53 protein-coding genes (1 of these 53 only partly in view) are annotated in these 56,807 nt (G+C 74.1%); 37 read left to right on the top strand and 16 right to left on the bottom strand.

Annotated features, from left to right (window positions below; all coding sequences use genetic code 11):
- Positions 1-151: 151 nt before the first annotated feature.
- From fdxA to ACWPWV_RS19310, 3 genes are all read left to right on the top strand, one after another.
- Complete coding sequence (gene fdxA, locus ACWPWV_RS19320; protein ID WP_454044498.1) at positions 152-469, top strand: ferredoxin; 318 nt, start codon at positions 152-154, stop codon at positions 467-469.
- Positions 470-483: 14 nt separating this feature from the next.
- Positions 484-1,641, top strand: a complete 1,158-nt coding sequence (dapC, locus tag ACWPWV_RS19315) for a succinyldiaminopimelate transaminase (RefSeq protein ID WP_454044497.1) — start codon at positions 484-486, stop codon at positions 1,639-1,641.
- 114 nt (positions 1,642-1,755) lie between these two features.
- The gene (locus ACWPWV_RS19310; RefSeq protein ID WP_454044496.1) at positions 1,756-3,054 is read left to right on the top strand and encodes a citrate synthase; all 1,299 of its coding nucleotides are present in this window, start codon (positions 1,756-1,758) and stop codon (positions 3,052-3,054) included.
- A gap of 130 nt (positions 3,055-3,184) precedes the next feature.
- Here the strand turns inward: ACWPWV_RS19310 and ACWPWV_RS19305 are convergent, their stop codons facing one another.
- Together ACWPWV_RS19305 and dapD are read right to left on the bottom strand one after the other, a co-directional pair.
- The gene (locus ACWPWV_RS19305) at positions 3,185-4,156 is read right to left on the bottom strand and encodes a hypothetical protein (protein ID WP_454044495.1); all 972 of its coding nucleotides are present in this window, start codon (positions 4,154-4,156) and stop codon (positions 3,185-3,187) included.
- 22 nt (positions 4,157-4,178) lie between these two features.
- Positions 4,179-5,183: a 2,3,4,5-tetrahydropyridine-2,6-dicarboxylate N-succinyltransferase gene (dapD, locus tag ACWPWV_RS19300; protein WP_454044610.1), complete on the bottom strand. Its 1,005-nt coding sequence runs from the start codon at positions 5,181-5,183 to the stop codon at positions 4,179-4,181.
- Between the two features lie 22 nt (positions 5,184-5,205).
- Between dapD and dapE the strand changes: the two genes are divergently transcribed.
- From dapE to ACWPWV_RS19270, 6 genes are all read left to right on the top strand, one after another.
- Positions 5,206-6,345, top strand: a complete 1,140-nt coding sequence (dapE, locus tag ACWPWV_RS19295) for a succinyl-diaminopimelate desuccinylase (RefSeq protein ID WP_454044494.1) — start codon at positions 5,206-5,208, stop codon at positions 6,343-6,345.
- Between the two features lie 9 nt (positions 6,346-6,354).
- Positions 6,355-7,221, top strand: coding sequence for an LOG family protein (locus ACWPWV_RS19290; protein WP_454044493.1), 867 nt, complete (start codon positions 6,355-6,357; stop codon positions 7,219-7,221).
- Between the two features lie 17 nt (positions 7,222-7,238).
- Positions 7,239-8,156 (top strand): dihydropteroate synthase, encoded by a 918-nt coding sequence (gene folP / locus ACWPWV_RS19285; protein WP_454044609.1) that lies wholly within the window; start codon positions 7,239-7,241, stop codon positions 8,154-8,156.
- Positions 8,153-9,397 (top strand): hypothetical protein, encoded by a 1,245-nt coding sequence (locus tag ACWPWV_RS19280; RefSeq protein WP_454044492.1) that lies wholly within the window; start codon positions 8,153-8,155, stop codon positions 9,395-9,397. The genes folP and ACWPWV_RS19280 overlap by 4 nt, the downstream gene beginning before the upstream one ends.
- A 170-nt stretch (positions 9,398-9,567) precedes the next feature.
- Positions 9,568-9,735, top strand: coding sequence for a DUF3117 domain-containing protein (locus tag ACWPWV_RS19275; RefSeq protein WP_069387794.1), 168 nt, complete (start codon positions 9,568-9,570; stop codon positions 9,733-9,735).
- 21 nt (positions 9,736-9,756) lie between these two features.
- Complete coding sequence (locus ACWPWV_RS19270) at positions 9,757-11,406, top strand: leucyl aminopeptidase family protein (protein ID WP_454044491.1); 1,650 nt, start codon at positions 9,757-9,759, stop codon at positions 11,404-11,406.
- 13 nt (positions 11,407-11,419) lie between these two features.
- Here ACWPWV_RS19270 and ACWPWV_RS19265 read toward each other — a convergent pair whose 3' ends face one another.
- Positions 11,420-12,073 (bottom strand): O-methyltransferase, encoded by a 654-nt coding sequence (locus ACWPWV_RS19265; RefSeq protein WP_454044608.1) that lies wholly within the window; start codon positions 12,071-12,073, stop codon positions 11,420-11,422.
- A gap of 223 nt (positions 12,074-12,296) precedes the next feature.
- Between ACWPWV_RS19265 and sigE the strand changes: the two genes are divergently transcribed.
- From sigE to ACWPWV_RS19230, 7 genes are all read left to right on the top strand, one after another.
- A complete protein-coding gene (gene sigE / locus ACWPWV_RS19260) occupies positions 12,297-12,920 on the top strand; it encodes an RNA polymerase sigma factor SigE (RefSeq protein WP_454044490.1) in 624 nt (207 codons plus the stop codon).
- Positions 12,917-13,846 carry a zf-HC2 domain-containing protein gene (locus ACWPWV_RS19255; RefSeq protein ID WP_454044489.1) on the top strand — a complete coding sequence of 310 codons (930 nt, stop codon included), beginning with the start codon at positions 12,917-12,919 and terminating at the stop codon, positions 13,844-13,846. Before sigE ends, ACWPWV_RS19255 begins: the two co-directional genes overlap by 4 nt.
- On the top strand, positions 13,843-15,306 hold the full coding sequence (locus tag ACWPWV_RS19250; RefSeq protein WP_454044488.1) for a trypsin-like peptidase domain-containing protein: 1,464 nt from the start codon (positions 13,843-13,845) through the stop codon (positions 15,304-15,306). Before ACWPWV_RS19255 ends, ACWPWV_RS19250 begins: the two co-directional genes overlap by 4 nt.
- Positions 15,307-15,315: 9 nt before the next feature.
- Positions 15,316-15,657, top strand: a complete 342-nt coding sequence (locus ACWPWV_RS19245; RefSeq protein WP_454044487.1) for a Sec-independent protein translocase TatB — start codon at positions 15,316-15,318, stop codon at positions 15,655-15,657.
- A 74-nt stretch (positions 15,658-15,731) separates the two neighbouring features.
- The gene (trpS, locus tag ACWPWV_RS19240) at positions 15,732-16,832 is read left to right on the top strand and encodes a tryptophan--tRNA ligase (RefSeq protein WP_454044486.1); all 1,101 of its coding nucleotides are present in this window, start codon (positions 15,732-15,734) and stop codon (positions 16,830-16,832) included.
- Complete coding sequence (locus ACWPWV_RS19235) at positions 16,829-17,392, top strand: 2'-5' RNA ligase family protein (protein ID WP_454044485.1); 564 nt, start codon at positions 16,829-16,831, stop codon at positions 17,390-17,392. The genes trpS and ACWPWV_RS19235 overlap by 4 nt, the downstream gene beginning before the upstream one ends.
- 9 nt (positions 17,393-17,401) lie before the next feature.
- Complete coding sequence (locus tag ACWPWV_RS19230) at positions 17,402-18,517, top strand: YihY/virulence factor BrkB family protein (protein ID WP_454044484.1); 1,116 nt, start codon at positions 17,402-17,404, stop codon at positions 18,515-18,517.
- Positions 18,518-18,619: 102 nt separating this feature from the next.
- Here the strand turns inward: ACWPWV_RS19230 and ACWPWV_RS19225 are convergent, their stop codons facing one another.
- The 4 genes from ACWPWV_RS19225 to sdhC form a co-directional block, all read right to left on the bottom strand.
- Entirely contained in the window at positions 18,620-19,396 is a 777-nt protein-coding gene (locus tag ACWPWV_RS19225; protein ID WP_454044483.1) for a succinate dehydrogenase iron-sulfur subunit, read from the bottom strand.
- Entirely contained in the window at positions 19,396-21,240 is a 1,845-nt protein-coding gene (gene sdhA, locus ACWPWV_RS19220) for a succinate dehydrogenase flavoprotein subunit (protein ID WP_454044482.1), read from the bottom strand. The genes ACWPWV_RS19225 and sdhA overlap by 1 nt, the downstream gene beginning before the upstream one ends.
- A gap of 78 nt (positions 21,241-21,318) precedes the next feature.
- Positions 21,319-21,777, bottom strand: coding sequence for a succinate dehydrogenase hydrophobic membrane anchor subunit (locus ACWPWV_RS19215; protein ID WP_454044481.1), 459 nt, complete (start codon positions 21,775-21,777; stop codon positions 21,319-21,321).
- Positions 21,777-22,160: a succinate dehydrogenase, cytochrome b556 subunit gene (sdhC, locus tag ACWPWV_RS19210; protein WP_454044480.1), complete on the bottom strand. Its 384-nt coding sequence runs from the start codon at positions 22,158-22,160 to the stop codon at positions 21,777-21,779. Before sdhC ends, ACWPWV_RS19215 begins: the two co-directional genes overlap by 1 nt.
- Positions 22,161-22,394: 234 nt before the next feature.
- Here sdhC and ACWPWV_RS19205 point away from each other — a divergent pair, with 234 nt between their 5' ends.
- The 13 genes from ACWPWV_RS19205 to ACWPWV_RS19145 all read left to right on the top strand — a co-directional run bounded on the left by ACWPWV_RS19205 (position 22,395) and on the right by ACWPWV_RS19145 (position 35,576).
- Complete coding sequence (locus ACWPWV_RS19205) at positions 22,395-23,564, top strand: mannose-1-phosphate guanylyltransferase (RefSeq protein ID WP_454044479.1); 1,170 nt, start codon at positions 22,395-22,397, stop codon at positions 23,562-23,564.
- Complete coding sequence (locus ACWPWV_RS19200) at positions 23,561-24,784, top strand: amidohydrolase (RefSeq protein ID WP_454044478.1); 1,224 nt, start codon at positions 23,561-23,563, stop codon at positions 24,782-24,784. Before ACWPWV_RS19205 ends, ACWPWV_RS19200 begins: the two co-directional genes overlap by 4 nt.
- A gap of 242 nt (positions 24,785-25,026) precedes the next feature.
- On the top strand, positions 25,027-26,121 hold the full coding sequence (locus ACWPWV_RS19195; RefSeq protein ID WP_454044477.1) for a BMP family lipoprotein: 1,095 nt from the start codon (positions 25,027-25,029) through the stop codon (positions 26,119-26,121).
- Positions 26,122-26,269: 148 nt separating this feature from the next.
- A complete protein-coding gene (locus tag ACWPWV_RS19190) occupies positions 26,270-27,871 on the top strand; it encodes an ABC transporter ATP-binding protein (protein ID WP_454044476.1) in 1,602 nt (533 codons plus the stop codon).
- A complete protein-coding gene (locus ACWPWV_RS19185; protein WP_454044475.1) occupies positions 27,868-29,193 on the top strand; it encodes an ABC transporter permease in 1,326 nt (441 codons plus the stop codon). Before ACWPWV_RS19190 ends, ACWPWV_RS19185 begins: the two co-directional genes overlap by 4 nt.
- Positions 29,190-30,497 (top strand): ABC transporter permease, encoded by a 1,308-nt coding sequence (locus tag ACWPWV_RS19180; protein ID WP_454044474.1) that lies wholly within the window; start codon positions 29,190-29,192, stop codon positions 30,495-30,497. Before ACWPWV_RS19185 ends, ACWPWV_RS19180 begins: the two co-directional genes overlap by 4 nt.
- Positions 30,498-30,504: 7 nt before the next feature.
- Entirely contained in the window at positions 30,505-30,978 is a 474-nt protein-coding gene (locus tag ACWPWV_RS19175; protein WP_454044473.1) for a cytidine deaminase, read from the top strand.
- Between the two features lie 17 nt (positions 30,979-30,995).
- Complete coding sequence (locus ACWPWV_RS19170) at positions 30,996-32,330, top strand: thymidine phosphorylase (protein WP_454044607.1); 1,335 nt, start codon at positions 30,996-30,998, stop codon at positions 32,328-32,330.
- A gap of 2 nt (positions 32,331-32,332) precedes the next feature.
- Positions 32,333-32,791 (top strand): YidH family protein, encoded by a 459-nt coding sequence (locus ACWPWV_RS19165; protein ID WP_454044472.1) that lies wholly within the window; start codon positions 32,333-32,335, stop codon positions 32,789-32,791.
- Positions 32,788-33,114, top strand: a complete 327-nt coding sequence (locus ACWPWV_RS19160; RefSeq protein WP_454044471.1) for a DUF202 domain-containing protein — start codon at positions 32,788-32,790, stop codon at positions 33,112-33,114. The genes ACWPWV_RS19165 and ACWPWV_RS19160 overlap by 4 nt, the downstream gene beginning before the upstream one ends.
- Positions 33,111-34,037, top strand: coding sequence for a hypothetical protein (locus ACWPWV_RS19155; RefSeq protein ID WP_454044470.1), 927 nt, complete (start codon positions 33,111-33,113; stop codon positions 34,035-34,037). The genes ACWPWV_RS19160 and ACWPWV_RS19155 overlap by 4 nt, the downstream gene beginning before the upstream one ends.
- A gap of 85 nt (positions 34,038-34,122) precedes the next feature.
- Complete coding sequence (locus ACWPWV_RS19150) at positions 34,123-34,362, top strand: hypothetical protein (RefSeq protein ID WP_454044469.1); 240 nt, start codon at positions 34,123-34,125, stop codon at positions 34,360-34,362.
- Positions 34,363-34,445: 83 nt separating this feature from the next.
- Positions 34,446-35,576: an adenosine deaminase gene (locus ACWPWV_RS19145; protein WP_454044468.1), complete on the top strand. Its 1,131-nt coding sequence runs from the start codon at positions 34,446-34,448 to the stop codon at positions 35,574-35,576.
- An 81-nt stretch (positions 35,577-35,657) separates the two neighbouring features.
- Here the strand turns inward: ACWPWV_RS19145 and ACWPWV_RS19140 are convergent, their stop codons facing one another.
- The 5 genes from ACWPWV_RS19140 to ACWPWV_RS19120 form a co-directional block, all read right to left on the bottom strand.
- Positions 35,658-36,596, bottom strand: coding sequence for an aldehyde dehydrogenase family protein (locus tag ACWPWV_RS19140; protein WP_454044467.1), 939 nt, complete (start codon positions 36,594-36,596; stop codon positions 35,658-35,660).
- A complete protein-coding gene (locus tag ACWPWV_RS19135; protein WP_454044466.1) occupies positions 36,596-38,080 on the bottom strand; it encodes an aldehyde dehydrogenase family protein in 1,485 nt (494 codons plus the stop codon). The genes ACWPWV_RS19140 and ACWPWV_RS19135 overlap by 1 nt, the downstream gene beginning before the upstream one ends.
- Positions 38,081-38,105: 25 nt before the next feature.
- A complete protein-coding gene (deoC, locus tag ACWPWV_RS19130) occupies positions 38,106-39,167 on the bottom strand; it encodes a deoxyribose-phosphate aldolase (protein ID WP_454044465.1) in 1,062 nt (353 codons plus the stop codon).
- Positions 39,168-39,228: 61 nt separating this feature from the next.
- Positions 39,229-41,085: a phospho-sugar mutase gene (locus tag ACWPWV_RS19125; RefSeq protein ID WP_454044464.1), complete on the bottom strand. Its 1,857-nt coding sequence runs from the start codon at positions 41,083-41,085 to the stop codon at positions 39,229-39,231.
- Position 41,086: 1 nt separating this feature from the next.
- Positions 41,087-41,938 (bottom strand): purine-nucleoside phosphorylase, encoded by an 852-nt coding sequence (locus tag ACWPWV_RS19120; RefSeq protein ID WP_454044463.1) that lies wholly within the window; start codon positions 41,936-41,938, stop codon positions 41,087-41,089.
- A gap of 129 nt (positions 41,939-42,067) precedes the next feature.
- On the opposite strand from ACWPWV_RS19120, the gene ACWPWV_RS19115 reads away from it, so the two are divergent.
- Complete coding sequence (locus tag ACWPWV_RS19115) at positions 42,068-43,519, top strand: NAD(P)H-quinone dehydrogenase (RefSeq protein WP_454044462.1); 1,452 nt, start codon at positions 42,068-42,070, stop codon at positions 43,517-43,519.
- An 18-nt stretch (positions 43,520-43,537) separates the two neighbouring features.
- Here the strand turns inward: ACWPWV_RS19115 and ACWPWV_RS19110 are convergent, their stop codons facing one another.
- Together ACWPWV_RS19110 and ACWPWV_RS19105 are read right to left on the bottom strand one after the other, a co-directional pair.
- The gene (locus tag ACWPWV_RS19110; protein WP_454044461.1) at positions 43,538-44,011 is read right to left on the bottom strand and encodes a hypothetical protein; all 474 of its coding nucleotides are present in this window, start codon (positions 44,009-44,011) and stop codon (positions 43,538-43,540) included.
- A gap of 38 nt (positions 44,012-44,049) precedes the next feature.
- Complete coding sequence (locus ACWPWV_RS19105) at positions 44,050-46,197, bottom strand: endonuclease/exonuclease/phosphatase family protein (RefSeq protein ID WP_454044460.1); 2,148 nt, start codon at positions 46,195-46,197, stop codon at positions 44,050-44,052.
- 256 nt (positions 46,198-46,453) lie between these two features.
- On the opposite strand from ACWPWV_RS19105, the gene ACWPWV_RS19100 reads away from it, so the two are divergent.
- The 5 genes from ACWPWV_RS19100 (at position 46,454) to ACWPWV_RS19080 (ending at position 52,948) form a co-directional block, all read left to right on the top strand.
- Positions 46,454-48,019: a CoA-acylating methylmalonate-semialdehyde dehydrogenase gene (locus tag ACWPWV_RS19100; protein ID WP_454044606.1), complete on the top strand. Its 1,566-nt coding sequence runs from the start codon at positions 46,454-46,456 to the stop codon at positions 48,017-48,019.
- A 56-nt stretch (positions 48,020-48,075) separates the two neighbouring features.
- The gene (locus tag ACWPWV_RS19095) at positions 48,076-49,506 is read left to right on the top strand and encodes an aminotransferase class III-fold pyridoxal phosphate-dependent enzyme (RefSeq protein WP_454044459.1); all 1,431 of its coding nucleotides are present in this window, start codon (positions 48,076-48,078) and stop codon (positions 49,504-49,506) included.
- The gene (locus ACWPWV_RS19090; RefSeq protein ID WP_454044458.1) at positions 49,503-50,339 is read left to right on the top strand and encodes a nitrilase-related carbon-nitrogen hydrolase; all 837 of its coding nucleotides are present in this window, start codon (positions 49,503-49,505) and stop codon (positions 50,337-50,339) included. The genes ACWPWV_RS19095 and ACWPWV_RS19090 overlap by 4 nt, the downstream gene beginning before the upstream one ends.
- A gap of 64 nt (positions 50,340-50,403) precedes the next feature.
- On the top strand, positions 50,404-51,840 hold the full coding sequence (gene hydA, locus ACWPWV_RS19085) for a dihydropyrimidinase (RefSeq protein WP_454044457.1): 1,437 nt from the start codon (positions 50,404-50,406) through the stop codon (positions 51,838-51,840).
- A 46-nt stretch (positions 51,841-51,886) separates the two neighbouring features.
- A complete protein-coding gene (locus tag ACWPWV_RS19080; protein ID WP_454044456.1) occupies positions 51,887-52,948 on the top strand; it encodes a TIGR03842 family LLM class F420-dependent oxidoreductase in 1,062 nt (353 codons plus the stop codon).
- Positions 52,949-52,962: 14 nt separating this feature from the next.
- Here ACWPWV_RS19080 and ACWPWV_RS19075 read toward each other — a convergent pair whose 3' ends face one another.
- Positions 52,963-53,325, bottom strand: coding sequence for an NUDIX domain-containing protein (locus tag ACWPWV_RS19075; protein WP_454044605.1), 363 nt, complete (start codon positions 53,323-53,325; stop codon positions 52,963-52,965).
- Between the two features lie 287 nt (positions 53,326-53,612).
- On the opposite strand from ACWPWV_RS19075, the gene ACWPWV_RS19070 reads away from it, so the two are divergent.
- Together ACWPWV_RS19070 and ACWPWV_RS19065 are read left to right on the top strand one after the other, a co-directional pair.
- Positions 53,613-54,863 carry an MFS transporter gene (locus ACWPWV_RS19070; RefSeq protein WP_454044455.1) on the top strand — a complete coding sequence of 417 codons (1,251 nt, stop codon included), beginning with the start codon at positions 53,613-53,615 and terminating at the stop codon, positions 54,861-54,863.
- Between the two features lie 56 nt (positions 54,864-54,919).
- Positions 54,920-56,284 carry an MFS transporter gene (locus ACWPWV_RS19065; protein WP_454044454.1) on the top strand — a complete coding sequence of 455 codons (1,365 nt, stop codon included), beginning with the start codon at positions 54,920-54,922 and terminating at the stop codon, positions 56,282-56,284.
- 39 nt (positions 56,285-56,323) lie between these two features.
- Here the strand turns inward: ACWPWV_RS19065 and ACWPWV_RS19060 are convergent, their stop codons facing one another.
- Positions 56,324-56,807: the 3' end of an acetyl/propionyl/methylcrotonyl-CoA carboxylase subunit alpha gene (locus ACWPWV_RS19060; protein ID WP_454044453.1), read on the bottom strand. 1,319 nt of this gene lie beyond the right edge of the window; 484 of the gene's 1,803 nt are visible here — the last part of the coding sequence; its start codon lies off the right edge, out of view — the gene reads right to left on this strand; the stop codon is at positions 56,324-56,326.

The following is a 56,807-nucleotide window of genomic DNA, read 5'->3' as shown; positions in this document are numbered from 1 at the left end:
CCGCGGTGGCCGACCACCGCCCGACCTGAGCGATACTAGACGTGCATGCCCTCCGTGACCGCGTGCGGTCGAAGCCGGGGGCACGTGCCCCCACGTGACCCGGCACCTCTCGCCGCGCCAGGTCCGAACGCCGCCAGAAAGGTTCCCGGTCGTGACATACGTGATCGCCCAGCCGTGCGTCGACGTCAAGGACAAGGCGTGCATCGAGGAGTGTCCCGTGGACTGCATCTACGAGGGCAAGCGGTCGCTGTACATCCACCCGGACGAGTGCGTCGACTGCGGTGCGTGCGAGCCCGTGTGCCCGGTCGAGGCCATCTACTACGAGGACGACGTCCCCACCGAGTGGAGCGACTACTACCGCGCGAACGTCGAGTTCTTCGACGCGCTCGGGTCTCCGGGCGGCGCCGCGAAGATGGGTCTCATCGAGAAGGACGACCCGATGATCGCGGCCCTCCCGCCGCAGGCCTGACCGGCCGGCGGGTCATGGGCTTCGCCGACCTCTCCGGCCTCGCCTACCCCTGGGACACGCTCGCCCCGTACACCGCGCGGGCGCGCGCCCACCCGCGCGGACTCGTCGACCTGTCGATCGGCACGCCGGTCGACCCGACCCCGACGGTCGTGCGGGACGCGCTCGCCGCGGCGTCAGACGCCCCCGGCTACCCGACGACGCACGGCACGCCCGCCCTGCGCGAGGCCGTGGCCGCGTGGTTCGCGCGACGGCGCGGGGTCGTGGGCCTCGACCCGGACGCGGTCCTCCCGTCGGTCGGCAGCAAGGAGCTCGTCGGTCTCCTGCCGTCGCTCCTGCGCCTCGGCCCCGGGGACGTCGTCGTGCACCCCGAGACGGCCTACCCCACGTACGACGTGGGTGCGCGCCTGGCGGGCGCGACGCCGCTGGCGACCGACGACGTCGACGCGTGGGCCGGGCGTCGCGACGTCCGCCTCGTGTGGGTCAACTCGCCGAGCAACCCGACCGGCCGCGTGCTCGACGCCGACCACCTCGCGCGCGTGGTCGCCGCGGCCCGGGAGATCGGTGCCGTCGTGGCGAGCGACGAGTGCTACGCCGAGCTGGCGTGGGCGGCCCCCTACGCGACCGAGGGGGTCCCGAGCCTGCTGGACGCCGGCGTGAGCGGCGGCTCGCACGAGGGGCTGCTCGTGACGTACTCCCTGTCGAAGCAGTCGAACGTCGCCGGCTACCGCGCGGCGTTCGTGGCGGGCGACCGCCGCCTCGTCGCGGACCTGCTCGCCACGCGCAAGCACCTCGGCATGATCGTGCCCGCGCCGGTGCAGGCGGCCATGGTCGCCGCCCTGACCGACGACGCCCACGTCGCGGCGCAGCGCGAGGTCTACGGGCGCCGCCGCGAGGTGCTGCTCGCGTCGCTCCGGGGCGCGGGCCTCGAGGTCGACCACTCGGAGGCGGGCCTCTACCTCTGGTCGCGGCCGGTGGCCGGTCCGGCCGGTCCCGCCGAGCCGGCGGACTGCTGGCGGACCGTCTCGGCGCTCGCCGACCTCGGCATACTGGTCGGACCGGGCGCGTTCTACGGCAGGGCGGGCGCCGGGCACGTCCGGGTCGCCCTCACGGCGAGCGACGAACGCGTCCACGAGGCTGCTGCGCGACTCTCCGGAGCCCCCTCGTTGGTGTGATCCGCATCACTCGGGGGTGGGGATCTCGTGACGGTTCAGGATTGGTCACGTGCGGGTGATGCGGGGTACGGTCGACCGCGCGGCAACGGCGCGAGCAGCAGCAGGAAGGGAACCATGACCACCACACAGCAGGCGACGGTCCGCCTCCTCGTCGACGACCAGGCGCAGGACCTGCCCGTGGTCGCGGCGACCGAGGGCAACGACGGCATCGTCGTGTCCTCGTTGCTCAAGTCGACCGGTCTGGTGACCGTCGACCCCGGATTCATGAACACCGCCTCGTGCGAGTCGAGCGTCACGTACATCGACGGCGACGCCGGCATCCTGCGCTACCGCGGCTACCCCATCGAGCAGCTCGCCGAGCAGTCGAGCTTCCTCGAGGTCGCGTACCTCCTCATCCACGGCGAGCTGCCCGACACGCCGACGCTCGACGCGTTCGTCGAGCGCGTCAACCGGCACACCCTCGTGCACGAGGACTTCCGCACCTTCATGGGCACGTTCCCGCGCAACGCCCACCCCATGGCCGTCCTCTCCTCGGCGATCAACGCGCTGTCGACGTTCTACCCCGAGTCCCTCGACCCCTTCGACGACGAGACGGTCGAGCTCGCCACGGTCCTGCTGCTGGCCAAGACGCGCACCATCACGTCCTACCTGCACCGCCGCCGCGTCGGCGAGCCGCTGCTCTACCCCGACTACTCGCGCGGGTACGTCGACGACTTCCTGCGCATGACGTTCGCGACCCCGTACCAGCAGTACGAGGCCGACCCGGTCGTCGTCGACGCGCTCGACAAGCTCCTCATCCTGCACGCGGACCACGAGCAGAACTGCTCGACGTCGACCGTGCGCGTCGTCGGCTCGTCGCACGCCAACCTCTACGCGTCCGTCGCGGCCGGCGTCAACGCCCTCTCCGGCCCCCTGCACGGCGGGGCCAACGAGGCCGTCCTGACGATGCTCGACAAGATCGCGAGCGCCGAGTACGACGTCGACACCTTCATGATGAAGGTGAAGAACAAGGAGGACGGTGTCCGCCTCATGGGCTTCGGGCACCGCGTCTACAAGAACTACGACCCGCGCGCGGCGATCGTCAAGAAGTCCGCCGACGCCGTGCTGTCGACCCTCGGCAAGAAGGACCAGCTCCTCGACATCGCCATGCGCCTCGAGGAGATCGCGCTCCAGGACGACTACTTCGTGGAGCGCAAGCTCTACCCGAACGTCGACTTCTACACCGGCCTCATCTACAAGGCCATGGGCTTCTCGCCCGCGATGTTCACGCCGCTCTTCGCGCTCGGCCGCATGCCCGGCTGGATCGCGCAGTGGCGCGAGATGATGAAGGACCCGCAGACGAAGATCGGTCGTCCGCGCCAGGTCTACGTGGGCGCGACCGAGCGGGACTACGTCCCCGTCGCCGACCGCTGAGGTCCGTCCTCCCCGCAGCACGCCCGGACGCCGCGTCGCCACCTCCCGGTGGGGCGCGGCGTCCGTGCGTCCCTGGTCGCCACCGGGGGATGGGTGCGCGGCGCCGGTCCGACGGTCGCGCGCACGCAGCTCAGGCGGGGTCGGGCGTCGCGACGGTGAGGCGGACGGAGCCGGGCGTGGGCGGGACGGCGTCGTCGGGCGCGACCGCGGTCCACGTGGGGTCGGCGCGGGTCCAGCGGCGGTCGGCGACCTCGACCGTCTCGACGTTCGTCGCGTCCGCGGAGGCGACGGCCCACTGGGCGACGGCCCACGCGGCGCGGTCCGGGCCGCCGTCGCCGGCCGCCGTCGGGAGGGGCGTGGCGTCGACGGTGACGACGTCCGGTCGCGCGCCGTCCTGCCGGGCGACGGGGAGGTCGCCGAGGTCGCGGGAGACGCGGGCCGTGAGGAGGGCGGCCGGGTCGGCGTCCGCCGCGGGGAGCTCGCTGTCCGCGACGGCCGCGAGGTCGCACGTGAGGGTCGCGGGGGAGTAGCCCGTGAGGGCCGAGGCCCACGCGCGCGAGCGGGGCTCGTGCTGGGCGTAGGCGTCGGGGAAGCCGGAGCGCTGCACGGCCTGGGCCGCGACGGTGACCTCCATGTCCTCGTAGCCCTCGATCGTCGCGAGGACGTCGTAGAACGCGTTCGTCGAGTAGACGGGGTCCATGATCTGCTCGACGCTGCCCCATCCCTGGGACGGGCGCTGCTGGAACAGCCCGACGGAGTCGCGGTCGCCGTAGTCGATGTTGACGAGACGCGACTCCTGGAGCGCCGTGGCGATGCCGATCGTCCCGGCTCGGGCGGGGAACCCGCGGCGCACGGCCGTCGCGGTGACGAGCGCGGCGTTGTCGGCCTGCACGGTCGACAGGTACCAGGTGCGACCGTCCGCGGTGGCGGCGCAGCGCTCGGCGACGGGCGTGTCGTCGTCGAGACGGTTGAGGGCGACGACGACGGCGCCCACCGCGACCGCGGTCACCGTGAGGAGGGTGACCGCGGCGCGCAGCGGTCGCCGACGGCGTCGTCCGGCCCGCGCCGGCGGCAGGGGCCGTGCGGTGCGTGCTGGGGACATCGTCGTCGGCTCGTCGGAGAGGTCAGTTCGCGTGCAGCGCGGCGTTGAGCTCGACGCCGGTCCCGGTGCGCGACACGGCCTCGACACCGCCGGTGAGGGAGTTGCGGCGGAACAGCAGGCCGGACCGCCCGGCGAGCTCGCGGGCCTTGACCACGAGCGGGGCGCCGGCGTCGTCGTGCTGACCGACCACGGTGACCTTGGTGCCCGCGGTGACGTACAGCCCGGACTCGACGACGCAGTCGTCCCCCAGCGGGATGCCGAGGCCGGCGTTCGCGCCGAGCAGGGAGCGCCGGCCCACGGAGATGACCTCGCGTCCGCCCCCGGACAGCGTGCCCATGATGGAGGCGCCGCCGCCGACGTCGGACCCGTCGCCCACGACGACGCCCGCGGAGATGCGGCCCTCGACCATCGAGGCGCCGAGCGTCCCGGCGTTGAAGTTGACGAACCCCTCGTGCATGACGGTCGTGCCGGGCGCGAGGTGCGCGCCGAGGCGGACGCGGTCGGCGTCGGCGATGCGGACGCCCGCGGGGACGACGTAGTCCACCATGCGCGGGAACTTGTCGACGCCGAGGACGGTCACGGACAGACCTGCTGCGCGCAGGCGCAGGCGCGTCTCCTCGAAGCCGGTCGTGGAGCAGGGTCCGTGGTTCGTCCAGACGACGTTCGCGAGGACGCCGAAGATGCCGTCGAGCGCGAGGCCGTGCGGCTCCACGAGGCAGTGCGACAGCAGGTGCAGGCGCAGGTAGGCGTCGGCGGTGTCCGCGGGCGGGACGTCCAGGTCGATCTCGGTGCGCACGACGACGACCTCGACGCCGCGGACCTCGTCCCGCTCCGCGAGCGCCTCCAGCGACGCGGGGACGCTCGCGTCCCCGGGGGCCGGGCCGAGCGCGGGCGTGGGGTACCAGACGTCGAGCACGGTGCCGTCGTCGGCGACGGTCGCGAGGCCGAGGCCCCATGCCGTGCGGGGTCCGGGGCGGCCTCGGCCGGGGTGGTCGCGGGGGTCGCAGAAGTCATGCGAGCAGCCTATCGGCCGCCGGTAGGGTGCTGGGGTGACCTCTCCCACGGCCCCTCCCGCGACCCCCGCCCGGCCCGTGCTCGACCTGACGGGCGATCTCGTCGCGCTGTTCCGCGCCGTGTGCGACACGCCGTCGGTGAGCGGCGACGAGGCGGCGCTCGCCGACGCGGTCGAGGCCGCGCTGCGCGGGCTCGCCCACCTCGACGTGGTGCGTGACGGCGACACGGTGGTGGCGCGCACGTCCCTGGGCCGCGAGCGCCGCGTCGTGATCGCCGGGCACCTGGACACGGTCCCGCTCACGGACCCGCCGAACCTGCCGACCCGCGTCGTCGGGCACGGCGACGAGGCCGAGGTCTGGGGCCGCGGCACGGTCGACATGAAGGGTGGCGTCGCGGTCCAGCTCGCGCTGGCCGCGGAGCTCGTGGAGCCCGCGCAGGACGTCACGTGGATCTTCTACGACAACGAGGAGGTCGCGGCGGAGCTGAACGGTCTGGGGCGCCTCGTCCGCAACCGTCCGGACCTCGTCGCCGGCGACTTCGCCGTCCTGGGGGAGCCCACGTCCGCCGGGCTCGAGGGCGGGTGCAACGGCACGCTGCGGGCCGACGTGCGCGTCCCCGGCGTGGCCGCGCACTCGGCGCGCGCGTGGACGGGCTCGAACGCGATCCACGCCGCGCACGAGGTGCTGGACCGCCTCGCGGCGTACGCCCCGGCGGAGGTCGAGGTGGACGGGCTCGTGTACCGCGAGGGCCTCAACGCCGTCGGCATCCGCGGGGGCATCGCCGGGAACGTCGTGCCGGACGAGTGCGTCGTGACGGTCAACTACCGGTTCGCGCCGTCCCGCACCGTCGAGGACGCGACGCGCCACGTGGCGGAGCTGTTCGCCGGGTTCGAGGTCGTGGTGACCGATGCGGCGCCCGGCGCTCGCCCCGGTCTCGACGACCCGCTGGCCGCCGGGTTCGCGGCGAGGGTCCTCGCGGTGACCGGCGGCGCGCCGGGCCCGAAGTACGGCTGGACGGACGTCGCGCGCTTCGCCGAGCTCGGCGTCCCCGCCGTGAACTTCGGCCCGGGCGACCCCCTCCTCGCCCACAAGGACGACGAGCGGTGCCCGGTCGGGCAGCTCGCGCTGTGCCGCGACGCGCTCCGCGCATGGCTGACGGGCGACGACGCGGCATAGGCTCGGCGCATGAGCCACATCACCGGTGCAGGCGGGCGGGCCGAGAGGCGCCAGGACGGGTCGGACGAGGGGATGCCCCAGCAGGGCACGGGGTACCGCAAGGGCCCGGTCCTCCTGCGCGGCGACCAGATCCCGCAGCAGACGACGGACCAGCGGCTGCTGGACTCGAGCCAGAGCGCGGACTGGGTGCACTCCGACCCGTGGCGCGTGATGCGGATCCAGAGCGAGTTCGTCGAGGGCTTCGGCGCGCTCGCCGAGCTCGGTCCGGCCGTCTCGGTCTTCGGCTCCGCGCGGACCAGGCCCGACCACCCGGACTACGCCCTCGCCGAGGACGTCGGACGGCGGCTGGTCGCCGAGGGGTTCGCCGTCATCACGGGCGGTGGGCCGGGGATCATGGAGGCCGCCAACAAGGGCGCGTACGAGGCCGGCGGCACGTCGGTCGGTCTCGGGATCGAGCTGCCGTTCGAGCAGGGGATGAACCCCTACGTGAACCTCGGCGTGAACTTCCGCTACTTCTTCGCGCGCAAGACCATGTTCGTCAAGTACGCGCAGGGGTTCGTCGTGCTCCCGGGCGGGTTCGGGACGTTCGACGAGCTGTTCGAGGCTCTGACGCTCGTCCAGACGCACAAGATCACCGAGTTCCCGCTCGCGCTGGTCGGCTCGGACTACTGGGGCGGTCTGCTGGAGTGGGCGCGGTCCGCGGTGGTCGACCGCGGCATGATCAGCGCCCAGGACGTGGACCTGCTGCACGTGTGCGACGACCCCGCGGAGGCCGTGGCCTACGTGTGCGAGCGCGGCGAGCAGCTGCGCGCCGAGGAGTTCGAGGCTGCCGCGGAGCTCGAGGCCGCGCAGCTGCGCGCCGCCGACGCCGGCTGACCGGCGTGCGCGTGGACCTGCCCCCGGTCGGCGTGCCGCCGCGCGGCACGACGCTCGTCCTGCGCGGGCGCGCGCTCGAGCGCCCTGCGGTCATGGCGATCGTCAACCGGACGGACGACTCGTTCTGGGCGGGTGCCCGCCAGCTCGACGACGGCGCGGCGCTCGCGGCCGTGGCGCGCGCGGCCGACGAGGGCGCGGACCTCGTCGACGTCGGCGGGGTCCGTGCGGGCGTCGGCCCCGAGGTCACGACGGCGGAGGAGATCCGTCGGGTCGTGCCGTTCGTGGCCCGCGTCCGCGAGGAGTTCCCGGAGCTGCTGGTCAGCGTCGACACGTGGCGGGCCGAGGTCGCGCACGAGGCGGCGCTCGCGGGTGCCGACCTCGTCAACGACACGTGGGCCGGGCACGACCCGCACCTGGTCGAGGTGGCGGGCGAGCGCGGCATCGGGGTCGTGTGCTCCCACACGGGCGGTGCGACGCCGCGGACCGACCCGTACCGCGTGGCCTACCCGGCGCTGCCCGGCGCGGCGGACCCCCGCGACGGCGTCGTGCAGGACGTCGTCGCGACGCTGCGCGCCGCGGCCGAGCGGGCCGTCGCGTGCGGCGTCCCGCGTGGCTCCGTGCTCGTCGACCCGACGCACGACTTCGGCAAGAACACGTGGCACTCGCTGCACCTGCTGCGGCGCACGGAGGTCCTCGCCGGTCTGGGCTTCCCGCTCCTCATGGCCCTGTCGCGCAAGGACTTCGTGGGCGAGACCCTCGACCTGCCCGCCGACGAGCGCCTCGAGGGCACCCTCGCCGCGACCGCGGTCGCCGCCTGGCTCGGCGCGCGGGTGTTCCGCGCGCACGACGTCGCGGCGACGCGCCGCGCGCTGGACCTCGTCGCGGCGGTGCGCGACGAGGAGCCGCCGGCGAGGGCGCTGCGAGGGCTGGCGTGAGGACGCCCCACGCCGCACCGCCCGCGCGGGGCGCGCCGACCGTCCGGTCCTCGGGTCGGGCGGGCCCGGTCCTGCGTCCGCGCTCGTGGCCGTGGTGGGTGCAGGCGCTCGCCGTCTACGGCCTCGCGCGCGCCCTGAGCGCGGCGGTCCTGGTCGTCGTCTCGCGCTCCCAGGAGGAGAACCTCTGGACCGGCGCGGCGCCGTCGTACCTCGCCTACACGGGCCGCATGTGGGACGCGAGCTGGTACGAGCAGATCTACGCGTCCGGCTATCCCGCCGTCCTCCCCGTGGGCGAGGACGGCACCGTCGAGCAGAACGCGTGGGCCTTCTTCCCGCTGTTCCCGACGCTCGTCCGCGGCCTCGACGCGGTCACCGGCGCCGGCTGGGACGTCCTGGCGCCGACGCTCGCTCTCGTGTGCGGCGCGGGGGCCGTCGTCGTGATCCACCGGCTCGTCGCCACGGCGGGCGCGGCGGCCGTCGCCCGGCGGCCCGGCCTGCCGCTCGCGACCGTGCTGCTCGTCAGCGTCTTCCCGTCGAGCCCGGTGCTCCAGGTCGCCTACACGGAGTCGCTCGCCCTGCTGCTGGTCGCGGCGTCGCTGCTGCTCGTCGCCCGCCACCGGTACGCCTGGGCGGCGCTCGTGGTCCTGCTCCTCGGGCTCACGCGCGCGGTCGCGCTGCCCATGGCGGCGGTCGTCGTCTGGCACGGGGTCGTCCGGTGGCGCCGGGGCGACCTGCGGCTGCCCGACGTCGCGCGCCTCACCGGTCTCCTCGTCGTGGCCCTCGGCAGCGGGCTGCTGTGGCCGTGGCTGTGCGGGCTCGTGACGGGCACGCACCAGGCCTACTTCCGCACGCAGGAGGCGTGGCGCGGGGGAGCGGAGGTCGTCCCGTTCGTGCCGTGGGTCGACGTGTCGCGGTGGCTGTTCGACGGCGCCGGGCCCTGGGTCCTCGGGCTGCTCCTCGTCGTGGTCGCGGTCCTGGTGCTCAACCCCGTCGCGGCGCGTCTCGGTCCGGAGATGCACGCGTGGGCAGGGGCCTACCTCGCCTACCTCGTCGCGACGGTCCAGCCGGGCACGTCGCTCGTGCGCTTCCTCCTCCTCGCGTTCCCCCTCGGCGCGGTCACGGCCGGGTGGACCCGGTCGCGGGCGTGGCTCGTCGCGGTGTGCGCGGCGTTCGTGGTCGGGCAGGCGTGGTGGGTGTGGGAGCTGTGGCGCCTCGTCCCGCCGTCGGGCTGGCCGCCGTGACGCCCGGGGCGTGGGCCGGTGTGAACTAGACTGTGCTGCGGGCGTCGTCGGAGGTCGGACGCGCGTCCGGGGTGCGCGGTGGCGGATCCCCGGACGTCGGTCGGGCCGCGATGGGCGCCCCTCCCCGCGCACGCGGGGTGAACCCGGGACTAGGAAATGGAGAGCCACCAATGGCTGCGATGAAGCCGCGGACGGGTGACGGCCCGCTGGAGGTCACCAAGGAAGGGCGAGGCATCGTCATGCGCGTCCCGCTCGAGGGCGGTGGGCGGCTCGTGGTGGAGCTCAACGCGACCGAGGCCAGCGAGCTCGGCGACGCGCTCCAGGCCGTGGTGGGCTGATTGGCGGCTCGTGAGCGCGCCGTGACGTCCGCGCCCGAGATCCCGCGTCCGTTGCCCGACGTGGTGGCGGCCCGGGGGACCGTGAGCGAGTCCCCGCTCCTCGCGGACGGCGACGTCGCGGCGCTCGTCGTCGCGGTGGCTCCCGCCCGGGAGCCGGGGGACGGCCTCCAGCCCCGCGCGGGCACCGTCGACGCGGCGGTGCGCTACGGCATCGACCTCGCGGAGCTCGCCGAGCGCTCCGGAGGTCCGTCGTTCGAGGGACGCGCCGGCGACGTCGTGCGCGTCGACCTGCCGCGCGCCCACGTGGGGTCCGCCGGCCGGCTGCCCTGGTCCGGCCTCCCGACCCGGCTCGTCCTCCTGGGCGTCGGGTCGGGCGACGACGCCTCGCTGCGCCGGGCCGGCGCAGCGCTCGCCCGCTCGGCCCGCGGGCTCGAGCGCGTCGTGAGCGCGGCGACGGCCGACGCGGACGCGGACGGCGTGCGCGCCTTCGTGGAGGGCTACCTGCTCGCCGCGTACCGCCAGCCCCGTCGTCCCGGCCCGACGGCGCCCGGCTCCTCCGCGCGCGGCACGGAGCGGTCCGCCGGACGGCGCCGCAGCGAGGAGCCCGCCGAGCAGCTCGTGCTGCTGTCCTCGTCGGCGGCCCACGACCCGGAGCCCGCCGTCGAGGCGGCCCGCCGCGCCGCGGGCGCGACCTGGCTCGTCCGGGACCTCGCGAACACGCCCGCCGACGTCAAGGACCCGGCGTGGCTCGCGGAGCGGGCGCGCGAGCTCGCGCAGGAGCGCGGGCTCGACGTCCGGGTCCGCGGGGTCCGCGAGCTCGCAGCCGAGGGCTTCGGCGCGCTCCTCGCCGTCGGGGCGGGCTCGGTGCGCGAGCCGCGCCTCGTCACGGTGACCTACGACCCGCGCGACCACGGCGTCGCCGCGGACCGCCCGGGCACCTCAGCTCGCCACGTCGTCGTCGTGGGCAAGGGGATCACGTACGACACCGGTGGGCTGTCGATCAAGCCGCGCGAGGCCATGGTGCCGATGAAGACCGACATGGCGGGCGCGGCCGTCGCGCTCGCCGTCGTGCTCGGTGCCGCGGACCGCCGGGTCGCCCACCGCGTGACGGCGGTCCTGCCCCTCGCGGAGAACCACGTCGGGGCGGCGTCGTACCGGCCGGGTGACGTCCTGCGGACGTACTCCGGGCGCACGGTCGAGGTCGCGAACACGGACGCCGAGGGCCGCCTCGTCCTCGCGGACGCGCTGGGCTTCGCCCTCGCGGAGCTGGCGCCGGACGTGCTCGTCGACGTCGCGACGCTCACCGGCGCGGCGAGCCTGGGTCTCGGACGCGGCCACGGCGCGCTCTACGCGACCGACGACGCGCTCGCGACGGCGATCGAGGGCGCTGCGGAGGTCACCGGCGAGCGGGTGTGGCGCATGCCCCTCGTCGCGGACTACGCGCCGGCCCTGCGCTCGGAGGTGGCCGACCTGCGCCACGTCCCGCTCGAGAGCCCCGGCGGAGGGTCGATCACGGCTGCGCTGTTCCTGCGCGAGTTCGTCGGGGACGTGCCGTGGGCCCACCTCGACATCGCGGGACCGGCCCGGGCGACCTCCGACCGCCACGAGATCACCGAGGGAGCGACCGGCTACGGCGCGCGGCTGCTGCTGGCGGCGCTGGACCGGCTCTGACGAGCGGTCGTCCTCAGCGGCGCACGGCTAGCAGGAGGCCGTCGCCGCTGGGCAGGAGCGCCGGCAGGACCCGGTCGTCGGCGCGCAGCGAGCGCCCGACCTCGCGCACGATGGTCGTGACCTCGTCGCGTCGTGCCGGGTCGGCCACGCGGTCGTGCGACAGCGCGCCGTCGACGGCGAGGACGCCGCCCGGGCGCAGGAGGCGCAGGCCCTGCTCGACGTACTCGGGGTAGCTGTGCTTGTCGGCACCGACGAGGACGAGGTCGTAGGCGCCGTCCGTGAGGCGGGGCAGGACGTCGCTCGCCCGGCCGGGGATGGTCCGGGTGCGGGCGGGGGCCAGCCCTTCCTCGGCGAAGGCCTCCTTCGCCGCGCGCTGGTGCTCCACCTCGACGTCGATGGTCGTGAGCACGCCGTCCGCGGGCATCCCGCGCAGCAGCCAGAGCGACGCGACACCGGTGCCGGTGCCGATCTCCACGACCGAGCGTGCTCCGAGCGCCGCGGCGAGGACGCGCAGGACCGCCCCGGCCCCGGGCAGGATGGCCGGGCAGCCCAGCTCCGCGGCGCGGTCGCGGGCGCGCAGGAGCACCTCGTCCTCGGGGACGAACTCCTCGCTGTACACCCAGCTGGCCGCCTTGGCGCTGCGGTTGGTGCCGACGTCGCTGCTGATCGAAGCCTCCGCGTGCTCGGGCCTGCACCCTCGCACCGGGCGGTGCGACGGCGGGCGCAGGACGCGCCCTGTCTGGGATCGTACCCGGGATCACCCACCGCGCCCGGGAGGCGCTCGACGCGACGGGCGAGGTGTGCGCGACGCGTGGACGTGCGGGTCGGGTCCGGTCGGGGAGCGGGAACACCGACCGGTCGGCGGGCGTTCTTCTGGGACGATGGACCGTGTGAGCGACAGACGACCGGCGGACCCTGCGAGCGCACCGGAGGGTGCGGCGGCATGGGTCCCTCCCTCGTGGGACGAGATCGTCCGCGAGCACTCGGCCCGCGTGTTCCGGCTCGCCTACCGGCTCACGGGCAACCGGCACGACGCGGAGGACCTCACCCAGGAGACGTTCGTCCGCGTCTTCCGCTCGTTGTCGAGCTACACGCCGGGCACGTTCGAGGGCTGGCTCCACCGCATCACGACGAACCTCTTCCTCGACCAGGTCCGCCGCAAGCAGCGGATCCGCATGGAGGCCATGGGGGACGACGACTCCCACTACCCGGCCCGCGGCGAGCTCGCCCAGCCCGAGCGGGGGTTCGAGCACGCGAACCTCGACCACGACGTCCAGCGCGCGCTCGACGCCCTCAGCCCGGAGTACCGCGCGGCCGTCGTCCTGTGCGACATCGAGGGCCTGTCCTACGAGGAGATCGCCCTGACGCTCGGGATCAAGCTCGGGACCGTCCGCTCGCGGATCCACCGCGCTCGCGCCCAGCTGCGGGCGGCGCTCCCGCACCGGGACCCCCACGAGCGACCGGCCACCCCGGCGGGCGAGACGGTCGTGCCCACCGCCCAGGAGGTGGCGTGACGTCCCACCTGGGCTCGCGGCTCTCCGCGCTCGTCGACGGCCAGCTCTCGCCGGCCGAGGCGGAGCGCGCTCTCGGCCACGTGGCCGGGTGCGCACGCTGCGCCGACGAGCTCGCCGCGGCCCGGTCGGCCCGTCGTGCGCTGAGCGCCGCCGCCCACGTCGAGCCCGCGCCCGACCTCACGGCGCGGCTGCTCGCCCTCTCGGCCCAGATCCCTCCGAGCGAGCAGGACCCGTTGCGCCGCGCCCCGGCGGCCGGCGACCCGTGGGCGCAGCGCCCCGTCCTGCCGCCCGGCGCGTGGAGCGGCGAGCTGCGCGGCGGTGCGCTGCGCCGGCGCGTCGCGATGGTGGTCGCCGGGGGCGTCGGGGTCGCGGCCGTCGGCCTGTTCGCGCTCGGCGAGAGCCCCGTCGTCACCCCCGAGCTGCACCGCTCCGACCCCCTGACGGTGCTGGCCCAGGCGGCCCCGCGGATCACCGCGGCGGGCACCGCGGGCGCCGCGGAGACGCGGGCCGACGACGGTCTCGCGTCGCTGGTGGCGCAGGGCTGGACCGGTCCGTCGGAGCTGCCGGAGGGCGTCACGGTGGCGGCCGTGCGCGAGGACGCGGCGCGGCAGGTCCTCGAGATCGACCTCGTCACCCCCACGGGCGAGGTCGTCGTCCGCGAGCAGGTGGGGCTCCTCGACGAGGCGGCTCTCGCCGGTCTCGGCACGTGGGACGTCGACGGCCGCCGCGTGCACGTGCTGTCCGAGGACCCGTGGCACGTCGTCTGGCAGTCCGGCGACACGGTGATCGACGTCGTCGCGGACACCGAGGACGAGGTGCTGGCCGACCTCGTGGCGGCGTTCCCCGACCGCGACTACGATGCCGGGGTCCCGGCGCGCATCTCCCGGGGCTGGACGACCATGACAGGAGCGCTCGGCACCTCATGACCGACCCCTCGACGGGCGGCGACGCCCCGCAGCGCCCGGACGGCGCGGAGCACAACCCGTTCGCGCCGCCGTCGGCGTACCGGCCCGTCGCCCGCATCGCGCCCGGCGCCGTCCCGGTCCCGCCGCCCCCGGCGCGCACGGGGGACCCCGTCCCGGGGACGACGCCGCTGCCCCCCGGCGCGACCGCGACCGGCGCCGCCACGCCCGGGACGCCGCACCTCGCCGCGGGCGCCCCGGCGCAGGACCCGTGGGACCCGTTGCGCTCGTTCGACCAGCACGGTGCGTCCTCGCCCCTGGCCGCTCACCCCGACGCCGGCCGGCCGACGGTGGACCCGACGCTCGTGGCGCCGCCGGTCGTCGCGGGACGGCGCCGACGGCTGGGCGTGGGGAGCGTCGTGAGCCTCGTCGTCCTGGCGCTCGTCGCGGGGGCGCTCGGCGGGGTGGCGGCGGACCGCCTCCTCGACGCGCCGTCGCAGCGGGCGTCGGTCACGCTCCCCGCGGCGAGCGTCGAGGCCGACGTGGAGCGTGCGCCGGGCTCCGTCGCGGACATCGCCGCGACCGTGCTGCCCAGCGTCGTGTCGCTGCAGGTGCGAGGAGGGGACGGCGTCGCGACCGGCTCCGGCTTCGTGCTCACGGAGGACGGGTACATCCTCACCAACAACCACGTCGTGGCCGGTGCCGCGGACGGCGGAGAGGTCGTCGTGCTGTTCGCCGACGGCCACGAGAGCCCGGCCGAGCTCGTCGGCCGGACGGTCGACTACGACCTGGCGGTCGTCAAGGTCGAGGACTCTGGCCTGACCCCGCTCGCGCTGGGCGACTCCGACGGCGTGGCCGTCGGGGACCCCGTGGTCGCCGTGGGGGCGCCCCTCGGGCTCAACGGCACGGTCACGACGGGCATCGTCAGCGCGCTCAACCGGCCCGTGCAGGCCGGGGAGGCGGCGCAGACGGCCTTCATCAACGCGATCCAGACCGACGCGGCGATCAACCCCGGCAACTCGGGCGGTCCGCTCGTCAACGGGCAGGGCGAGGTCGTCGGGATCAACTCGGCCATCGCGCAGCCACCGGGGGCCATGGCGGCCACGGGGAGCATCGGGCTCGGGTTCTCGATCCCCTCCAACCAGGCGCGGCGCACGGCGGAGCAGCTCATCGCGGACGGCGTCGCCACCTACCCGGTCATCGGGGTGCTCCTCGACCAGCGGTACCAGGGCGAGGGCGTCCAGGTCTCGACCGACGCGCAGCAGGGGCAGCAGGCCGTGACGCCCGAGGGTCCCGCGGACGCCGCCGGGATCCGACCGGGCGACGTCATCCTGTCGATCGACGGACGCCCCGTCACGGAGTCCGACGAGCTCATCGTCGCGATCCGCGCGAAGGCTCCGGGCGACGCGGTCACGCTGCGTGTGCGGACCGACGGGCAGGAGCGCGACGTGCGCGTCGTCCTCGACGAGGCGACGAGCGAGTAGTCTGACGCAGTGTTCGGGATTAACGGAGCCGAGTTCGTCGTGCTCCTCGTCGTCGCGGTGATCATCATCGGTCCCGAACGGCTGCCCCGGTACGCCGAGCAGCTCGGGGGCTTCGTGCGCTCGGCGCGCGGCTACCTCCGCGACGCGAAGGCGCGGGTCGACGCCGAGATCGGCGAGGAGATCGGCGACGTCGACTGGTCGAAGCTGGACCCGCGCCAGTACGACCCGCGACGCATCGTGCGCGAGGCGCTGCTCGACGACGACCCGGCACCGGCACGCGTCCAGCACCCGCCGCCCCCGGCCCCGACCGCACCGGGCGGCCCCGCGCCGTTCGACGACGAGGCCACCTGACCGCTCCGGCCACCGCGGAGCGGGAGCGGCGGGCGCGATTCGGCCGGTGACCGGTGACCTGTCAGAATGGGCGAATGTCCATCGAGGTGACCGAGACCGGAACGGCACGGACGGCAGCGGGGACCGCGTCGTCGCAGACCGGGACCAGGCCGCCCGGGACCGCCCCGCGCATCCTGTCCGGGATGCAGCCCACCGAGGACTCGCTGCAGCTCGGCAACTACATCGGCGCGCTGACGCAGTGGGTCGCGCTGCAGGACTCCTACGACGCCCTCTACTGCGTCGTCGACCTCCACGCGCTCACGGTGAACCCGGACCCGGCGCGCCTGCGCGAGCGCACCCGGCGCACCGCGGCCCAGTACCTCGCCGGCGGCGTCGACCCGGACCGCTCGGCGCTGTTCGTCCAGTCGCACGTCCCGCAGCACGCGGAGCTGTCCTGGGTGCTCTCGTGCCAGACCGGCTTCGGCGAGGCCGGCCGGATGACGCAGTTCAAGGACAAGTCCGCGAAGCAGGGCGCGGAGGGCACGACGGTGGGCCTCTTCACCTACCCGGTGCTCATGGCTGCGGACATCCTCCTGTACGACGCCGCGCTCGTGCCGGTCGGCGAGGACCAGCGCCAGCACCTGGAGCTCGCGCGCAACCTCGCGGAGCGTCTCAACGCGCGCTTCGGCGACGGCACGGCCGTGGTCCCCGAGCCCCACATCGTCCGGTCCGTCGCGAAGATCTACGACCTCCAGGAGCCGACCGCGAAGATGAGCAAGTCCTCGTCGAACGGCAAGGGCGTCATCTGGCTCCTCGAGGACCCGAAGGTCGCCGCGAAGCGCATCCGGTCGGCCGCGACCGACTCCGAGAACGAGATCCGCTACGACCCGGTCGCGAAGCCCGGCGTGTCGAACCTCCTGACGATCTTCTCGGCGCTCACCGGCCGCGACGTCGAGGCGATCGCCGCCGAGTACGACGGTCGCGGCTACGGGCACCTCAAGGTGGACCTGGCCGAGGTGGTCGTGGAGTTCCTCACGCCGTTCCAGGAGCGGGCGAACTCGTACCTCGCGGACCCGGCCGAGCTGGACGCGGTCCTCGCGCGGGGCGCGCAGAAGGCGCGCGAGATCGCCGCGGGGACGCTCGCACGGGTCTACGACCGGGTCGGCCTGCTCCCCGTCGGGGGGACGACGGCGTGAACCTCCCGGAACGCGGGCCCTCGCAGGTCCGGGTCGGTATCGCGATCGAGGTCCCCGCCCCGTTCGGCCCCGAGCTCCAGGCGGCACGGGCGCGGTTCGGCGACCCGCTCGCCGCGCTCATCCCGCCGCACATCACGCTCCTGGGTCCCACGGTGCTCGACCCGGAGCAGCTCGAGGAGGTCGGCGCGCACCTCGCGGGCGTCGCGGCCGGTGCCGCGCCGTTCCGGATCCACCTGCGGGGGAGCGCGACCTTCCGGCCCGTCTCGCCGGTCGTGTTCGTCCAGGTGGTCGAGGGCATCGCCGAGTGCGAGCACCTGGAGAGCGTCGTGCGCAGCGGGCCTCTCGAGCAGGACCTGCGCTTCAACTACCACCCGCACGTCACGGTCGCGCACGAGGTGGACGACGCGTCCCTCGACCGCGCGTTCGACGAGATGGCGGCCTACGAGGCGGAGTTCGCGGTGGACGGGTTCCACCTCTACGAGCACGGCGACGACGCCGTGTGGCGGCCTCGCCGGCTCTTCCACCTGACCGGGGATGCCCACCCTGCGGACGCCTCGTAGTCTCGGGGCGTGACCACGCCGGACCGCCTCGCGACGACGCCGGTCCGGCGCGTCACGGACCGTGCGGCGGCCGTGGCGGAGCGGTGGAAGGACAGCAGGCCCGGCCGCGCGACCTACCGCTACCTCTACTCCCGCGGCGCCCTGCTGTGCGGCGGCATCGCGTACTCCGCGCTGTTCTCGCTCTTCGCGGCACTGACGATCGGGTACACGATCTTCGTCCAGGTGCTCGGCGGGCGCCAGGAGCTCATGGACACGGTGTTCGCGTGGATCAACGACCTCGTGCCGGGACTCATCGCCGTCGACGGGGCGGGCGGGGTGATCCGGCCCGAGGACCTGCTGCTGGACTCGGGCCTCAGCGTGACGAGCGTCGTCGCGGGGGTCGTCCTGCTCTTCTCCGCCGTCTCGTTCATGTACCACCTGCGGGGCGCCGTGCGCACGATGTTCGGCGTCAGCGACGTGGGCCAGAGCCCTGTGCTCGCGCGCGCGCGGGCCTTCCTCGGGTTCGTCCTGCTCGCGATCATGATCCTCGTGTCGGCCACGGCGGCGGTCGCCGTCACGACCCTCGGCAACCACGTCATGGCGGCTCTGGGGCTCTCGGGCGGCGCCGCGCTGCTCGTGGCGGTCGCGGGCGTCCTCGTGAGCGTGCTGGTCGACGCCGTCGTCGTCGTGCTCGTCGTCGTCCTGCTCGCGGGCGTCGACGTACGGCGGCGGGACCTCGTCGTCGGCTCGCTCACCGCCGCCGCTGCGTTCGGCGCCCTGCGCTACCTCGGGTCGTCGTTCGTCGCGGGCAGCGCGAGCCGCAACGCCCTGCTCGCGTCGTTCGCCGTCCTCGTCACGCTGCTCCTGCTCGTCAACTTCACGGCCCGCATCCTGCTCGCCGTGTGCGCCTGGATGGCGGACCCGCCGCGCGTCCCCGAGCCGGAGCCCGGCGGCCCGCGTCACGCCCGCGACGGCCGCCCCGAGCTCCCGGTGCTCGACGGCGCCGCGACGGCCGCGGGCCGTCACGCCCGCGCCGACGCCGAGCCCGGGCCGGAGGAGCAGGTCCGAGCGGGCCACGGCCGGGGCAGGCCCTGGAGCCCCGTCGTCCGCGGGTTCCGCAAGGGCCGCCTCGCCCGCGGCACCTGAGCTCGAAGGAAGACGACGACGGGGTGGGGGTGCTGCTGCCACGACCGGGCGGCAGCACCCCCACCCCGTGCCAGGGCGACGACGCGCGAAGCGGGAGCCGGCTCAGAAGGCGCGCGTGATCATCGCGCGCTTGACCTCCTGGATCGCCTTCGTGACCTCGATGCCGCGCGGGCAGGCCTCGGTGCAGTTGAAGGTCGTGCGGCAGCGCCACACGCCCTCCTTGTCGTTGAGGATCTCGAGGCGCTGCGTGGCGCCCTCGTCGCGGCTGTCGAAGATGAACCGGTGCGCGTTGACGATCGCCGCCGGGCCGAAGTACTGGCCGTCCGTCCAGAACACGGGGCACGACGAGGTGCACGCGGCGCACAGGATGCACTTCGTGGTGTCGTCGAAGCGCTCGCGCTGCTCGGCGGACTGCAGGCGCTCCTTGCTCGGCTCGTTCCCCGACGTGATGAGGAACGGCATGATCTCGCGGTACGACGCGAAGAACGGCTCCATGTCCACGACGAGGTCCTTGACCACGGGCAGGCCCTTGATGGGCTCGACCGTGATGGGCTTGTCGGGGTTGACGTCCTTGAGGAGCGTCTTGCACGCGAGGCGGTTGCGACCGTTGATGCGGACCGCGTCGGAGCCGCACACGCCGTGCGCGCACGAGCGGCGGAACGTGAGCGAGCCGTCGTGCTCCCACTTGATCTTGTGCAGCGCGTCTAGCACGCGGTCCGTCCCGTGCGCGAGGACCGTGAACTCGTCCCAGTACGCGTCGTCGCCGTGCGCCGACTCGGGGGAGTAGCGCCGGATCCGGAGGGTGACCTCGAACGAGGGGATCTCCCCGGCCTTGGCCTCGGGCGCGGGTGCGGCCGGGCTCTCGAGTGTGGCAGTCATCAGTACTTCCGCTCCATGGGCTCGTACCGGGTCTGGGTGACGGGCTTCGAGCCCAGGGCGACCTTGTAGCCGTCGAACGACTCGACGTGGTCGAAGTAGCCGGGCACGTGCCCGTCCACGAGGGCGTCGTCGGACGTCTCGGCCGTCGTCGGACGGCGGTAGGCCATCGTGTGCAGCATGTAGTTCGCGTCGTCGCGGCCGGGGTAGTCCTCGCGGTAGTGGCCGCCGCGCGACTCCTTGCGGTTGAGGGCGGCGACGACCGTGACCTCCGCGATGTCGAGCAGGAAGCCGAGCTCGATCGCCTCGAGGAGGTCGGTGTTGAACATCCGGCCCTTGTCCTGCACCGAGACGTCGCGGTACCGCTTCTGGAGCTCGCGGATGTCGGACAGCGCCTGGTTGAGCGACTCGCCCGTGCGGAACACCTGGGCGTTCGCGTCCATGGTCTCCTGGAGCGCCTTGCGCACCTCGGCGACGCGTTCCCCGTCGGGACGGTTGCGCATCTCCTCGAGCTGGGCGATCACGGCGGCGGCCGGGTTCTCGGGCAGCTCGGAGTACTGCGCGGTCGCCGCGTAGGCGGCGGCCGTGCGCCCGGCACGCTTGCCGAAGACGTTGATGTCGAGCAGGGAGTTGGTGCCCAGGCGGTTCGAGCCGTGGACGCTCACGCACGCGACCTCGCCCGCGGCGTAGAGCCCCTTCACGACGTTGTGGCTGTCGCGCAGCACCTCGGCGTCGACGTTGGTCGGGATGCCGCCCATCGCGTAGTGCGCGGTGGGGTAGACCGGGACGGGCTCGGTGTAGGGCTCGATGCCCAGGTACGTGCGCGCGAACTCGGTGATGTCCGGCAGCTTGGCGTCGATGTGCGCGGGCTCGAGGTGCGTGAGGTCGAGCAGGACGTAGTCCTTGTTCGGCCCGGCGCCGCGACCCTCGCGGACCTCGTTCGCCATCGAGCGGGCGACGATGTCGCGCGGTGCGAGGTCCTTGATCGTCGGGGCGTACCGCTCCATGAAGCGCTCGCCGTCGGCGTTGCGCAGGATGCCGCCCTCGCCGCGCGCGGCCTCCGAGAGGAGGATGCCGAGACCCGCGAGGCCCGTCGGGTGGAACTGGAAGAACTCCATGTCCTCGAGCGGCAGGCCGCGCCGGTAGGCGAGGGCCATGCCGTCGCCCGTGAGCGTGTGGGCGTTGGACGTCGTCTTGAAGATCTTGCCCGCGCCACCGGTCGCGAAGATGATCGCCTTCGCCTGGAAGACGTGGATCTCGCCGGTCGCGAGGTCGTAGGCGACGACGCCCGTCGCGGTGACCGTCTCGCCGTCGGGCACGTCGCCGGCCGCGAGGTCGTGGTCGGTGATGAGGTCGAGGACGTAGAACTCGTTGAAGAACTCGACGTCCTGCTTGACGCACTGCTGGTAGAGCGTCTGGAGGATCATGTGCCCGGTGCGGTCCGCGGCGTAGCACGAGCGGCGGACCGCGGCCTCGCCGTGGTTGCGCGTGTGCCCGCCGAAGCGGCGCTGGTCGATGCGGCCCTCGGGCGTGCGGTTGAACGGCAGGCCCATGCGCTCGAGGTCGAGGACGGCGTCGATGGCCTCCTTGGCCATGATCTCCGCGGCGTCCTGGTCGACGAGGTAGTCACCGCCCTTGACGGTGTCGAACGTGTGCCACTCCCAGTTGTCCTCCTCGACGTTCGCGAGGGCGGCGCACATGCCGCCCTGCGCCGCGCCCGTGTGGGAGCGCGTCGGGTAGAGCTTGGAGATGACGGCGGTGCGGACCTGGCCGGACGACTCCAGCGCCGCGCGCATCCCGGCGCCGCCGGCGCCGACGATGACGACGTCGTACTGATGGGTTTGCATCGGTTCCGATGCCTCCTGGGAGAGAGCTGAGGTGGTGCCGCGGACGGCGGGGGGTGGGGGCGTCGCGTCCTGCGGGCGTCAGTCGAAGCAGAACGAGGCGAGCAGCTCGGCCGGCGCGTTCGCGGGGCACGGCTCGAACGTGAAGATGACGAGGGTGCCGAGCACCGTGACGACCGTGAAGGCGAGGTACAGCGCGAGCTTGAGCACGAGCCGGGTGCCGTCGCGCTCCGCGTAGTCGTTGATGATCGTCCGCACGCCGTTGGTGCCGTGGAACATGGCGAGCCACAGCATGAGGAGGTCCCAGACCTGCCAGAACGGCGACGCCCACTTGCCGGCGACGAAGCCGAAGTCGATGGCGTGCACGCCCTCGCCGACCATGAGGTTGACGAAGAGGTGGCCGAAGATCAGGACGATCAGCACGACGCCGGAGGCGCGCATGAAGATCCAGCTGTACAGCTCGTAGTTGCTGCGCGTGGACGTGCGGCGCCGGTACGGGTCGCGCGGCGCGGCGACCTCCACCGTGGGTGCGGCGGCCATCAGTGCCCCCCTCCGAAGACGTTCATGAGGTGACGCGGCAGGAACCCGGCCATCGTCACGACGAACAGGCCGACGACGACCCACAGCATCGTGCGCTGGTACCGCGGACCCTTGGCCCAGAAGTCGACGAGGATGATCCGGATGCCGTTGAACGCGTGGAAGACGATCGCGGCCACGAGGCCCGCCTCGCCCAGCCCCATGATCGGCGTCTGGTAGGTGCCGATGACGGCGTTGTACGCCTCGGGCGAGACTCGTACCAGTGCCGTGTCGAGCACGTGGACGAGGAGGAAGAAGAAGATGAGCACGCCGGTCACGCGGTGCGCGACCCACGACCACATGCCTTCACGGCCGCGGTAGAGCGTGCCAGCTGGTGCACTGGGCACTTTGGGGGCCTCCTGTGGCGAGATCAGGGGGAGATGCCGGGCGGACCCGGTGCGGCCGGGACCGGTGTCCCGAACCACGGAGCGCCCTCGTCGGCATCAGTCTCTGGGCTTCCACCATAGTGACATCGGCGTCATGATGCGGACCGCCGAAGGCCGTGCGAGGGCCTGGTGCGGGCTGTTTGTGACTGATCCCACAGCCGACGGGGGAACCCCGACCGTCACTATGCTGCCCTCATGGTCCCTTCGCCCGCCCAGCCCTCCGCCACGCCGACGAACGCCTCCCGGGGCCCCGGGTCGCCGATCGACGGCTTCTACGCCGTGGTGCCCGCGGGCGGCGCCGGGACGCGGCTGTGGCCGCTGTCGCGGGCCACGGCGCCGAAGTTCCTGCTCGACCTCACGGGGTCGGGCCGCACGCTGCTGCAGGCGACGGTCGACCGGCTGACGCCCCTGACGGGCGACGAGGGCGTCGTGCTCGTGACGGGCGAGCGGCACGTCGCGGCGGCGCGGGCCCAGCTGCCCGCGCTCCCCGGCGAGAACGTCCTCGCGGAGCCGTCGCCGCGCGACTCCATGGCGGCCATCGGGCTCGCCGCCGCCGTGCTCGAGCGCCGGCACGGCGACGTCGTCATCGGCTCGTTCGCGGCCGACCAGGTCATCACGGGGCACGACGCGTTCGAGGCGTCGGTGCGGGAGGCGGTCGAGGCCGCGCGCGCCGGGTACGTCGTGACCATCGGGATCGCGGCCTCCCGGCCCTCCACGGCCTTCGGGTACGTGCACAGCGGCGAGCCGCTCGGGGTCGAGGGGGCGCCGAGCGCCCTGCACGTGAGGGGCTTCACCGAGAAGCCGGACGCGGCGACGGCGCAGCAGTACATCGCGTCGGGCGAGTACCGGTGGAACGCGGGGATGTTCATCGTCCGCGCGTCGGTCCTCCTGGCCCACCTCGCGGACCAGCGCCCGGAGCTGCACGACGGGCTGCGCACGGTCGCCGCGGCGTGGGACGGCCCGGACCGCGAGCGCGTGCTCGCCGAGACGTGGCCGGCGCTCGAGAAGATCGCCATCGACCACGCCGTCGCCGAGCCGGTCGCGGCCGTGGGCGGCGTGGCCGTCGTGCCCGGCACGTTCGGCTGGGACGACGTCGGCGACTTCAACTCGCTCGCCGCGTTGCTCCCGTCGGTGGACGGTGCGGGCGCGAAGGTGCTCGGCGACACGGGCAAGGTGGTGCGCCGCGACAGCGCCGGGTCGGTCGTCGTGCCGGCCGGCGACCGCGTGGTGACCGTGCTCGGTCTGGACGACGTGGTCGTCGTCGACACGCCCGACGCCCTGCTGGTGACCACGCGGGCGAGGGCGCAGCAGGTGAAGTCGATGGTCGACGCCGTGCGCGAGCTGGGGATGGACGAGCTGCTGTGAGCGCCCGGCAGGACGGCATCGCCGGGCTGCTCGAGGCCTCCGCGGCGCGCCACGCCGGCGAGCTCGTCGGGATCCGGCGCGACCTCCACCAGCACCCGGAGGTGTCGCGCGCCGAGACGCGGACGACGGCGCTCCTCGCCGAGCGCCTGCGGACGGCGGGGCTCGACCCGCAGCCGCTGCCGGGCACCGGGCTCGTGTGCGACGTCGGGCCCGTGCCGGGCGACCTCGTCCCGGCGGCGGACGGCGCGCTCGTGCCCGCCCCGGGTCGCGTCGCGCTGCGCGCGGACCTCGACGCGCTGCCGCTGCAGGACCGCTGCGGGCTGCCGTGGGCGTCGACGGTGAGCGGCGTCGCGCACGCGTGCGGCCACGACGTGCACACCGCGGCGGTGCTGGGCGCCGGGCTCGTGCTCGCGGACCTGCACGCCGAGGTCGGGCTGCGCCGCGGGGTCCGGCTGATCTTCCAGCCCGCCGAGGAGGTCCAGCCCGGCGGGTCGCTCGACGTGCTCGCGGCGGGCGGCCTCGACGGCGTGGACGAGATCTTCGCGATCCACTGCGACCCGAAGGTCGACGTCGGCCACATCGGGACCCGGATCGGCCCCATCACGTCCGCGTCCGACGAGGTGTCCGTGACGATCGCGAGCCCGGGCGGCCACACGTCGCGCCCCCACCTCACGGGGGACGTGGTGTACGCGCTGGGGCAGGTGATCACGCAGGTCCCGGCCGTGCTCGGACGACGGCTGGACCCGCGCTCGGGCGTCAACCTCACGTGGGGAGCCGTGCACGCCGGGTCGGCGCACAACGCGATCCCCAGCACGGGCACGGTGCGGGGCACGCTGCGCTGCCTCGACGTGCGCGCGTGGGAGTTCGCGGGACAGGTGCTGCACGACGCCGTCGAGCAGGTCGTGGCGCCGTACGAGGTCGAGGTGACCGTGCACCACACGCGCGGCGTGCCGCCGGTCGAGAACGACGAGCGCTGCACGGGGCTGCTCGAGGCCGCCGCGCGCGACGTCCTCGGCGCCGGCTCGGTCCTGCTGACGGAGCAGTCGCTCGGCGGCGAGGACTTCGCCTGGTACCTCACCAAGGTGCCGGGGGCGATGGCTCGGCTGGGCACGCGCACGCCGGGCGGCCGTGCCTACGACATCCACCAGGGTGATCTGCAGGTGGACGAGCGCGCCGTCGACGCCGGCACGCGGCTCCTCGCACGCGTCGCCCTGGGCTGAGCGGCCCCTACCGGGTGAACCGGTCTCGACCCGTGGACGGGCGTGTGTCACGCCTCAGACGCAAAGTGACGCTTGCATAACGAAGCAGCGGCGTTACCGACAAGTAACGTCCGCGACGCATCCGGCTGATTAGTCTTCCCTCCATAGAGGCTGACGGACCCCGTGGTCCTCCCGCGCAACGGCGCCCGGGTGGATCGCGGTCACGACCGGCGGCCAGTGACGGACATCGACAGGAGCTCATCGTGAAGAGAGCAATGCAGTTCTCCGCGCTCGCGGCCGCGGCCGCGCTCGCGCTGGCCGCGTGCGGCGCGGCGCCGGAGGACGACGAGACCACGGGCGGCGGCGAGGACACGGCCGGAGGCAACACCGACTTCTCGGCGTGCATGGTCTCCGACGCGGGCGGCTTCGACGACCAGTCGTTCAACCAGGCCGGGTTCGAAGGGCTCGAGCAGGCGGAGTCCGAGCTCGGCATCACGGCGACCGAGGTCGAGTCGTCCGCCGACACCGACTACGGGCCCAACATCGACAACCTGGTCCAGCAGGGCTGCAACCTCGTCATCGGCGTCGGCTTCCTCCTCGAGGACCCGATCCAGGCCGCGGCCGAGGCGAACACCGACACGAACTTCGCCCTCATCGACTCCTCGTTCTCGGACGCCGACTTCAACCCGGTCGAGCTCGACAACGCGAAGCCGATCCTCTTCAACACGGCCGAGGCGGCGTTCCTCGCCGGGTACCTCGCCGCGGGCATGAGCGAGACGGGCACCGTCGCGACGTTCGGCGGCATCCAGATCCCGTCCGTCGCGATCTTCATGGACGGCTTCGTCGACGGCGTCGCGAAGTACAACGAGGACGAGGGCACCGACGTCAAGGTCCTCGGCTGGGACAAGGAGGCCCAGACGGGCTCCTTCACCGGTGACTTCGAGAACCAGGCGAACGGCCAGAACCTCGCCCAGGGCTTCATCGACCAGGGCGCCGACATCATCATGCCGGTCGCCGGCCCGGTCGGCCTGGGTGCCGCCGCGGCGGCGCAGAGCGGCGGCGCGAAGATCATCTGGGTCGACTCCGACGGCTTCCTCACCACGGAGTACGGCGACCTCATCATCACGTCCGTGATGAAGCAGATCGGCCCGGCCGTCTTCGACACGGTGAGCGAGTCGGTCGACGGCAACTTCACCAACGAGCCGTACGTCGGCACGCTCGAGAACGAGGGCGTGGGCCTGGCCCCGTTCCACGACTTCGAGGACGCGGTGCCCACCGAGCTGCAGGACAAGCTCGCCGAGTACCAGGAGCAGATCATCGCGGGCGACCTCGTCGTGGAGTCGACGAACACCCCGTGACGACAGGCTGAGGACCCGTCGTCCCCGCGTGCGCGGGGACGACGGGACGGTGGCCCGGGCGGACCCGCCCGGGCCACCGTCATGATGAAGCGCCGGGACGACGGAAGTACGGTTCGATGGAGTTCCCTGTTCGGAGAGAGGGCGGCCGGTGAAGCTGGAGCTGCGCGGGATCACGAAGGTCTTCGGGTCCCTGGTCGCCAACGACCACATCGACCTGGTCATCGAGCCGGGCGAGATCCACGCCCTGCTCGGGGAGAACGGGGCCGGGAAGAGCACGCTCATGAACGTGCTCTACGGCCTCTACGACCCCGACGACGGCGAGATCCTCGTCGACGACGCCCCGGTCACCTTCACGGGACCGGGCGACGCGATGGCGGCCGGGATCGGCATGGTGCACCAGCACTTCATGCTCGTCCCGGTGTTCACGGTCGCCGAGAACGTCGCCCTCGGGCACGAGCCCGTCAAGGGCGCGGGGCTCATCGACGCCCGGCGGGCGCGCACGCTCGTGCGCGAGATCTCCGACCGGTTCGGCTTCGAGGTCGACCCGGACGCGATGGTCGAGGACATCCCCGTCGGCGTGCAGCAGCGCGTCGAGATCATCAAGGCGCTCTCGCGCGACGCGCGCGTGCTCATCCTCGACGAGCCCACCGCGGTGCTCACGCCGCAGGAGACCGACGAGCTCATCGCGATCATGCGCCAGCTCAAGGCCGCGGGGACGTCCATCGTCTTCATCACGCACAAGCTGCGCGAGGTCCGCGCGGTCGCGGACAAGATCACGGTCATCCGCCGCGGCAAGGTCGTCGGCACCGCGGACCCGAGCGCCAGCGAGACCGAGCTCGCGTCGCTCATGGTGGGTCGCTCGGTGTCGCTCGGCGTGGACAAGGAGCCGGCCGAGCCCGGCGACGCCACCTTCCAGGTCACCGACCTCACCGTGATGGACGAGCTCGGCACCCCGGTCGTCGACCGCGTCAGCCTCGACGTCGCGCGCGGCGAGATCCTCGTGGTCGCCGGGGTGCAGGGCAACGGCCAGACCGAGCTCACCGAGACGATCGTGGGCCTGCGCCGGCCCGTCGCCGGCTCCATCACGCTCGACGGCCGGGAGCTCGTGGGGCGCGGCGTCGCCGACGTCCTCGCCGCCGGCGTCGGCTACGTGCCCGAGGACCGCAGCACCGACGGCATCATCGGGACGTTCTCCGTCGAGGAGAACCTCGTGCTCGACCTCTTCACGTCCGCGCCCTACTCGAGCGCCGGTGCGCTGAACAAGGGGGCGATCCGCTCGAACGCGGAGCAGCGCGTCGTCGAGTTCGACGTGCGCACCCAGACGGTCGAGGCGCCCGCCGGCACGCTCTCCGGGGGCAACCAGCAGAAGGTCGTGCTCGCGCGCGAGATGTCGCGCCCGCTGCGGCTGCTCATCGCGTCCCAGCCGACGCGCGGGCTCGACGTCGGCTCGATCGAGTTCGTGCACAGCCGGGTCGTGCAGGAGCGGGACAACGGCACCCCCGTGATCATCGTGTCGACCGAGCTCGACGAGGTCCTGGCGCTCGCCGACCGGATCGCGGTCATGTACCGGGGCCGCGTGGTCGGCGTCGTCCCCGGGGACACGGACCGCGACGTGCTCGGGCTCATGATGGCCGGCGTCCCGCTCGACGAGGCCGTCGCGCAGGCCGCGGCGCACCACACGACCCTCGGTGGGGCCGACCTCGAGGCCGACGCCGACCCGCGCGACGCGCGCGAGGAGGAGGACCAGTGACCTACCAGGCCATCCCGGAGGACGAGGGGACGCCCGTCGCCCCGCCGACCCCCGCCCCGCCGAGCGACGTGACGAAGCCCGAGCGGCCCGCCGGGCAGGGCGTCCTGCGCGAGATCCTCGAGAGCAGCTGGTTGGTCTCGCTCCTCGCGATCGTGGCCGCCCTCGTGATCGGCGGCGTCCTCATCGCCGCCGCCGACCCGGAGGTCCAGGAGGCCGCGACGTACTTCTTCGCGAAGCCGTCCGACTTCTTCCTGGCCGTGTGGGACGCCGTGTTCGGCGCCTACAGCGCCCTGTTCCAGGGCGCGGTGATCAACTTCCAGGCGACGGACCTGCAGCGCGCGCTGCGTCCGCTCACGGAGACCATGACCGTCTCGGTGCCGCTGATCCTTGCGGGGCTGGGCCTCGGCATCGGCTTCCGCGCCGGACTGTTCAACATCGGCGCCCAGGGGCAGATCATCCTCGGCGGCATCTTCGCCGCCTTCGTCGGCTTCACGTTCTCGCTCCCGCCGGGTCTGCACCTGGTCCTCGCGGTCCTCGCCGCGGCGCTCGGCGGTGCGATCTGGGCCGGCATCGCGGGCGTGCTCAAGGCACGCACGGGTGCCCACGAGGTGATCGTCACGATCATGCTCAACAACATCGCGGTGTACCTCGTCGCCTACCTGCTCACGACGACGGCGTTCCAGCGCCCCGGCAGCTCGAACCCCATCAGCCCGCCCATCCCGGGCAGCGCGACCTTCCCGCTGCTGCTCGGCGAGGGCTACCGGCTGCACCTCGGGTTCGTGCTCGCCCTCCTGGCCGCCGTCGGCGTGTGGTGGCTCATGGAGCGCTCGACGCTCGGCTTCCGGTTCCGCGCCGTCGGCGAGAACCCGCACGCCGCGCGCACCGCGGGCATCTCCGTCCCGTGGGTCACCGTCTGGGTCATGGCCATCGCCGGTGCCCTCGCCGGCCTCGGCGGCGCCGCCCAGGTGCTCGGCACGGAGAAGGTCCTCACGGCGGGCGTCGCGGCGAGCTTCGGCTTCGACGCGATCACCGTCGCCCTGCTCGGCCGGTCGCGGCCGCTCGGCACGGTCCTCGCGGGCCTGCTCTTCGGTGCGCTCCGCGCGGGCGGGTTCGCGATGCAGGCCCGGACCGGGACGCCCATCGACATCGTCCTCGTCGTCCAGTCCCTCATCGTGCTGTTCATCGCCGCCCCGCCGCTGGTCCGCGCGATCTTCCGGCTCCCGACGCCGGGCGGCCCGACGCGGGTCGAGCGGCAGGCCGCACGCCGGCGCGACCGCGCGACGACCCCGACCACACCGACGACGCAGGAGGCCGGCGCATGAGCACCGCGACCACCCCGGCCCCGACCGTGCCCGGCGAGCCCGCCGCGCCGCGGTCGACCGCGAAGCCGCTGCCGCCGATCAGCTGGCGTGCGCCGATCGCGTACGCCGTCATCGGCCTGATCTCGCTCGTCGTGTTCGCGATCCTGCCCCCCGGCGGTCGCGAGACCACGTTCCGGCTCTCGACGGCGGACGACTTCTTCCAGATCGAGCCCATCACGGTGAGCTCGAGCGGCGCGGCGCTCTTCCTGTCGATCCTCGCCCTCCTGCTCGCCGGCCTGTCCTTCTGGGCGGCGCGCGACCGTCGCAAGACGGGTGTCTGGCTGCCCATCGTGTTCGGCGTGCTGGTCGTCTTCGCCTTCCTGTGCTGGGCCGGCGCCGGCAAGTCGTCGATCCCGCTCACGGGTCTGCTGCAGGGATCGCTGTTCCTCGCCGTGCCGCTGGTCTTCGGAGCGCTCTCCGGCGTGCTGTGCGAGCGGGTCGGCATCATCAACATCGCGATCGAGGGCCAGCTCCTCGCCGGGGCGTTCCTCGCCGCGGTCGTGGCGTCGCTGACCTCGAGCGCGTACGCCGGGCTGATCGCCGCGCCGATCGCCGGTGCGCTCGTGGGCGTGCTCCTGGTGATCTTCTCCGTGAAGTACTGGGTCAACCAGATCATCGTCGGCGTCGTGCTCAACGTGCTGGTGGTCGGGGTCACGAGCTACCTCTACTCGACCGTCCTCACCGCGGACTCCGCGACGTGGAACACGCGCACGCCCCTGCCCGTCCTCGAGATCCCGGTGCTGTCGCAGATCCCCGTGATCGGCCCCGTGCTGTTCCGCCAGACCCTGCTCGTGTACCTCATGTACGCCGTCGTGATCCTGCTCCAGGTCTTCCTCTTCCGGAGCCGGTGGGGGCTGCGCCTGCGTGCCGTGGGGGAGCACCCCAAGGCCGCGGACACCGTGGGCATCAAGGTCAACGCGACGCGCGTCCGCAACACCATCCTCGGCGGCGCCGTCGCGGGCCTCGGCGGTGCGTTCTTCACCGTCGCCGCGGGGCTCGCCTTCGGCAAGGAGATGACCGGCGGGAAGGGCTTCATCGCCCTCGCCGCGATGATCCTCGGCCGGTGGAACCCCGTCGGCGCGCTGATCGCCGCGCTGCTGTTCGGGTTCTCCGACAACCTGCAGGTCGTGCTCGGGATCGTCGGGACGCCCATCCCCAGCCAGATCATGCTCATGACGCCGTACGTCGTGACGATCTTCGCCGTCGCCGGCCTCGTGGGCCGGGTGCGCCCGCCCGCCGCCGAGGGCATCCCCTACGTGAAGTGAGGTCCCGATGACGCACGTGCCCGACGTCGACACGCACCCCGGTGACGAGGGTCGTCCAGGAAGAGGCGACGTCGGGCACGGGGACGCCGCCGTCGACTGGGAAGCCCTGCGCTCCGCCGCCCGCGAGATCATGGCGCGCGCGTACGCGCCGTACTCCGGGTTCCCCGTCGGGGCGGCGGCGCTCGTCGACGACGGCCGCGTGGTCGTGGGGTGCAACGTCGAGAACGCCGCCTACGGCGTGACGCTGTGCGCCGAGTGCTCGCTCGTGAGCGCGCTCGTGGGCGGCGGGGGCGGACGCCTCGTGGCGTTCGCGTGCGTCGACGGCCGGGGGGCCACGCTCATGCCGTGCGGCCGCTGCCGCCAGCTTCTCTGGGAGCACGGCGGCCCCGACCTGCTGGTCGACACCGTGCGTGGTATCAAGACGATGAGGGACGTGCTGCCCGACGCGTTCGGGCCCGACGATCTGGAGGAGCGCTCGTGACCAGCGACGACGGGGCCGTGCAGGGTGGCGCGACGGACGAGGGGCAGACCGGTCCCGCGCCGGAGCCGTTCGACGCGGTCGACGTCATCCGCGCCAAGCGCGACGGGAAGCTGCTCGACGGGGCGCAGATCGACTGGGTGATCGACGCCTACACGCGGGGCGTCGTGGCCGAGGAGCAGATGGCCGCTCTCGCGATGGCGATCTACCTCAACGGGATGGACCGCACCGAGATCGGGCGCTGGACGCAGGCGATGATCTCGTCGGGCGAGCGCATGGACTTCGCCGGGCTGTCGCGCCCGACCGTCGACAAGCACTCCACCGGCGGCGTCGGCGACAAGATCACGCTGCCGCTCGCGCCGCTCGTCGCCTCGTACGGCGTCGCCGTGCCCCAGCTCTCCGGGCGGGGCCTCGGCCACACGGGCGGGACGCTCGACAAGCTCGAGTCCATCCGCGGATGGCGCGCCTCGCTGACCACCGAGCAGATGATGAACGCGCTCGAGCACGTCGGCGCCGTGATCTGCCAGGCGGGGTCCGGGCTCGCGCCCGCGGACCGGCTCCTGTACGCGCTCCGCGACGTCACGGGCACGGTCGAGTCGGTCCCGCTCATCGCGAGCTCCATCATGAGCAAGAAGATCGCCGAGGGGACCGGCGCGCTCGTGCTCGACGTCAAGGTCGGGTCGGGCGCGTTCATGAAGGACCTCGAGTCCGCGCGCGAGCTCGCGCGGACCATGGTCGACCTCGGGACCGACGCCGGCGTGCGCACGGTCGCGCTGCTCACGGACATGTCGACGCCGCTCGGCCTCACCGCGGGCAACGCGCTCGAGGTGCGCGAGTCGGTCGAGGTCATGCAGGGCAACGGCCCTCAGGACGTCGTGGACCTCACCGTCGCCCTCGCCGTCGAGATGCTCGCCGCCGCGGGCAGGCCCCAGGACCCCGACGACGTCCACCACGCCCTCGTCGCGGGCCGGGCCCTCGACAAGTGGCGCGAGATGATCGCCGAGCAGGGCGGCGACTCGCGCGCGCCGCTGCCGGTCGCGCGCGAGAGGGAGCACGTGGTCGCGGACCACGACGGCGTGTTGTCCCGGCTGGACGCCTACGCCGTCGGGGTCGCCGCGTGGCGCCTCGGCGCGGGGCGCGCCCGCAAGGAGGACGTCGTGCAGGCGGGAGCAGGGGTCGAGCTGTTCGCGAAGCCCGGCGACGTCGTCCGCAAGGGTCAGCACCTCATGACCCTCCACACCGACACGCCCGACCGGTTCGACCGGGCCGTGCAGGCGCTCGAGGGAGCGTGGGAGATCGCCCCTCCGGGGTCCGACGTCTCGCCCGGACCCGTCGTCCTCGACCGCGTCGGCTGACCGTGGCCGGCCCCGGGACGAGCGGCGCGCCGGAGCCGCGCACCGGGCGGGAGCCGGGCGACGACGGTCAGACCGACGACCGGCGGCCGCGGTCCGTCTACGGCGTCGGGACCGAGCCCGACGCGCGGTTCAGCCTCGCCAACGAGCGGACGGCTCTCGCGTGGGTCCGCACGGGCGTCGGCCTCGTCGCCGGAGGCGTCGCGCTCACGTCGTTCTCGACGTTCGCGGACCTGCCGGGGCTCGTCGACCTCGTCGCCGCCGTCGCGTGCCTCGTCGGCGCGGCGTGCGCCCTGTACGCCCTCGCGTCGTGGCGGCGCAACGAGCGCGCGCTGCGGCTGCGACAGCCGCTGCCCGCACCGGGCGGCATCCCGGTGCTCGTCGGCGGGGTGGTCCTGCTCGCCGTGCTCATCGCGGGCTACTCGCTCGCGGCCGGTCTCGGCGAGGCGGGCGCGCTGCCGTGAGCGACCGGCCCGCTCGCGACGAGGGGCTGCAGCCGGAGCGGACCGCCCTCGCCTGGCAGCGCTCGGTCCTCGGCGTCGTCGTCGGGGCGCTGCTGCTCGGCGCCGCAGGACTGCGCAGCGGCCACGGGGTCGTCGTGTGGGCGGCCGCCACGGTCGCGGTGCTGACCCTCGTGCCCGCCGTGCTGCGGCCGCCCACGGGTGGCCTGCCCTCGAGCGGGCGGTTGCGCTCGTGGTCGTTCCTCGTCCGGCTCGTCGCTCTCGTCGTCGCGCTCGCGGGCATCGGCGCGGCGTGGGCGCTCGCCCGGGCGGTCGGTGCCGCATGAGGGCGCTCGGCGGTCTCCGGCTCACGTCCCTCGCGTCGCTGGTGGGCGAGCGGCCGCCGACGACGGGGGCGCAGGCCGTCACCGCCGGTCCCGGGACGCAGCTGACCGTCGCGGGCGCGCTGGACCGGGCGCGCGGCGCGGGACACCCGGACACGGTGGTCGCACGGCTCGCGCGGGTCCTTCCCGGTCTGCCGCCCGACGTGCGCGACGAGGTCGTCGACCCGCTCGGTCGCGGGCCGTCCCTCGCGCGGGCCGGCGGTCCGGGCGTGCGCCCCCTGACCCTCGGCGGTGCGCTCGCGCGGCAGGTCGACGGGACGACCTGCGGCTCCGCGGTCCTCGCGCTGCTCGCCGCCGCGGGAGACCCGGTGCTCGCCCTCTGGCTCGTCACGGGCACGGCGCTCGGCACGGACGTCGGGCCCGGCGCGGGCACCGTGTCCCGGGCCGACGCGGCGGGTGGTCCGGAGGGCCGGTGGCGCCACCTCCAGCAGGTCGTCAAGTCCCGCACGGGCCGACGCGCGCTGGGGCCCCTGCCGTGGCCACCGGCCCTCGGGACGCCGCCGTGGGGCGCGGCGCGGACCGCGAGGTACGCGGACGTGCGGTTCACGCACCGCGTCGTCGACGGCGCCGGCGGTCCCGCCGTGCTGGACGCGGCGCTCGACGCGGCGGCCCGCGGGGTCCCCGTCCCGTTGTTCACGGGCGGCGACCTCTCCGGCGGCTTCGCCGCGGCCGTGCCGCGGCACGTCGTGCTGCTCGTGGCGGCGGACGCGGCGACGGCGCGACGATGCTGGGTCTACGAGCCGTCGTCGGGCGCGGTGCACCGGCTCGACGCCGCCCGCCTCGGCGACGGCGTCGAGGTTCCCGCCGTGCGGAAGGCTCTCGGCGGGTGGCCGCACGTCGTGTGGGCGCTGCTGCCGGCGCGGTGAGCGGCGCCGCGCCGACCGGGCTGGCGACGGGGCGGTACCGGCGTGAGGATGGACGGGAACCACCCGCCTCTCGGAAGGAGTCGACATGAGCACGGTCCCCGGGGACGACACCTGGCGCGACGCCGGCCTCGTCGAGCAGGACGAGGACGCGGTGAGCCTCGTCGAGGAGGTCGAGAGCGGCGACACGGGCGTGGACGACCCCGAGCACGAGTCCGACGAGTACCGCCCCCGCTCGGCGCGTCCGGACCTCGACGGCGAGGCGAGCGAGGCGGACGTCGTCGAGCAGGCGTCGGCCGTCCCCGGCGAGGAGGACGACTACGCCTGACGAGGACGACGTCCGGCGGTGAGGTCCCGCACCGACGACGGGGACCCCGCCCGCTCCGGCGCGTGGCCCGGTAGCGTGTGCGCATGACCACCGAGAACCGCCCGCTCACCGCGGACGTCATCCGTGCCCTGCCCAAGGTCGTGCTCCACGACCACCTGGACGGGGGCCTGCGCCCCGCGACGATCCTCGAGCTCGCGGCCGAGGTCGGCCACGAGCTGCCCGCCCACGACGCCGAGTCCCTCGCGACCTGGTTCGCGGAGTCCGCGGACTCCGGGTCGCTCGTGCGCTACCTCGAGACGTTCGACCACACGATCGCCGTCATGCAGACCCCCGAGGCGCTCGCGCGCGTGGCCCGCGAGGCCGTGATCGACCTCGCCGCCGACGGCGTCGTCTACGCCGAGCAGCGCTGGGCGCCGGAGCAGCACCTCCAGCGCGGGCTGACGCTGCAGGAGACCGTCGACGCCGTGCAGGCCGGCATCGAGCAGGGCGTCGCGGCGGCCGCGGCGGAGGGCCGGACGATCCGCGTCGGTCAGCTCGTCACCGCGATGCGGCACGCCGACCGCTGGCAGGAGATCGCGGAGCTCGCCGTCGCGAACCGCGACAACGGCGTCGTCGGCTTCGACATCGCCGGCGCCGAGGACGGGTTCCCGCCGTCGCGGCACGCCGAGATCTGGCGCTACCTCGCAACGAACAACTTCCCGGTGACGATCCACGCGGGCGAGGCCGCAGGCCCCGAGTCGATCGCGGAGGCGGTCCACCTGGGCCAGGCCGGCCGCATCGGCCACGGTGTCCGGATCGTCGAGGACATCGCGTTCGACCCCGCGCACCCCCACAGCGCCGAGGGCGAGACGGGCACCGCCGCCCTCGGGCTCCTCGCGCACTGGGTCCGTGACCACCAGATCCCGCTCGAGCTGTGCCCGTCGTCGAACGTCCAGACCGGCGCCGCGACGTCGATCGCCGACCACCCGATCACGCGGCTCAAGGAGCTCGACTTCGCCGTCACGCTCAACACCGACAACCGCCTCATGTCGCGCACGTCCATGACGCAGGAGATGACGCTCCTGGTCGAGCACGCGGGGTGGACCGTCGACGACCTCGCCGACGTCACCATGACGGCGGCGTGGAGCGCGTTCGTGCACCACGACGAGCGCCGCGCGCTCGTCGACGACGTCATCCTGCCGGGGTACCAGCTGGTCGAGGGCGCGCAGGTCTGAGGTCCGCGGTCGGACGTGGCCGAGAACGACCCTGGTGCCGTCGTCCACCGGATGGCGGCACCAGGGTCGTTCTCGGCGGGGTCAGATGCCCTTGGGGTGCCAGACCGTCTTGATCTCGGTGTAGGCGAGGATGCGCTGGGGGAGCGGCGACTCGGTCCAGTCGGGCTCGGCGTCGTTCCCGCGGCGGTCGACGGCCGGGCGCAGGACGCGCTTGACCGAGTCCGCCGCGGCGGCCTCGAGCTCGCCCCACGTCACGCCGTCGGCACCGACCGCTCCGCCGACGTCGATCGCGTTGACGTCGAGGTGCGACGCGAGCGGGGGAGCCAGCTCCTTCGTGCGGCCCGTGAGCACGTTGAGAACACCACCCGGCACGTCGGACGTCGCGAGGACCTCCGAGAGCGTGACGGCCGGGATCGGCCGGTCCTCGCTCGCGACGACGATCACGGCGTTGCCCGTGACGAGCGGCGGCACGATCGTCGAGACGAGACCGAGGAGGGACGAGCGCTGCGGTGCGAGGACCACGACGACGCCGGTCGGCTCGGGCGACGACAGGTTGAAGTACGGGCCTGCCACGGGGTTCGCGGAGCCCGCGACCTGGGCGACCTTGTCGGTCCAGCCCGCGTACCAGACCCAGCGGTCGATGGCCTCCGACACCGCGAGCTCGGCCTGGCGCGCGGTCAGTCCCTCGCCGGCGGCGACCTCGGCGACGAACTGGTCGCGACGGCCCTCGAGCACCTCGGCGACGCGGTAGAGCACCTGCCCGCGGTTGTACGCCGTCGCGCCGGCCCAGCCGGGCTGCGCGGCGCGCGCGGCCACGACGGCCTCGCGCGCGTCCTTGCGCGAGCCCTGCGCGACGTTCGCGAGGAACCGGCCCTTCGCGTCGACGACCTCGTAGGTGCGCCCCGACTCGCTGCGCGGGAACTTCCCCCCGACGTAGAGCTTGTAGGTCTTGCGGACGCCGAGGCGCTCCGGCGCGGCGGGCGTCGTCGTCCTGCCCCCGCTCGTGGTGGTGCGGGCCATCAGTACGTGCTCCCCTCGATCAGGTAGGACGCCAGGCCGTGCCGGCCGCCCTCGCGGCCGTAGCCGGACTCCTTGTAGCCGCCGAACGGGCTCGTCGGGTCGAACCGGTTGAAGGTGTTCGACCACACGACCCCCGCGCGCAGCCGGTCCGCCATCCAGAGGATGCGCGACCCCTTCTCGGTCCAGATCCCGGCGGAGAGCCCGTAGGGCGTGTTGTTGGCCTTGGCGACGGCCTCGGCCGGCGTCCGGAAGGTCAGGACGCTGAGGACGGGGCCGAAGATCTCCTCGCGCGCGATCCGGTGCGCGGCGGAGACGCCGGTGAACAGCGTCGGCGCGAACCAGTACCCGGACTCGGGGAGGTCGCAGGCGGGGCTCCACCGGGTCGCGCCCTCGGCGACGCCGGCCTCGGCGAGCTCGGTGATGCGCGCGAGCTGCTGCGGCGAGTTGATGGCGCCCACGTCGGTGTTCTTGTCCATCGGGTCGCCCACGCGCAGCGTGCCGAGGCGCACCTTGAGGCGCTCCACGAGCTCCTCGGCGATCGACTCCTGCACGAGGAGCCGCGAGCCGGCGCAGCACACCTGGCCCTGGTTGAAGAAGATGCCGTTGACGATGCCCTCGATCGCCTGGTCGACCGGCGCGTCGTCGAACACGATGTTCGCGGCCTTGCCGCCGAGCTCGAGCGTCGCGTGCTTGCGCGTCCCGGCGATCTGCTGCGCGATGCGCTTGCCGACCGCCGTGGATCCGGTGAACGCGACCTTGTCGACGCCCGGGTGGCCGACCAGTGCGGCGCCCGTGGCACCGGCCCCGGTGACGATGTTCACGACGCCGGGCGGCAGCTCCGCCTGGCGCAGGAGGTCCGCGAAGAGCAGGGCGGTGAGCGGGGTCGTCTCCGCGGGCTTGAGCACCACGGTGTTGCCCGTCGCGAGGGCCGGCGCGATCTTCCACGCGAGCATGAGCAGCGGGAAGTTCCAGGGGATGACCTGCGCGGCGACGCCGTGCGGGCGAGGGGCGGCCCCGTGGCCGGCGTGCTCGAGCTTGTCCGCCCAGCCCGCGTAGTAGAAGAAGTGGGCGGCGGCCGTCGGGACGTCGACGTCGCGCGCCTCCCGGATGGGCTTGCCGTTGTCGAGCGTCTCGAGCACGGCGAACTCGCGCGAGCGCTCGGCGAGCAGCCGGGCGATGCGGAACAGGTACTTGGCGCGCTCGCGCCCGGGCATGGGGCCCCAGACCGTCTCCTGGGCGCGCCGAGCGGCCCGGACGGCGCGGTCGACGTCGTCCTCGGTGGCCTCCGCCACCTCGGCGAGCACCTCCTCGGTGGCCGGGTTCACGGTCTTGAAGGAGCCGTCGTCGGAGGCCGGGGTGAACTCGCCGTCGATGAAGAGGCCGTACGACGACGCGATGTCGACGACGGCGCGCGACTCGGGGGCGGGCGCGTACTCGAACGGCGAGGCGGCGGGCGTGCTGCTGTGTGCGGGGGTTGCGGTCATGGTGATGCTGTCCTCGGGCTTCCGCTCAGTCGACGGTCACGTAGTCGGGACCCCAGTAGGTTCCCGTGGCGAGCTTGTTGCGCTGCATGAGCACGTCGTTGAGCAGCGACGACGCTCCGAACCGGAACCAGTCCGGGTCGAGCCACTGGGGGCCGGCGACCTCGTTGACGGCGACCAGGTACTTGATCGCGTCCTTCGAGGTCTTGATGCCGCCCGCGGGCTTGACGCCGACCTGGACGCCCGTGAGCGCCAGGAAGTCGCGGACCGCCTCGAGCATGACGACCGTCACGGGCAGCGTCGCGGCGGGGGAGACCTTGCCCGTGCTCGTCTTGATGAAGTCCGCGCCCGCGAGCATCGCGAGCCACGACGCGCGACGCACGTTGTCGTACGTCGCGAGCTCGCCCGTCTCGAGGATGACCTTGAGGTGCGCGTGGTGGCCGTTCGCGCGGCACTCCTCGCGCACGGCGACGATGTCGTCGTAGACCTGCTCGTAGCGACCGGAGAGGAACGCGCCGCGGTCGATGACCATGTCGATCTCGTCGGCGCCCGCCTCGACGGCCTCGCGGGTGTCCGCGAGGCGCACCGCACGGCTCGCGCGTCCGGACGGGAAGGCCGTCGAGACGGCGGCGACCTTGACGCCCGTCCCGGCGAGCGCCTCGACCGCCACGGGCACCATGTCGTTGTACACGCACACCGCGGCGGCGGCCGGGCACGTCGGGTCGTTCGGCTCGGGCCGCACGGCCTTGGCGGCGAGCGCCCGGACCTTCCCGGGGGTGTCGGCCCCCTCGAGCGTCGTGAGGTCGACCATGCGGACGATCGTGTCCAGCGCCCAGGCCTTCGACGTCGTCTTGATCGAGCGCGTGCCGAGCATCGCGGCGCGGCCGTCGGCGCCGACCTTGTCCACGCCCGGCAGGCCGTGCAGGTAGCGCCGCCACCCGGTGTCGTCGAGGGCTGCGGAGCCGGTCACGGAGCGGGCGAGGTCGGCGATCGCGGAGGCGGGACGGTCGGCGGGTGCCGGGGTCGCCGGAGCCGCGTCGGAGCCCGCCGGGCCGGTCTCCCGGACCGACGGCGGTGTCGTGGTGCTCATCGCCCCAGGTTACCCGTCGGTACGCTGCCGCGGATCGGGCGGCACCGTACCGACGGACGCACTACAGGCCGAGCGCGCGGCCCATGTCGGCCTTCACGCGGTCGATCCGCTCGCGGGCGAACGCGCGGGCGGCGGTCAGGTCGTCGTGCGACGCGTCCGCGGCGACCGGGACCACGACCTCGAGGTAGCACTTCACCTTGGGCTCGGTCCCGCTGGGGCGCACGATGACGCGCGTGCCGTCGGCGGTGAGGAGGCGCACGCCGTCCGTCGGCGGGAGGCCGTCGAGCCCCGCGGAGAGGTCGGCGACGTCGGTCACGCCCGCGCCCGCGAGGGTGCGCGGCGGCGTCGAGCGCAGGTGCGTCATCGTCTCGCCGATGCGGTCGAGGTCGCTGAACCGCGCGGAGAGCTGGTCGCTGACGTGCAGGCCGTGCTGCCGTGCGAGGTCGTCGAGCGCGTCGACGAGCGTGCGCCCCTCGGCCTTGAGCCGGTTGGCGAGCTGCGCGACGAGCAGGGCGGCGCTGATGCCGTCCTTGTCGCGGACGTGGGCGGGGTCGACGCAGTAGCCGAGCGCCTCCTCGTACCCGAACACGAGGCCGTCGACGCGGCTGATCCACTTGAACCCCGTGAGCGTGGTCGCGAAGCCCAGGCCGTGCGCGGCCGCGATGCGCGAGAGCAGGCGAGAGGACACGACCGAGCACGCGAGCACGCCACCGGCCGCCCCTGAGGCGGTCGCCCGTCGTGCCACGTCCTCGCCGAGCAGCGCGCCCACCTCGTCGCCGTGCAGCGTGCGCCAGCCGTTCGAGCGCGCCGTCTCGGCGCCCTGGTAGGTCCCGACGCGCGGGTCGAACACGGCGACCGCGCACCGGTCCGCGTCCGGGTCGTTGGCGAGCACCACGTCCGCCCCGGCGTCCTGCGCGTACGCGAGCGCGAGGTCCATCGCGCCCGGCTCCTCGGGGTTCGGGAACGACACCGACGGGAAGTCGGGGTCCGGGTCCATCTGCTCCTCGACCGGCACGACGGACGTGAACCCGGCCTCGCGCAGCACGTGCGCCACGACGGCGCCGCCCACCCCGTGCAGCGCGGTGGTGACGACCTTGAGCCGGCGCGGGGCGCCGTCGGACAGCGCGAGGACGGACGCGGCGTAGGCACGGACGAGGTCCCGCCCGAGCAGGGTCCACCCGTCCGTGGCGCGGGGCACCGAGCGGGCCGGACCCACGGCGTCGATCGCGGCGGCGATGCGCGCGTCGTGGGGCGGGACGATCTGCGCGCCCTGACCCCCGTCGGTGACGACCCGGCCCCCGAGGTAGACCTTGTAGCCGTTGTCCGCGGGAGGGTTGTGGCTCGCGGTGACCATGACGCCCGCGTCCGCGTCGAGGTGGCGCACGGCGAAGGCGAGGACGGGCGTGGGGAGCGCGCTCGGCAGGAGCGAGACGTCGAGACCGGCGGCGGTCAGGACCGCGGCGGTGTCCACGGCGAACGCGCGCGAGCGGTGGCGCGCGTCGAAGCCGACGACCACCCGGGGCCGCGACCCGGCCCCGAGCGCGTCGAGGAGGTAGGCACCGAGCCCGGCGGCGGCCCGCACGACGACCGCCCGGTTCATGCGGTGCGGCCCGGCCGCCATCGCTCCGCGCAGGCCGGCCGTGCCGAACTCCAGCGGGCCGGAGAACCGGTCGCGCAGCTCGGCGAGCGCCGCACGGCGCACGTCGTGCTTGCGCGGGTCCGGGGAGTCGGCGAGGTCGAGCAGGTGGCGCAGGTCGGCCTGGTCGCCCGCGTCGACGTCGTCGTCGATCCAGGCGGCGACGCGCTCGAGGAACGCGGCGTGGACGGATCCCGGGTCGAACGACGGGTCGTCCGTGGCGTCGGCGGGCACCCGGGCCCGGGACGTCGTCCCCCGCGGGGACGTGGCACGCTCGGTCATGTCACACCAGCTTCGCGATGTCGGCCAGGAGGGCGCTGATGCGGGGTCCCGCGGCCTGGCCGGCCTCGATGACCTCCGCGTGGGAGAGCGGCGTCGGGCTGATGCCCGCCGCGAGGTTCGTCACGAGCGAGATGCCGAGGACGTCGAGGCCGCAGTGCCGCGCGGCGATGGCCTCGATCGTGGTCGACATGCCGACGAGGTCGGCGCCGACCGCCCGCGCCATGCGGACCTCGGCCGGGGTCTCGTAGTGCGGCCCGGGGAACTGCGCGTAGACGCCCTCGGCGAGGCTCGGGTCCACGCGGCGCGCGAGCTCGCGCAGGCGCGGGGAGTACACGTCGGTGAGGTCCACGAACGTCGGTCCCTCGAGCGGGCTCCGGCCCGTGAGGTTGAGGTGGTCGGAGAGCAGGACGGGCGTCCCCGCGGCCCAGTCGGTGTTCAGGCCGCCGCAGCCGTTCGTGAGGACCAGGGTCTCCGCGCCGGTCGCCGCGGCGGTCCGGACGCCGTGCACGACGGCGCGCACGCCCTTGCCCTCGTACAGGTGCGTGCGCGAGCCGATGACGAGGGCGTGGCGCACGGAGCCGTCCGTGCGCTCGACCCGGATCGAGCGCGTCACGGACAGGTGGCCCGCGACCGCGGTCGCGGTGAAGCCGGGGATCTCGGCGGTGGGGATCTCGGCGACGACGTCGCCCAGGAGCTCCGCGGCGCCGCCCCAGCCCGAGCCGAGCACGAGCGCCATGTCGTGGCCGTCGACCCCGGTCGCCTCGGCGATGTGGTCCGCGGCGGCCCGCGCCACGACGAAGGGATCGGTGCTCGGGTCGTCGAGCGAGGGTGTGCTCGCAGGCGTCGTCGTCATGGTGGCAAGGCTAGTCCTCCGGCGCTGCGCCGACCTGGGGTGCGACGCCCCGGCCGCCCACGGCGGGGACGCGTCGCGCCGGCCGGTCGTCTCGCATCGTGACACGGGCAGGGCGCGCAGCCTGACAGAATGGGCCGCGTGACCCACGAGACCCTCGACCGTCAGGCCACCCGGATCGTCGTCGTGGGAGGTGGTCCCGGCGGTTACGAGGCGGCTCTCGTCGCGCGCCGCCTCGGGGGCGACGTCACGGTCGTCGAGCGCCAGGGCATGGGCGGCGCGGCCGTCCTCACGGACGTCGTCCCGTCGAAGACCCTCATCGCGACCGCCGACTGGATGACGATCGCCGAGCGTGCCGCCGACCTCGGCATCCGCCTCCCGGTCGACACGGCCAAGGCGCAGCACCCCGCGATGCGCCGCCACATCGTCGACCTCGACGCCGTCAACACGCGCGTCATGGCGCTCGCGGCGGCGCAGTCCGCGGACATCCGGGCGCGCCTCGAGCGCGAGGGCGTGCGCGTGGTCACGGGGGCCGGCCGGCTCGACGGTCCGTCGCGCGTCGTGGTCGAGAGCGGCGACGGTGCCGGCGGGGACCGCACCCTGGACGCCGATGTCGTCCTCCTCGCGCTGGGCTCCACGCCGCGCACGCTGCCCACCGCGCAGCCCGACGGCGAGCGCATCCTCACGTGGACGCAGCTCTACCGCCTCACGGAGCTGCCCGAGCGCCTGATCGTCGTCGGCTCCGGCGTCACGGGCGCCGAGTTCGCCGGCGCGTACAACGCGCTCGGCTCGGACGTCGTGCTCGTGTCCAGCCGCGACCGCGTGCTCCCGGGCGAGGACGCCGACGCCGGCGAGCTGCTCGAGGGCGTCTTCCGGTCGCGGGGCATGACGGTCATGTCGCGCTCGCGGGCCGAGTCCGCGACCCGCACGGCGGACGGCGTCGAGGTCACGCTCTCCGACGGCCGCGTGATCGCCGGCTCGCACGTGCTGCTCGCGGTCGGGTCGGTCCCCTCGACGCGGGGGATCGGGCTGGAGGAGGCCGGGGTGCGCCTGGCCCCGAGCGGGCACGTCGAGGTCGACAAGGTCTCGCGCACGTCGGTGCGCGGGGTCTACGCGGCGGGCGACTGCACGGGCGTCCTGCCCCTCGCGTCGGTCGCGGCGATGCAGGGGCGCGTCGCGATGTCGCACGCGCTCGGCGACGCGGTCGCGCCGATCAAGCTCCGCACGGTCGCGGCGAACATCTTCACCGCTCCCGAGATCGCGACCGTGGGGTACAGCGAGGAGCAGCTCAAGGCGCAGAGCAGCAAGTACGTCACGACCACGCTCCCGCTCGCGCGCAACCCGCGCGCGAAGATGCTCGGCATGCGCGACGGCTTCGTCAAGCTCTTCGCGCACCCCGAGGCGGGGGTCGTGCTCGGCGGCGTCGTCGTCGCGCCGCGGGCGAGCGAGCTGATCTTCCCCATCACGCTCGCGGTGTCCCACCGGCTGACGGTCGACGACGTCGCGTCCGCCTTCACGGTGTACCCGTCGCTCTCGGGGTCGATCGCCGAGGTGGCGCGCATGCTGCACCACCGGCAGGACTGAGCGCCCGGGTCGTCGGCGCTACAGCCTGGCCGCGGCCCGCAGCGTGCCGTCGGCGAAGGCGAGATCGGTGATCTCGAGACCCGGGAGCGTCCCGGCGAGGCCGGCCGCGAGGAGCGCCTGCACGTCGATCGCCAGCCGGGCGTCGGGCAGCACGCGGACCGCGTCGGCCGGCAGTCCCTTCGACCGGAGCGCGCCCTGGAGGGGGCCCTCGGCCAGGCCCAGCAGCTTGTGCGCGGGGAGCCCGGCGGCGCTCGCCTCGACGGCGACGACCGCGGTCCCCGCGACGAACGACTCGACGTGCAGCGTCCCGCGGACGACCGGGACGAGGCGCGTCGCCAGGCGCAGGGCCGACGGCGGGTCCGGCACCTCCCGCAGGTCCACGACGACGCGCACGTCGTCGCCCTCGCCGGTCACCGACCGCACGAACGGGGGCAGCGCCCCGGACGCGCGCGCCAGCTCGACGGCCTCGGTCACGCTCAGCTCGATGCGCATCCGCCGACCCTAACCCGCGCCGGTCCGGCTCGCGGTCGTCAGCCCGTCGCGCGGATCTCGGTGAGCAGCGGACGGTGGTCGGACGCCGTGTCGTCGAGCACCTCGAACGACCGGAACGTCACCGGCGGGGAGCCGAACACCCAGTCGATGCGGTGCGCCGGGGCGACCGCCGGCGACGTGAGGTCGGCCGGGTCGCCCGCGGCGTCCTGCCCGCTCTCCAGCCCCTGGTCCTCGAGGAGCGCGATCTCCTCCCACCGCGGTTCGGCGTTGAGGTCGCCGGCCAGGACGTACGCGCCCTCCACCGGCTCGGCGGCGAGGAGCGCGTCGAGCTGGTCGAGACGCGTCGGCGTGTTGTCCTCGCGGTGCTGGAGATGGACCGACGTGACGCGCAGCGGCACGCCACCGGCGTCCACGGTCGCGGAGAGCGCGGACCGCTGCTGCGGGCCGGCGCCGAAGGGGAGCGCGTGGCGCTCGACGTCGACGAGGTCGCCCAGCGCGGGGTCCCAGAGGAGGACGTTGACGAACTGCCGGTCGGCCGCGGGCGCCGCGACGAACCGCATGCCGGTCTCGCGCGCCAGGTGGGCCGCCATGTCGGCGCCGCCGCCGAGGACCCAGCCGCGCGAGACCTCCTGGAGCGCCACGACGTCCGCGCCCGAGCCCTCGATCGTCGCCACGACCTCGTCGAGCCGTACCGAGGGGTCGGCGCTCACGCCGTAGTGCAGGTTCCAGTCGAGCACGCGCAGGAGCCCGGGCTCGCGGTCCGCGGTGGCGCCGGACGTCGGCGTGAGGACCTGTGCCGTCCCGACGAGCGCGAGCACGGCGACGGCTCCCGCGACGGCGACGAGCGTGACGCGGTCCCTGTTCACCGTGGCCGCCGCGGTCGGCGGGGTCGCCGTACTCGGCGGGGCCGCGGTACCAGGGGCACCCACGGCGCGCGCCGTGCGGTGCGCGGTGACGACGGCGACGACCGCGAGCACCGCGGCGGCACCGACGGGCACCCACCCGTTGCGGAACGGGAGCGGCACGTCGTAGTCGATCTGGTAGCCGAGGACCGGGAGCGCGACACCCAGCCCCGCGAATGTGGCAGCGCCCGCGAGGCGCAGCCAGGTGACGTCGCGCGCCGGGCGGTCGAGGCACAGCGCGAGGGTGGCCGCGGCGGCGGGCACGAGGAGCGTGAGGAGCACGACGAGTGCCCAGCCTCCGACGGTGCCCGGTCCGTCGAGGCGCGGGACGGCGAGGAACGTCACCGCGACGCCACCGACGAGCAGCACCGGTGGCCCCCAGACGGCGACGAGCCGCCCGGCGCCCCGGTCGCCCCGGGCGACACGCACGAGCCACGGCACCGCCCAGGCCGTCACGAGCGCGGCGGCGGCGAGCGCCGCGACCGCCGGGGCGAGCGCGACGCCGGACTGCGAGGCGACGAAGGCCGGGTTCGCGAGCGCCTGCACGACCAGCGCGAGGAACGGGCCGAGCAGCCAGAGCCCCCGGGCGCCGGGCCACGCGGCGCGGTCCCGCGCGACCCACGCGCACGCGAGCGCCCCGAGACCGACCGCGACCGTGAGGGCCCAGGCGAGGAACCCGCTGCGCCAGTAGGCGTCCCACGTGCCGAGGACCGCGCTGAGCGCCGCGGCGAGCAGGGCGCCGAGCGTCACGCCGAGAGCGACGAGACCGCCGCGCGCGCGGCCGCTCGCCGGAGGGTGGTCGGGGAGGGGGCCCCCAGGCGGCCGGGGCCGGGTGCCGCTCGCGAACGCGGCGACGACCACGAGCGCGGCGATCCCCAGGGCGACGGTCGCGAGCCCGACGCCGTAGCGCACGAGCCCGAGGTCCGCGCCCCCGGCGATCGCGGTGCCGAGGCCCTGGAGCGCGAGCCGCGCGACGACGAGGGCGGCGACCGCGAGCAGCACGACCCTGCCCGTGATCTCGAGCCGGGCGGCGATCATCACGACGAGGAGGCCCGGCGCGGAGTAGGTCGCGAGGGCCGTGAGCGCGACGGTCGAGATCCCCGCGGCGAACGCGTGGTCGAGGAGGGGACCGCTCGACCGGACCAGCTCGACGACGAGCGCGGTCACGAGGACGAGCAGGACGAGGACGGCGCGACGAGGGTCCCGGTCCGGCCGGGCCGGTGGCACCGGCGTGCCCGAGGTGTCATCGGTGGGGGTGGGGGGAGCCTGCGGCGTCGCGCTCACGGGTCCGAAGGTACCGGGCGCCCGGTGGGCCCGCGACGTCCGTACCGGCGCCCGCCCGCCGTGGCGCTCGTGCCGCCCGGTGCCGGGATGTGATCCGTGCCACACTGGGAGATCGGCTGCGACGGCGCGCCGCCACCTCGGCGCGCGAGGAGGAGACGTGGACCGCACGACCCGGACGCTGGGCGCCACGAACGCCACGAGCGCCACGAACGCGAGGAGGGGCGCGAGGATCCCCGCCGCGCCGGACAGCACGGCCGTGGACCGCGACGGGACCGGCACCCGGCCCGCCGGCGCGCCCGGGACGCCTCCCGTCGTCGGGCACTGGGTCGGCGGCACGCTGCGCACGGACGCCGACCGGCACGCCCCGGTGCACGACCCCGCGCGCGGCACCGTCTCGGGCCGCGTCGCGCTCGCGTCCGCGGAGGACGTCGACGCCGCCGTGTCGGCTGCCCGCGAGGCGTTCCCGGCATGGCGCGCGACGAGCGTCTCGCGCCGCGTCGAGATCCTCTTCGCGTTCCACCAGCTCCTCGTGGAGCACCGGGAGGAGATCGCGGCGGTCGTGAGCGCCGAGCACGGGAAGGTGCTCTCCGACGCCGCGGGCGAGGTGGCCCGCGCGCTCGAGTGCGTGGAGTTCGCGTGCGGCATCGGCCAGCTCCTCAAGGGCGGGTACACCGAGCAGGCGTCCGCGGGCGTGGACGTGCACGAGGTGAAGCAGCCCCTCGGGGTCGTCGCGTGCGTCACGCCGTTCAACTTCCCGGCGATGGTGCCGCTGTGGATGATCCCGAACGCGATCGCGTGCGGGAACACGGTCGTGCTCAAGCCGAGCGAGCGCGACCCGTCGGCGTCGCTCGTCGTCGCCCGGCTGCTCCAGGAGGCGGGGCTGCCCGACGGCGTGGTGAACGTCGTGCAGGGCGACCGCGTCGCCGTCGAGCGGCTGCTCGAGCACCCCGACGTCGAGGCCGTGAGCTTCGTCGGGTCGACGCCGGTCGCGCGGTACGTCTACGAGACCGCGTCGCGGCACGGCAAGCGGGTCCAGGCGCTCGGCGGCGCGAAGAACCACATGGTCGTCCTCCCCGACGCCGACGTGGACGTCGCCGCCGACGCGGCCGTCTCCGCGGCGTACGGCTCGGCGGGCGAGCGGTGCATGGCCGTCTCGGTGCTCGTCGCGGTCGGCGCCGTGGCCGACCCCCTCGTCGAGGCGATCCGGGAGCGGGTGGGGCGCCTCGTCGTCGGGCCGGGGGACGACCCGGCGTCGCAGATGGGCCCGCTCATCACCGCCGAGCACCGCGACCGCGTCGCCGCCCGGGTGGCGACGGCCGAGGCCGAGGGGGCGACGCTCGTCGTCGACGGTCGTCCCGGGCCGGGCTCCGCCCGTGACGGAACGCCGGGCGCCGCCGACCTGACGGCGGGCTTCTTCCTCCGTCCGACGCTCGTGGACCACGTGCGACCCGAGCACACGGTCTACCGCGAGGAGATCTTCGGGCCCGTGCTGTCCGTCGTCCGCGCCGACACCTACGACGAGGCCGTGGGACTCGTGAACGACAACCCGTACGGCAACGGCGCGGCGGTCTTCACGCGCGACGGCGGCGCCGCACGCGCGTTCGCGGTCGACGCGCGCGCCGGGATGATCGGCGTGAACGTCCCCATCCCGGTCCCCGTCGGCTACTACTCGTTCGGCGGGTGGAAGAGCTCGCTGTTCGGCGACCTGCACGTCTACGGACCCGAGAGCGTCCAGTTCTACACGCGCACGAAGGTCGTCACGACGCGCTGGCCCGACCCGGCGACGTCCGCCGTGGACCTCGGCTTCCCGCGGACGCGGTGACGGGACGGCGGTCGAGCAACCACCCACCAGCCACGGTGACCGGAGAGGAGGGACGCGTGACGACGGAGGACCTCGCGCACGGGGCGACGGCGCGGTCGGTCTCGCGCACGCGCGCCGACGACCGCTACGTCTTCCACTCGTGGTCCGCCCAGGGCGCGATCTCGCCGCTGCCCGTCGCAGGCGGCGAGGGCGCGTGGTTCTGGGACGAGGACGGCGACCGCTACCTCGACTTCGCGTCCCAGCTCGTCAACCTCAACCTGGGCCACCAGCACCCGCGCCTCGTCGCCGCGATCCAGGCGCAGGCGGCGCGGCTCGCGACGGTCGGCCCCACGTTCGCGAACGACGTCCGGGGAGAGCTCGCGCGGCTGCTCGTCGAGCGCGCGCCGGGTTCGGCGGGCTCGGCGGGCGGCGACGCGTCGGGCGACCGTCCGTGGCGCGTGTTCTTCACGAACGGCGGCGCGGACGCCGTCGAGAACGCGGTGCGGCTCGCACGCCTGCACACAGGACGCGCCAAGGTGCTCTCCGCCTATCGGTCGTACCACGGGAACACCGGCACGGCGATCACCCTCACGGGCGACCCGCGACGCTGGCCGAACGAGGTCGCGCCCGACCCGCAGGTGCGCCACTTCCTCGGCCCGTACACGTACCGCTCGGCCTTCGGCGCGCGCGACGACGCCGAGGAGGGCGAGCGCGCGCTCGTGCACCTGCGCGAGGTCGTGACCCTCGAGGGGCCCGGGACGATCGCGGCGATCCTGCTCGAGACGGTCGTCGGGACGAACGGAGTTCTCGTCCCGCCCGACGGCTACCTCGCGGGCGTGCGCGCGCTGTGCGACGAGCACGGGATCCTGCTCGTCACCGACGAGGTGATGGTCGGCTTCGGCCGGGTCGGGGAGTGGTTCGCCGTCGACCGCTGGGGCGTCGTGCCCGACCTCGTGACCTTCGCCAAGGGCGTCAACTCCGGGTACGTGCCGCTCGGCGGCGTCCTCATCGCCGAGCACGTCGCGCGGACCTTCGACGACCGCGTGTTCCCGGGCGGGCTCACCTACTCCGGCCACCCCCTGGCGTGCGCCGTCGCGGTCGAGTCGATCCGCACGTTCGAGGACGACCGGATCCTCGAGCGGGTCCGCCGCCTCGGCGACGACCTGGTCGGTCCGCGGCTGCGCGAGATCGCCGCCCGGCACCCGTCCGTCGGCGAGGTGCGCGGGCTCGGGTTCTTCTGGGCGGTCGAGCTCGTGCGCGACCGGGAGACGCGCGAGCCCTTCGTCCCGTTCAACGCGAGCGGACCCGCCGCCGCGCCGATGGGGGCGGTCGTCGCCGCGGTCAAGGAGCGCGGCGTGTGGCCGTTCGTCCACTTCAACCGCCTGCACGTCGCGCCGCCGCTCGTCACGTCCGCCGACGACCTCGAGCACGGCCTCGCCGCGATCGACGCGGCGCTCGACGTCGCCGACGACCACATCGGGAAGCCCAGGACGAAGGAGGGGTCATGACCACCGTGCGCGCCGCACTCACGCAGGTCCGCTGGACCGGCGACAAGGAGTCGATGATCGACGTCCACGAGAAGCACCTGCGCGACGCCGCCGACCAGGGCGCGCGGCTCGTGTGCTTCCAGGAGCTGTTCTACGGCCCGTACTTCTGCCAGGTGCAGGACGCCGCGTACTACGCGTACGCCGAGTCCGTCCCCGGGCCGACGGTCGAGCGGTTCTCGGCGCTCGCGGCCGAGCTCGGGACCGTCGTCGTGCTGCCGGTGTACGAGGAGGAGCAGCCGGGCGTCCTGTACAACACCGCCGCCGTGATCGACGCCGACGGGCGCTACCTCGGCAAGTACCGCAAGACCCACATCCCGCACGTGCGCGGGTTCTGGGAGAAGTTCTACTTCCGCCCCGGCAACCTCGGCTACCCGGTGTTCGACACCGCGGTGGGGCGCGTCGGCGTCTACATCTGCTACGACCGGCACTTCCCCGAGGGGTGGCGAGCGCTCGGGCTGAACGGCGCGGAGATCGTGCTCAACCCCAGCGCGACGAGCCGCGGGCTGTCCAACTACCTGTGGCGGCTCGAGCAGCCCGCCGCCGCCGTCGCCAACGAGTACTACGTCGGCGCGATCAACCGCGTGGGCGTCGAGGACCTCGGCGACGACGACTTCTACGGCACGTCGTACTTCGTCGACCCCGAGGGGTCGTTCGTCGGGGACACGGCCGACGCCTACGAGGAGGAGCTCGTCGTGCGGGACCTCGACCTCGACCTGCTCCGGGTCGTGCGCGACCGCTGGCAGTTCTACCGCGACCGCCGGCCCGACGCGTACGACGACCTCACCCGGCCGTGACCGCCGGCGCGCGTGACGACCGGACGGCCGCACCGACCCGCACCGCTCGAGAGGAGACCACGCGATGCCGCACACGCTGATCCGCGGAGGAACCGTCGTCGGGCCCACGGGCTCGACGCTCGCCGACGTGCTCGTCGACGGCGAGCAGGTCGCCGCGCTGCTGCGGCCCGGGGACACGAGCCTCGGCGCCGACCTCGCCAGGAACGCCGAGCGCGTCGTCGACGCGACGGGCAAGTACGTCGTCCCGGGCGCCGTCGACTGTCACACGCACATGGAGCTGCCGTTCGGGGGCACCCACGCGTCCGACACGTTCGAGACCGGGACGCGCGCCGCGGCGTGGGGAGGCACGACGACGATCGTCGACTTCGCGGTGCAGCGCACCGGCGAGCGCGTCCAGGACGGGCTCGCCGCGTGGCACGAGAAGGCCGCCGGGCGGTGCGCCGTCGACTACGGCTTCCACCAGATCCTCGGGGGCGTCGACGACGACGCCCTCAAGGCGATGGACGAGCTCGTCGACGAGGGGATCACGAGCTTCAAGCTCTTCATGGCCTACCCGGGCGTGCTCTACAGCGACGACGGGCAGATCCTGCGGGCCATGCAGAAGGCGCGCGACAACGGGTCCGTGGTCATGATGCACGCCGAGAACGGCATCGCGATCGACGTGCTCGTGCGGCAGGCGCTCGACCGCGGCGACACCGGCCCGTTCTTCCACGGCACCACGCGGCCGTGGGAGACCGAGGAGGAGGCGACGCACCGCGCGATCATGCTCGCGCGGCTCACGGGCGCACCGCTGTACGTCGTGCACATGTCCGCGAAGCAGGCCGTCGAGACGCTCGCGCGGGCCCGCGGCGAGGGGTGGAACGTGTTCGGCGAGACGTGCCCGCAGTACCTCTACCTGTCGCTCGAGGAGCAGCTCGCGGCGCGCAGCGAGGAGTGGGGCGACCTCGAGGGCGCGAAGTGGGTGTGCTCGACCCCGCTGCGCTCGCGCGCCGAGGGCCACCAGGACGAGCTGTGGCGGTACCTGCGCACCGGTGACCTGTCGGTCGTGAGCACCGACCACTGCCCGTTCTGCATGAAGGAGCAGAAGGAGCTCGGCCGCGGCGACTTCTCGAAGATCCCCAACGGGATCGGCGGCGTCGAGCACCGGCTCGACCTGCTCTACCAGGGCGTCGTCGACGGGAAGATCTCGCGCGAGCGCTGGGTCGAGCTGTGCTGCACGACGCCGGCGCGCATGTTCGGCCTCGACGGCCGCAAGGGCGTGATCGCGCCGGGTGCCGACGCCGACGTCGTGGTCTACGACCCGGCCGGGCACACCTCGATCGGGTACGACACGACGCACCACATGAACATGGACCACTCCGCGTGGGAGGGGTTCGAGGTCGACGGGCACGTCGACGTCGTCATGTCGCGCGGCCGGGTCCTCGTGGAGGACGGCGCGTACCACGGGAGCCCCGGTCACGGGCAGTTCCTGCGGCGCGGGCTGTCGGCTTACCTGCGCTGAGGGCGTCGCCGGGCGCGGCCGCGCCGGGACCGATCGAGGAGGACGCGTGGACCTGGGAGTGGTGCTGCAGAACGACCCGCCGGCGTGGCGGGTCGTCGACCTCGCCCGCCAGGCGGAGACGTACGGGTTCAGCCACGTGTGGACGTTCGACTCGCACCTGCTGTGGGAGGAGCCGTTCGTCGTGTACTCCCAGATCCTCTCGGCCACCCACCGGGTCACCGTCGGACCGATGGTCACGAACCCCGCGACGCGCGACGTCACGGTCACGGCGTCGCTCTTCGCGACCCTCAACGAGATGTTCGGCAACCGGACGATCTGCGGGATCGGGCGCGGGGACTCCGCCGTGCGCGTCATCAACGGGCGCCCCGTGACCCTGGCCGAGCTCCGCGAGGCGATCCGCGTCATCCGGGGTCTCGCGTCGGGCGAGGCCGTCGAGTACCGCGGCGCGACGCTGCGGCTGCCGTGGAGCCCCGGCTCCCGGCTGCCGGTCTGGGTCGCCGCGTACGGGCCCAGGGCGCTCGCCCTCGCGGGCGAGGTGGGTGACGGGTTCATCCTCCAGCTCGCGGACCCCGACGTCGTGGCCTGGTCGGTCGCCGCGGTGCGCGCTGCCGCCGAGCGCGCGGGCCGCGACCCGGACGCGGTGAGCATCTGCGTCGCCGCGCCCGCGTACGTGACCGACCCGGCGGCGTCGGGCACGGACGGCGTGCTGCGCCACGCCTACGACCAGTGCCGCTGGTTCGGCGGGATGGTCGGGAACCACGTCGCCGAGATCGTCGCGCGCTACGGTCCGGGCGGCACGGAGGAGTCCGCGGGCGTGTCGATCCCCGCCGCCCTCACGGCGTTCGTCGCCGGGCGCGACGGCTACGACTACAACGAGCACGGCCGGGCCGGGAACTCGCACACGGCGTTCGTCACGGACGAGATCGTCGACCGGTTCTGCCTGGTCGGTCCGCCGGAGAGGCACGTCGAGCGCCTGCGCGAGCTCGCCGCGCTCGGCGTCGACCAGTTCGCGGTCTACCTCCAGCACGACGCGAAGGACGAGACCCTGCGCGCGTACGGCGAGACGATCGGTCCCGCGGTGCGCGACCTCGGACCGGCGCGGGTGTAGTCGGGAGCGGCGCGTCAGGCCTGCGGCGAGCCGTCGAGCAGGGCGCGCAGCGGCGGCCACGCGTCGGCGAAGGCCGGGAGCAGAGGGAGCCCCGCGACGTCGTCGACGGGGACCCACCGCACCTCGACGCTCTCGGCGTCGGTCGCGGTCGGTGCGAGGTCGGCTCCGTCGGCCACCTCGGCGACGACGGTCGTGTAGCGCCACGGGCCGTGGTCCAGCACGCGCTCCCCGAGGACGCGCACGGTGTCCGGGTCGATGCCCGCCTCCTCGTGCGCCTCGCGCAGCGCGCCCTGCTCCGGCGTCTCGTCGGGCCCGACGGCGCCGCCCGGCACGCCCCACGTCCCGCCCTGGTCGCTCCACGGCGCGCGGTGCTGCAGGACGACGTCGCGCGCCCGGCCGTCCGCGCCGCGGCGCGCGAGGAGCAGCCCTGCCGCGCCGAACAGACCCCAGTGCCGCCGGCCGCACGCGCACTCGACCCACCCGTCGCCGGGCTGCAGATGGCGGGAGACGGGGCGCGGGGTCGCCCGGGTCGCGGGGCGGTGGGGATCGTCACGGTGCCATGCTGCCAGGCGGTGGTGCGCCGGACGCGAGCGTCCCGCCGACGGCGCGCCGCGGTGGTCGCGCGGGCACGTAGGCTCTGCCCCTTGTGAGCGAAGGACGGGGCATGGGCCGGGTCGTGGAGGTCGTCGTCCCGCGGCGCATGGGGACGAGCTTCCGCTGGCTCGTCGGGTCGTCGTGGACGAGCAACATCGGGGACGGGATCGCGCTCGCCGCCGGCCCGCTGCTCGTGCAGTCGCAGACGGGATCGGCGTTCCTCGTCGCGCTCGCCGCGCTGGTCCAGCGGCTGCCGTGGCTCCTCTTCGGGCTGTGGGCCGGTGCGATCGCCGACCGGGTCGACCGGCGCCTCCTCGTCGTCGGGGCGAACCTCGCGCGGGCGGGAGTCGTCGGCGTGCTGTGCGCCTTCGTCGCCACGGGGCGCGTCGGCATCGGCGTCGTGCTCGCCGCGCTCTTCTGCCTCGGCGTCGCCGAGGTCTTCGTCGACACGACGGCCAGCACGCTGCTGCCGATGCTCGTCGACCGTCGGGACCTCGGCACCGGCAACGCGCGCCTCCAGGCAGGCTTCCTCGTGGGCAACCAGCTCGTCGGGCCACCGGTCGGCGCGTTCCTCTTCGCGGCCGGGATGGTCTGGCCGTTCGTCGTGCAGGCGGTCTGCATCCTCCTCGCGGTGCTGCTCGTCGCGCGCATCGCGACGACGCCCGGTCCTGTCCGCGAGAGCCGCACCCACGTGCGCCAGGACATCGCCGAGGGCGTGCGCTGGATCCTCGGCAACCCGCCGGTGCGCACCCTCGCGCTCGTCATCCTCGCCTTCAACATCACGTGGGCCGCGCCGTGGGCGGTCCTCGTCAAGTACGCGATCGACCACCTCGCCATGGGCGAGGTCGGGTTCGGGCTGCTCACCACGGCGTCGGCCGTCGGGGGGATCGTCGCCATCGGCTGCTACGGGTGGCTCGAGCGGCACGTGCGCCTCGCGACCCTCATGCGCGCGTGCCTGACGCTCGAGGTGCTCATGCACGCGGCGCTCGCGCTCACCACGTCCGGCACGGTCGCGATCGTCCTCATGGGCGTGTTCGGGCTCTACGCGTTCGTGTGGGGGACGGTGTCGAGCACCGTGCGCCAGCGTGCGGTGCCGACCGAGCTCCAGGGGCGCGTCTCGGCCGCCTACATGGTCTGCGTGTACGGCGGGGTCGTCGTGGGGCAGCTCCTCGGCGGGATCCTCGCCGAGGCGTGGGGGATCACCGCGCCGTTCTGGTTCGCGTTCGCCGGGGCGGGACTGACGCTGGCGCTCGTGTGGCGCCAGCTGACGAACGTCGCCCACGCCGGCGAGGCAGGACCGGCCGCGTCGCCCACGCGGTAGGCACAGGTCAGGGAAAGTCGTGGACCGGTGTCGGTGGCTCGGGCGAGGATGTCCGGGTGAGTCATACGCCGTACGAGAACGACGCGCCCACGGGCGACCACCCCGCCGACGGCACGACCCCCGAGCCCGCGGGCGACGTGCCCGACGACGTCGCCGCGCTGCCCCGCTGGCGGCGCGACGCGGCGGTCTTCCTCTCGGGCCAGACCGTCTCGCTGTTCGGGTCGATGCTCGTGCAGTACGCGGTCCTGTGGCACCTGACCATCGAGACGAAGTCGGGCTCGGTGCTCGCGCTGAGCACGCTCTTCGGCTTCCTCCCGCAGGCCGTCGTGTCCATCTTCGGCGGCGTGTGGGCGGACCGCGTCAACCGCAAGGTGCTCATCGTCGCGGCCGACGCGACGATCGCCCTCACGACCCTCGCGCTCGCGCTGCTCATGCTCGGGGGCTCCGACGACCTGTGGCTCATCTACGCCGCGCTCGCGATCCGCTCGACGGGCGCGGGCATCCAGACCCCGGCGGTCGCGGCGCTCCTGCCCCAGATCGTGCCGACGAGCAAGCTCCTGCGTGTCAACGGCATCAACCAGTCGATCCAGTCCGCCATGATGCTGCTCGCCCCGGCCGTCGCGGCAGCGGTCTACGCGAGCGCGTCGCTCGTCGCCGTGTTCTTCGTCGACGTCGTCACCGCCGCGATCGGCATCGGGCTGCTCCTGCTCGTCCCCGTCCCGACGCTCGCGCACGCCCGCGCCGGGGCGGACCGCGCCGGGTACTTCGACGACCTCGTCGAGGGGTTCCGGTACCTCGGCTCCCACGCGTTCGTCCGGTGGGTCCTCGGGCTCTACGCGGCGATCTTCCTGCTCATCGTGGCGCCGTCGTACCTCACGCCGCTCATGGTCGCCCGCTCGTTCGGCGAGGAGGTGTGGAAGCTGACCGTCAACGAGGTCGCCTTCTCCGTCGGCATGCTGCTCGGCGGCGTGCTCCTCGCCACGTGGGGAGGGCTGAAGAACCGCATCGCGATGATGGTCGGCGCGACGTTCGTCTTCGGGATCCTGTCCGTCGCGATGGGGCTCTCGACGAACATGTGGGTGTTCTTCACCTTCATGTTCCTGCTGGGCCTGGCGGTGCCGCCGTTCTCGACGACGTCGATGACGATCCTGCAGGAGACGGTCGAGCCGGAGCGGCAGGGGCGCGTCTTCGGGTTCGTCGGGATCGTCATGGCGGTGTCGATGCCGCTCGGCATGGTCGTCTTCGGTCCCCTCGCGGACCGCTTCACCGTCGAGTCGCTGCTCGTCGTCTCGGGGATCCTCATGTTCGCCGTCATCGCCGTCGCCGTCGCCCTGCCGTCGGGACGTCGGGCGATGCGCGCCGCGGGGCAGCACGCGGTCGCCGAGCCGGCGGCCGTCACCGCGAGCCGCGACCGCGACTGACGTCCGCCCCGCCACGTCCGGGACGCGCGGGGAGGCGCCTCAGTCGACGATCTCGCAGATCGCGGTGCCGGCGCTCACGCTCGCCCCGGCGCTCGCGACGAGCGACCGCACCGTCCCGGCGCGGTGCGCGAGCAGCGGCTGCTCCATCTTCATCGCCTCGAGCACGACGACGAGGTCGCCCTCGGCGACCTGGACCCCGTCCTCGACCGCGACCTTGACGATCGTGCCCTGCATCGGCGACGCCAGGGTCGTGCTGGACGAGCCTCCGTTGGAGCGCGCCGCGGCACGGCGGGCGGGACGACGCGCGGCGTTCGCGCTGCGGGCGCGACCGGCGGCCATGCCGAGCCCGGCCGGGAGCACGACCTCGAGCCGCTTGCCGCCGACCTCCACGACGACGCGCTCGGTGGCCGGGGCCTCGTCGCCCTCGTCGTCCGACGTCGCGGAGGACGCCGGCGCCAGCGAGGCGAGGGTGTCGGCGAACTCGGTCTCGATCCAGCGCGTGTGCACGCGGAACGGCCCGTCG

It is taken from the genome of Cellulosimicrobium sp. Marseille-Q8652 (assembly GCF_965112045.1).
Note: the sequence above shows the minus strand (reverse complement) of the source record. Positions and strands in the feature narration are given on the sequence as shown.

Bases quoted from the DNA above. Each gene is read 5' to 3' on its own strand.
- dapC (WP_454044497.1), top strand. From the start codon at position 484: ATGGGCTTCGCCGACCTCTCCGGCCTCGCCTACCCCTGGGACACGCTC.
- ACWPWV_RS19310 (WP_454044496.1), top strand. From the start codon at position 1,756: ATGACCACCACACAGCAGGCGACGGTCCGCCTCCTCGTCGACGACCAG.
- ACWPWV_RS19305 (WP_454044495.1), bottom strand. From the start codon at position 4,156: ATGTCCCCAGCACGCACCGCACGGCCCCTGCCGCCGGCGCGGGCCGGA.
- ACWPWV_RS19290 (WP_454044493.1), top strand. From the start codon at position 6,355: ATGAGCCACATCACCGGTGCAGGCGGGCGGGCCGAGAGGCGCCAGGAC.
- ACWPWV_RS19275 (WP_069387794.1), top strand. From the start codon at position 9,568: ATGGCTGCGATGAAGCCGCGGACGGGTGACGGCCCGCTGGAGGTCACC.
- ACWPWV_RS19250 (WP_454044488.1), top strand. From the start codon at position 13,843: ATGACCGACCCCTCGACGGGCGGCGACGCCCCGCAGCGCCCGGACGGC.
- trpS (WP_454044486.1), top strand. From the start codon at position 15,732: ATGTCCATCGAGGTGACCGAGACCGGAACGGCACGGACGGCAGCGGGG.
- ACWPWV_RS19225 (WP_454044483.1), bottom strand. From the start codon at position 19,396: ATGACTGCCACACTCGAGAGCCCGGCCGCACCCGCGCCCGAGGCCAAG.
- sdhA (WP_454044482.1), bottom strand. From the start codon at position 21,240: ATGCAAACCCATCAGTACGACGTCGTCATCGTCGGCGCCGGCGGCGCC.
- ACWPWV_RS19215 (WP_454044481.1), bottom strand. From the start codon at position 21,777: ATGGCCGCCGCACCCACGGTGGAGGTCGCCGCGCCGCGCGACCCGTAC.
- ACWPWV_RS19205 (WP_454044479.1), top strand. From the start codon at position 22,395: ATGGTCCCTTCGCCCGCCCAGCCCTCCGCCACGCCGACGAACGCCTCC.
- ACWPWV_RS19180 (WP_454044474.1), top strand. From the start codon at position 29,190: ATGAGCACCGCGACCACCCCGGCCCCGACCGTGCCCGGCGAGCCCGCC.
- ACWPWV_RS19175 (WP_454044473.1), top strand. From the start codon at position 30,505: ATGACGCACGTGCCCGACGTCGACACGCACCCCGGTGACGAGGGTCGT.
- ACWPWV_RS19155 (WP_454044470.1), top strand. From the start codon at position 33,111: ATGAGGGCGCTCGGCGGTCTCCGGCTCACGTCCCTCGCGTCGCTGGTG.
- ACWPWV_RS19150 (WP_454044469.1), top strand. From the start codon at position 34,123: ATGAGCACGGTCCCCGGGGACGACACCTGGCGCGACGCCGGCCTCGTC.
- ACWPWV_RS19145 (WP_454044468.1), top strand. From the start codon at position 34,446: ATGACCACCGAGAACCGCCCGCTCACCGCGGACGTCATCCGTGCCCTG.
- ACWPWV_RS19140 (WP_454044467.1), bottom strand. From the start codon at position 36,596: ATGGCCCGCACCACCACGAGCGGGGGCAGGACGACGACGCCCGCCGCG.
- ACWPWV_RS19135 (WP_454044466.1), bottom strand. From the start codon at position 38,080: ATGACCGCAACCCCCGCACACAGCAGCACGCCCGCCGCCTCGCCGTTC.
- deoC (WP_454044465.1), bottom strand. From the start codon at position 39,167: ATGAGCACCACGACACCGCCGTCGGTCCGGGAGACCGGCCCGGCGGGC.
- ACWPWV_RS19125 (WP_454044464.1), bottom strand. From the start codon at position 41,085: ATGACCGAGCGTGCCACGTCCCCGCGGGGGACGACGTCCCGGGCCCGG.
- ACWPWV_RS19120 (WP_454044463.1), bottom strand. From the start codon at position 41,938: ATGACGACGACGCCTGCGAGCACACCCTCGCTCGACGACCCGAGCACC.
- ACWPWV_RS19115 (WP_454044462.1), top strand. From the start codon at position 42,068: ATGGGCCGCGTGACCCACGAGACCCTCGACCGTCAGGCCACCCGGATC.
- ACWPWV_RS19110 (WP_454044461.1), bottom strand. From the start codon at position 44,011: ATGCGCATCGAGCTGAGCGTGACCGAGGCCGTCGAGCTGGCGCGCGCG.
- ACWPWV_RS19090 (WP_454044458.1), top strand. From the start codon at position 49,503: ATGACCACCGTGCGCGCCGCACTCACGCAGGTCCGCTGGACCGGCGAC.
- hydA (WP_454044457.1), top strand. From the start codon at position 50,404: ATGCCGCACACGCTGATCCGCGGAGGAACCGTCGTCGGGCCCACGGGC.
- ACWPWV_RS19070 (WP_454044455.1), top strand. From the start codon at position 53,613: ATGGGCCGGGTCGTGGAGGTCGTCGTCCCGCGGCGCATGGGGACGAGC.